Genomic DNA, 52,273 nt, shown 5'->3' with positions numbered 1-52,273 from the left:
CTCTTGCAGTTGAAAAATCCGATGCACAGGCAGATGGCAAGACCGGCAAGGGTGGCTGCCATGCCGTGAGGGCCGACCCCGGCAGGGCTGGAGGCCAAGCCGAAGTTATGGGCAACAGCGGTGCCAACGATCAGGCCAACGGCAAAAACGGCGGCATCGTTGTCGCCTTCGCCAGCCATAAAGAGCTGACGGCCAGGGCAGCCGCCCGCAAGGGCAAAGGCCAGACCGGCAGTAGCCATGCCGAGGAAGTTCCAGAGATTGTCTGGCTGGGCGATGGGCTGGTTTTCAAAGCCGGGCTTGAACGCGCCAAAGTACAGGTTCAGAACAAGGGCCGCACCCAGCATGGCCAGAAAGCCCAGCGCCAGATGCCATTGCTTGAACAGCATCACGTCGCGCAGGGCCCCCATGGTGCAGAAGCGGCTGCGCTGGGCCAGAAAGCCCACGATCAGGCCCACGCCAATGGAGAGTATAAAGGGTGCATGCTGCGCGCCGGGGCCTTTGACGGAATAGAAAAGCACACCGCTCTGCGGCTGTTCTGCCACCTGCGGATTGAGCAGATACAGGGCCACGAAGGAAAGCATGATGCCGGGCAGCACCAGACCGGAAATTTTACTCTGGCCCTGGCTGCGCCCCAGCGAAAAGCCCATGCGAAAAAATATGGTGCCAATGCCCACGCCGCAGATCAGGCCCGCAAGGCCAAAGAGCGCAAAGGCGTCGCCGCCCGCAAGGCGCAGGATAACGCGCCAGGGGCAACCGAGAAAGACCAGCGCGCCAATACCCGCTATGCCCCCAAGCAAAAAGCGGGTGATGGGGGCCGAGCCGCCACGTGGCTTGTACTCGCCAAAGGCCAGCGCCGCGCCAAATGCGCCCAGCACCATACCCATGATTTCGGGCCGCAGATATTGCACGACGGCAGCACGGTGAAAGCCCAAAGCGCCCGCGATATCACGGTTAAAGCAGACCACGCAGATGCCCATGTTGCCGGGATTGCCCATTTGCTGGAGCAACACGGCAAGCACGCCGAACACAAGCCCGGTGGCAATGATGCCTGTTGTGGTGGAGAAAAAATTGAAGCCTGATTTCATGAAATCCTCCTTTTAGGGCCACAGGCCCGTGGCGAAGCCGATGTATGAAACGGCAGCGCGAACGGAGGATTTGTCGGGTCAGTGGTGCAGGGTAGGGAAACCATGCGCCAGCCGCAAACCGGACCGCCGTTCGCGTAAGCTCCACAACGTGAAGCTCCTTGCTGTGCGTCAGGTTTTGCGCTTGGGCATGGTTTCCTCTGTTCTGTATCTGCTGCCGCAGCCCGGTGGGGAGCGGCACGTCAGCGTGGTGAATGAATTTCTGTTCCTGTGCTCTGTCTAGGGTCTGTTAACGCTCTGGCAATGCTTTTTTCTGGGATGGGCATTTCGCAAGGCCGTGTCAGCCTTTTCGCGTCTGCTTTACGATGCGGTGGTCAGATTTACGCTGTCTTCACCATCGCGCTCGGCCAGCATGACATCCACGTGTTCCTGCCTGCTGGTATTGATGACGCGGCCCACATAGTCCGCATGGATGGGCAGTTCGCGGTGACCACGGTCGATGAGGGCCAGCAGTTCCACGCAGCGCGGGCGGCCGTAGTCGAGCAGGGCCTCGAGAGCGGCGCGGATGGTGCGCCCGGTGTAGAGCACATCGTCAATCAGAATGATAACCTTTTCGTCCACGCTTTCGGTAATGCGGGACTGCCCGATGCTGGGCTTGCCCACAAGGCTTGTCCAGTCATCGCGGTACAGATTGATATCCAGGGTTCCCAGGGGCATGACGCGGTCAAGCCGCGCCTGCAGCAGGGCGGCTATACGCCGGGCCAGGTCTGCTCCGCGCCGTTCAATGCCCACCAGCATTACATCCTGGCACGCAGCGTGGCGTTCGAGTATCTGCGAGGCGAGGCGTTCAAGTACGCGCGCCATTTCGTCTTTTTCCAGTAGCCGGGTCGTGGACATGGTTCCTCCAAAGGTGGATATGCCCGTCATTCTAGCCGTTTTCGCCTTTAAAGAAAAGCCCTGCGGCAATTGACAAGCCCCACGCATGACCTTAGTTAGTAAAACACTCGAATCATGGAGGACGTATGATCGAATTGACCGACAGCGCCCGTAAGGAACTGGATTCGTTCTTTACCGGCAAGAAAAAGGAACCCATCCGGGTCTACATGACCGCAGGTTGAGGCGGCCCGCGCCTTGCCCTGGCTCTGGATGAGCCTAACGACCAGGATCAAACCGAGGAACAGGCCGGCTACACCTTCTGCATTAACAGTGCCCTTCTGACAGAAGTGCAGGGTGTAAAAATTGATTTAACCTACATGGGCTTTGCGGTTGAACCCGTAGTGCCCTTCGCTTCTGAAGGCAACGGCGGTGGTTGCAGCAGCTGCTCAAGCGGCTGCGGCAGCAACGCGTAAGGCGGGGTGGTTTCCCGCTGGCCGGACGAAGCAGGCCAGCCTGTTTTTCGTTACTCTACCATATAATACATATCGAGCGTATCGAAAAACATCGGAGGAACCATGCTTGAACTGACCGAAAGCGCCCAGAAGGAACTGGCGGCCTTTTTTGAAGGTAAAGAAAAAAGCACCATTCGCGTTTACCTCGCCCCCGGCGGGTGCAGCGGGCCGCATCTGGCCCTTGCCCTGGACGCCGCGACGGATGAAGATATGAGCGAAGATCAGGGCGGATTCACCTTCTGCATCAACAAGGAGCTTCTTGCTCAGGTTGAAGGCGTGAAGATTGATCTTTCCTACGCGGGCTTCACAGTTGAACCCACGGTGCCCCTGCCCCAGACGGGCGGTGGATGCAGCGGCTGCTCCGGCGGCTGCGGCCACTAGAAGCAAATGACTTGCAAACCGGACGGCAGCAAAAAACTGTCGTCCGGTTTGACCATGTTGACAAAGTCAGCATGGTCGGAAATCAGGAGCAGGCTGCGGCTTTGCCGCGCCGTTAAGCGACAGATTTCCGTGTATTTCCGCCCGGCGGCTTTGCCGACGGTGGCGGCGCAAAACCCGTGAACGGGTTTTGTCATCAGTACAGTGCGGCAGCAGAAAGCTGCTGTCCGGTTTATCGTCGGGGCGGCGCAGGCTGCCCCTTGTGCTGTTATATAACCCCCCACAGGTTCATGGACACTTTTGGCGCATTGCTCTCAAGCAACGACAGGCAGATATATCTGGAACGTAGCGGCATGGTCACGCGCTGCCGCCTTGCCTGCGAGGCTCTGGACAAAGGGCGCAGCGTGGCCCTTGTGGCCCGCACCCGCGAAGAATTTCACGCGGCCCGCTCCCTTGCGGCCCTTTTTTCTCCCGAAATTTCTCTGGCGGATCCGGCAGTTGTGCGCCCTGCGTGGCAGTGGCCCTGCCTGGGGCTGCCTGCCCTGAGCCAATGGCAGGACAAACCCTCATGGGCTGCCCGGCTTGCCGCGCTGTATTCCCTCACCCTTGGCAAGCCGCGTGTGCTGGTGGTCAGTGTTGAAAGCCTGCTGCTGCGCTACATGCCGGTCAATTTTTTCCACACGCGCACGCTGGAGCTTGGCAAGGGCAGCGATTACGCCCCCGAGCTGCTGCTGGAGCAGGCGGTGGAGTGGGGGTACGAGCGCGTTGCCATGGTCACGCGCCCCGGCGAAATGGCCCGGCGCGGCGACATCCTTGATCTGTACCCCTCTGGCTATGCCCGACCTGTAAGGCTGGAATTTTTTGGCGACACGCTGGAGGAAATGCGCTTTTTTGACGCGGAGACCCAACGCTCCTTGCAGGGCTGCGATGAACTGACCCTTCTGCCTGTTAGCCCGCTGGCCTTTGATGCGCGCGAGACAGAGGCTACTCGCAAGCGCTTTGACCGCATGTTTGCCGAAGGCCGCATTGGCGAAAACGACTGTTATTCCTTTAAAAAATCACTGGATGCTGGCGGCGTGGGCCTACTGCCCGGTTGCGCCGTGGAAGCTCCCAGCCTGCTGGAAGACTGGCTGCCGCAGGACTGCCTGTGGCTGCTGCCCGGCGAGGCCGACAGCGGCGAGGCCCTGCGGGATGGCCGCCTTGCACTCAAGGAACGGCTGGAGGCCGAGGACGCGCCCCTGCCCCAACCAGCGGCGCTGGCCCTGCGCAAAAGCTCGCAGCCCGCGCCGTGGAACACCTTTCAGCGCGTGTACGCCGAACCTCTGGTCATGGGCGTGGAAGAACGCGGTCTGGATTTTGCGGAAAGAACCCTGCATTCCTTCAGCGATCTTTTTCCTCTTGCTGGCGCGCAGGATCGCCCCTGGCAGCATCTGGCCGCCGCTCTCAAAGAGTGGCAGGGCGCGCGCAGACAGGTGGTGCTGAGCTTTTCATCTGGCCGCAGCCGAGCCAAGTTTCTGAAACTGGCAGAGCAGGACGGCATCCTTCCTGCGCAGCGTTACGCGCCCGATCAGCGCGGCCTTTTCGCTCTTGTTTCGCCCTTCCGTCAGGGCGCGGATCTGGCGTGGGACAACTCCCTGGTTCTGGGCGAGGATATCCTTTACCCCAAGGCGGAAAAAACACCCCGCGTTTCTTCGCGCGTCTTCAAGGGGCTGGATTCCTTTGACGATCTCAAGGCTGGCGATCTGCTGGTGCACCGCGATTACGGCATTGGCCGTTTTGCCGGTCTGCATCACATGGACGTCAACGCCGTTGCCAACGATTTTCTGCTCATCGAATACTCCGGGCGCGACAAGCTCTATGTGCCTGCCGACCGCATGGGGCTTATCCAGCGGTTCAAGGGTTCGGAAGGCGTAGAGCCCGCGCTGGACCGGCTGGGCGGCACGGGCTGGACTTCGGGCAAGGAGAAGGCCCGCAAGGCTATTGAAAAGATCGCCGCCGACCTTGTGGAAATGTATGCCTACCGCAAGGTGACCAAGGGCTTCCGCTATGACCCTCCGGGCGAGCTGTACCACGAATTTGAGGCGACCTTTGGTTTTGAGGAAACGCCCGATCAGGCCAAGGCCATTCAGGACGTGCTGGACGACATGGACAAATCCCAGCCCATGGACAGGCTCGTGTGCGGCGACGTGGGCTTCGGCAAGACGGAAGTTGCCCTGCGCGCAGCCTTTCGCGCCGCTTCCGAGGGGCGGCAGGTGGTGCTGCTTTGCCCCACCACGGTGCTTGCCGAACAGCATTATCAGACCTTTCGCGCGCGTCTGGCGGGCTTTCCCGTCAATGTGGGGCTGCTCAGCCGTTTTGTGACGCGCCCAAGGCAAAAGGAAGTGCTCAAGGCTGCCGCCACCGGGCAGGTGGACATTCTCATCGGCACCCACCGCGTGCTTTCAAGCGACGTCAAACTGCCCAATCTTGCCTTGCTGATTCTGGACGAAGAACAGCGTTTTGGCGTGCGCCACAAGGAAAAACTCAAGGCCCTCAAAAAGAACGTGGATGTGCTCACCCTGACGGCCACGCCCATTCCGCGCACTTTGCAGCTTTCCATGTCCGGCATACGTGAGCTTTCCATCATTGAAACCGCGCCGCAGGATCGCAAGCCTGTGGCTTCGGCCGTGCTGCGGCGGGATGATTCCGTGCTGCGCAAGGTGCTTGAGCGGGAGATTGAGCGCGAAGGGCAGGTGTTCTGGGTTTACAACCGCGTGCAGGGGCTGGAGCGGGTGGCCGAATACGTGCGCACCCTTGTGCCCAAGGCCCGGGTGGGCATGGCGCACGGGCAGATGTCTGAAACCGAGCTTGAAGATACCATGCACAAATTCTGGCATGGCGAGCTTGATGTGCTGGTATGCACCTCCATTGTTGAATCCGGGCTGGATTTTCCCCGCGCCAATACACTGGTGGTGGATCAGGCCCAGATGTTCGGCCTTGGGCAGCTCTACCAGCTGCGGGGCCGCGTGGGCCGCAGCGACAGGCAGGCCTACGCCTTTTTTGTGGTGCCGGATGCGGAGCGCCTTACCTCCATTGCGGAGGAACGCCTGCGCATCATCATGGATATGGATTACCTGGGGGCCGGTTTTCAGGTCGCCATGGAAGACCTGCGCCTGCGCGGCGCGGGCAATATCCTCGGCGAAGTGCAGTCGGGCCACATGTGCCGCGTGGGCCTTGACCTGTACCTTGAAATGCTTGAGGAGGCCGTTGGCCGCCTCAAGGGCACGCCAGAGGCGCAGACCGTGGAAACGGAACTTACTTTGGGCTTGCCTGCGCATATTCCCGCATCGTACATTGAGGACGGGCGCGAAAGACTGCGCTGCTACAAAACGCTCACATCCGCCACTGGCGGCGCTGCGCGTGAAGAAGCGGCCCTCGGCATACGCGACAGGTTTGGCCCCTTCCCCGAAGAACTGCGCAATTTTCTTGCCGTGCTGGACTTCAAGCAGTTCCTCACCGAGTTGCAGGTGCAAAAGGCCGATGTGCACATCAACCATGTGCGGCTTGTCTGGCCGGACGGGCAGACCGCCGTGCAGCCCGAGCGCATTGTAGCCCTTACGGCTTCCATGAAGGACGCGCGCATGCTGCCGCCTGCGGGGCTGCACCTGCCGATGCCGTCTGGTGTTTCGTTCCCCGAGGGGCTGGACAGGTTGCGTACCGCCCTTGAGGGTATCCGTGTTAAAGCCGGGGCATAGGTGCTGGTTTGCGGCTGTGTCTGTTTTTCAGGTCATAAAACTGGTCTGAATATATGGGAAAAATGGTGGACGGATTCATGCAGCCCCTCATAGCTTTGGCGCGTTTTTTCCAGATCGGCGCTCGGTCTGCCCGGCTGGCCCGCCCACTAGGCGTGGCGCTGGCCTGTTGTTTTTGCCTGTTGCTGGCGGCCTGTTTTGAAACCCGCCTCCCCGACGGCGTGGTGGCTACCGTCAACGGCGAGCCCATCAGCCTGCGCAGATTGCAGACCCTGCTCGACAGCCGTTCTCCCTCCCTTGGGGCCATGCGCACTCCTTCACTGGAAAATATGCGGCGCGAATACGGCGAAGGGCTGGGCACACTGATCATTTACGCTCTGGTGCGGCAGGATTTGCAGCGGCTCCAGATGTCGGTCAGCCCTGCCATGCTGGAAACAGCCGTGGCAGAAGTAAGGAATGATTACGGCGGCGCTGACGGGCTGGAAAAATATCTGGCCGAAGAATCAATTGACTCTTCAGAATGGCGGGCTTTGCTGCTTGACCATCTTTCCATGCTCACATTTGAAAAGCGGGTTCTTGCAGCGGGCATCCGTGTTTCTCTGCCCGAACTGCGCGACTACTACCAGACCCACGAAGACGATTTTCAGATGCCGGAAACCCTGCGCGTGTGCCTGATTTCTGGCGAATCGCGCAAGGACGTGGAAGGCTTTTGCGCTGTGTTTCCCGGTGGCATAAATGAAGCGCGCGGCAAAGTGCAGCTCCAGTGCCAGAATGTGCGGCCAACCGATCTGCCCCAGGGATGGCGCAAGGCCGCTGCCGGTCTGAAGCCGGGCCAGTGCGCGCCCGCACGGCTGGAGGAAGGCCTGTGGCGCAGCCTTGGCCTGATTGAGAGCCGCCCGCCAGCGCACATCAGTCTGGCGGAGGCCTATCCGCTGGTGGAAGGCATCCTGCGGGAGCAGAAGATGTCCGAGGCTTTTGAGCGCTGGCTTGAAAAGGCTCTGGCCGATTCCGTCATCATGGTGGGCAAGGAGCTTGTCCCCGATCTGCTAGCGCCCCCGGCGGCTCACTCTGGCGGGCAGAGCAGCGATGCCCCGGCCGTGCCGGATGTTTCTGGCGCTGCGGAGGACATTAAGGCGCCGCCCCCAGGCAAGGATGATGTTTACGAGGGCGATGTGCTTGAAGGTTCCCACGATCCCAAGGCCAATGGAGCATTGGAAAATCAGGGGCATAATCCCGAAGCGGCCCCTGCTTCAAAAGCCTCGGGCGACCAGCAGCGCAAGCGCGACAACGGCGGCTCCGCGCGGCGGCGTTGAGGATTTGCATGCAACACGCCCCGGCTGCTGGCTGCCTGATGGCTGCACTTGCGGCAGTTGCATTGCATGTTGCGCTGGATTGGGATATAATTTTACAGATAAAGCGCGGAATTTTTGCGCGCAAGCAGGGAGTTTAACGTGAGAAAAACGCTTATTTTGGCGCTGGTTATCTGTTTTATGACCGCTTTTGGCGCTCAGGCCGCACAGATCAACAAGGTGGCGGCCGTGGTGAACGGTCAGGTTATCACCATGTTCGATCTGCAGAAAAACGCTGTTCCTGATCTTATGCGGGCGCGTATCAATCCCAACGATCCCGCCCAGGCCAAGGCCGTGGACGCCGTGCTGCGCAAGGCGCTGGACGGCATGATCATGGACATCCTGGTCGCGCAGGAAGCCAAGCGTCTCAAGGTTTCCATTTCTTCTTCTGAAATTGACAGCGAAATCACCAAGATCATGAAGGGGAACAACCTCACCAAGAAGCAGTTTGAAGAACGCCTGGCCCAGCAAAAGACCAGTGTCAGCGAACTGCGTGGAAATATTGAAAAAGGCTTGATTCGTCAGCGTGTTATGGCAATGGAAGTGGGCCGCCGGGTTGTTGTGACCCCGGATGAAATCAAGGCCTACTATGATGCGCACAAGGACACCATGTACGACCGCTCAGGCCTGCACATGGCCCTTCTGGTGTATCATCCCAATGCCAACGCTGCGGCTTTGGCTGCGCAGATCAAGTCTGGCGCGGTTTCGTTTGAGGAAGTGGTGCGCAAGTATTCCATCGCTCCCAACAAGGAAAACGGCGGCGACATGGGCGCAGTGGAGTGGGACAAGCTCAACCCCGAGTGGGAGGCCCGCCTCACCAGCATGAAACCCGGCGATGTAACGGATATTTTCGAGCTTCAGGGCCGCAAGGCGCAGGTGCGCCTGTACCGTCCTGGCGGCGGCGAAATCAAGATGCTCACCTTTGAGCAGGCCAAGCCGATGATCGACGGCATCCTGCGCCAGCCCAAGGCTATGGAGCGTTTTGAGGACTACACCAACCAGCTTCGCAGCCGGGCCGTTATTGATATCAGAATGTAGCGGGGCCGCCACGGGTGGTTCCGGCTTTTTGCTGGCAACCGCCGCCCCCGCGGGGCGGCAAGACCATTATCGAGGCTTTTCATGACCTTAGTGGAATTGGGCGCTGCTTTGCGCGTTGAGCGCGAAAAGCGGGGTCTGGACATGGAAGATGCGGCAAACAGGCTGAAAATCAGCGCCCGTCTTCTGCGCGCTTTGGAGGAAGGGGACGAGACGTCCTTGCCCCCACTGGCGTACACCAAGGGGTTCATCCGTTCATACGCGTCCTATGTTGGCCTTTCGGCTGAGGAAGTCAGCGAGGCGCTTGGCGCGCTTGAAGCCGCTTCCGAGCCTGTTGCACCGCAAAATGTTTATGAGCCCGAAATGGTTCTCACCCCGCGGCGTAACCTCAAGCCCATTTTGGCCGGGCTTTTTATGGTGTGCGTGGTTGCTGTGGTGCTGGTTGCCTGGCAGCAGGGCGTGTTTGATTTTTTGAGTCGGCAGACGCGCCGTCTGGCGCAGCCCGCCCCCTTGCAGAGCGCCGAGTCTGTTGACCCCGGCAATCTGGCCAGTCGGCCTTCTGCCCCGGCTGCTCCCGTTCAGGGGCAGGCCCCGGCCCAGACGTCTGCCCCGGCCCAAGCTCCGGCGGTTGCCAGCCAGCCGCAAGGCTCTGTTGCTCCTGCACAGGGACAGGCTCCGGCCCAAACGCCTGGCCAAAGCTCTGGTCAAACTTCTGCACAGGCTTCGGTTCAGCCGACAGGTCAGGCTGCCCAGCCTGCTGCCCCTGGTTTGCCTCCGGTGCGCGGCACGGCCGCAAATGTGCCCGCTGCGGGGACGCCTGTTTCAACGGCTCCGGCGACTCCGGCGGCCTCCGCCGCTGCGTCTTCTGCCGCTTCGCAGGGCAGCGATGTGCCAGTAGGCGCTCACAAGCTTATCATTACCGCCACAGAAGAATGCTGGGTACATTCCAGCGCCGACAAGACCGACACCCGCCAGTTTTCGCTGCATAAGGGCGATACCTTTGCCCTTACGTTCAGTAAGAGCCTGGAATTGAAGCTCGGCAACGCTGGCGGCGTGCGCCTGCGGTATGACGGTGAAGAACTGCCTCCGGCGGGGCAGAGCGGCCAGGTGCGCAATCTGGTGTTTCCCCCTGCGGACAGGCCATGACCGAATGGGCAGATCACGCGCTTGTGCTGCGAATCGGGCACTTTCGCGAGGCAGATCTGTGGCTGAAAATGCTTTGTCGCAAACACGGCCTGCTGACGCTGTTCGCCTTTGGCGGCAGCCGCAGCAGGCGTCGTTTTTGCGGCTGCCTGGATGTACTCAACAGCCTGCATTGCAGGGTAAAAGCCTCGGGGCGCGGCAGCTTTCTCAATCTTGAGGAAGCCGTGCTGCTGGGTGGGCCGCAAAGCTTGCGCGGAAACTGGCGGCGCATGGGGCTGGCGGCCAACTGCCTGCGGTTTGTGGAAGCGCTTGGCGTTAACGACGAAGGCGCGGACGAGGCCTTTCTGCTGGTTGAAGATTTGCGCAAGACGCTTGAAGAAGCGGAAAACGTGCCTTCGCTGCTGCCCCAGTTTTTCCGCCTGCGGTTTGCTGGCGTTTTGGGTTTTGCGCCCGATCTGGGCCGATGCGGCACCTGCGGCGCAACCATAACCGGCCCCGCGCAATTTGTGGTTGACGAGGCCCAGTTGCGCTGCCCCTCGTGCCGCGCGACAGCAGGGCCAGCGAGGTATGGCGTGGAACTGGGCGCGTCCGGGCTTGACCTTTTGCGTCATGTGCAGCAAGAATTTCCCTCCGGCTGGCATGCGGAAGAACTGCCTGCGGCAGATCGGCGCGCCTGCGCCAAGGTTATTGACGGTTTTGTGCAATATCACCTGGGTCTCTCGTGGGAAGGGGGCTACTTTCGCCACGTGTGACCGTGTTTGCACCGAAATTTTCGATTCGGTTTGGGATGGTTTGGGGCGGCGATTATTGAACAGCCGCGCGTATGCGTCTGAAAAAGGCTACGAACAAAGGACAGCGCATGTATTTTCAGGATGTCATTTTAACTTTGCAGAACTACTGGGCCAACCAGGGTTGCGTCATCGAACAGCCTTCGGGTGTGGAATGCGGTGCCGGTACGTTCAACCCCAACACGTTTTTGAGGGTTATTGGGCCGGAACCGTGGAGCGTGGCCTATGTGGAACCCTCCCGCCGTCCTACGGACGGCCGCTACGGCGAAAATCCCAACCGCCTGCAACGGTATTTCCAGTTTCAGGTGATCATGAAGCCCTCGCCGGACAACGTGCAGGATCTGTATCTGCAAAGCCTCAAGGCGCTGGGCATCAATCCCGCGCAGCACGACATCCGTTTTGTGGAAGACGACTGGGAATCCCCCACCCTGGGCGCCTGGGGCCTTGGCTGGGAAGTGTGGCTCAATGGTATGGAAGTGAGCCAGTTCACCTATTTTCAGCAGGTGGGCGGCATTGACCTTTCGCCCATCAGCGTGGAACTGACCTACGGCCTTGAGCGCCTTACCATGTACTTGCAGGGCGTTGAATCCGTGTATGATCTGGCCTGGAACAAAAACGTCACCTACGGTCACATCTACCACCAGAATGAAGTGGAGCAGTCACGCCACAACTTTGAGGCCAGCAATCCTGAAATGCTGTTGCGGCATTTCAGCGATTTTGAAGGGCAGTGCAAAGCCCTGCTGGAGCTGGGATTGCCCTGGCCTGCCTATGATTACTGCCTCAAGTGCTCGCATACATTCAACCTTCTGGACGCCAGAGGAGCCATCTCCATCACGGAACGCACCGGCTACATCGGCAGGGTGCGCGCCCTGGCGGCTGGAGTGGCGCGACTGTATGCAGCCCAGCGTGAAGAACTGGGCTATCCCATGCTCAAAAAGGATGAGAGGTAAGCCGTGGCGACCTTTGTGCTTGAAATCGGCAGCGAAGAGTTGCCTTCCCGTTTTCTGGCCCCCGAAGAAGGGGAGCTGGCCTCCCGTTTTAGCGGCGCTCTGGACGAGGCCGGGCTTGAATACGGCGCGCTGCGCGTCATGAGCACGCCCCGGCGCGCGGTGGTGATTGTTGAAAATCTCAACCCTGTGCAGGTGGAGAGGGAAGAGGTGGTCTCCGGCCCGCCCGTGCGCGTGGCCTATGACGCCGAAGGCAAACCCACCAAGGCCCTTGAGGGTTTTGTGCGCACCAATGCCTGCGCTCTTGAAGACGTTTTTCGTGTGGAAACGGACAAGGGCGAATACGTGGCCGTGCGCAAACGCACCGGCGGCGCGCCCGCAGCCGACTTGCTTGCTGATATCTGCCCCTCGGTGATTACCGCGCTTTCGTTCCAGAAACGCATGCGCTGGGGCGCATATTCGCTGGCCTATGCCCGTCCGTTGCGCTGGATACTGGCGTTGCTTGATGATGCCGTGGTGCCCTTTACCGTTGGCCCCATGACGTCTGGTCGTGAGACCTGCGGGCACCGCATCCACGGCGCTGGCCCCTTTGCTGTGGCGCATGCCAATGAATTTATGGCCACCCTCGCCGGACCCTGCGCCATCACCATTGATCCTGCCCAACGCCGCAATGTCATTATTGATGGCGGCAATGCCCAGGCGGCTGCCGCTGGCGGCAAGGTGCTGTGGAAAGACAGTCTGCTGGACGAAGTGCAGGGCCTTGCCGAGCACCCGGTGCCGCTGCTGGCCGATTTTGATCCCGCCTATCTTGAGGTGCCGCGCGAAGTGCTGCTTACCAGCATGGAAAGCCACCAGAAGAGCTTTGGCATCGAAGGGGCCAACGGCGAACTGCTGCCGCATTTTCTCACCGTGCTGAACCTCACCCCTGAGGACATGGGCGTGGTCAAGCGCGGCTGGGAACGCGTGCTGCGTGCCCGGCTTGAAGACGCCCGCTTTTTTTGGCAGGCCGACCTGCGCGATACCTTTGATCACTGGCTGCAAAAGCTGGATACGGTCATCTTTATCGGCGGGCTTGGCAGCATGGGCGACAAAACCCGCAGGCTTGAAGCTCTGTGCCGCTGGCTTGCCGAAAGTTGCGCGCCCGAGCTTGCTGACGATGCCGCGCGCGCCGGACGCCTTTCAAAGGCGGATCTGGTGAGCGGCCTTGTGGGCGAGTTTGATACCCTTCAGGGTATCATGGGCGGCATCTATGCAGGCCGCAAAGGCGAGAGCAAGGCCGTGGCCGAAGCTCTGGGCGAACAGTATCTGCCCGCCGGGCCGGATTCTCCGCTGCCCAAGAGCCTTGCTGGCGCGCTGCTCTCTATGGCGGACAAGGCCGACACCCTCGCGGGTTGCTTCGGCCTCGGCATGATCCCCACTGGCGCTGCCGACCCCAACGGCCTGCGGCGCTGTGCGCTGGGCATCATCCGCATCATGCTTGATTTCGGTCTTGCGGTTGACGTGCGGCAGTTCTTTGCCAAGGCGCAACAGCTTTATGGCGATCGCCAGTGGAAGCTTGCCCCGCACGATGCCCTGGACAAGCTCATGGAATTTTTTGCGGCGCGTTTGCGCAACTATTTCATGAGTCAGGGACAGGACACGCTGCTGGTGGATGCGGCCCTTGGCGCGGGCGCAGAAGACGTGAAGGACTGCGGCGCTCGTCTTGCTGCGCTGGCGGCCTTTAGTCAGACGGCGGACTACGAACCTGCGGTGCAGACCTTCAAGCGCGTTGCCAATATCCTGCGCAAGCAGGGTCAGGCCGAGGAACTTTCTGACCACTGGGATCCTGCCTTGCTGCGTGAAGACGCGGAAAAGGCGCTGGCATCCACGCTGGAAGAAATGCTGCCCCGCCTTGATGCCCTGTGGGCCGCTCACGATCATGCCGCGGCACTGGCCTGCCTGAGCGCGGTGCGCCCCGCTGTGGACGCCTTTTTTGCTGGTGTGATGGTTATGTGCGATGATGCGGATATGCGCCGCAACAGGTTGAGCATGCTGCGCGGCCTTGGCTCGCGGTTTGCGCGTCTGGCCGATTTTTCGGCCTTGCAGATGTAGGTTGTTCAATGGTTTTACCGGGGGAGAGGGGAGCTTTTGACGGTTCCCCTCTCCCTCAAACAAGAAAATATTAGATAAAAAGACACGATTGCTTGACAGCTAATCGTGCCAGTGGTAAGAACCCTTCTTCGCGACAACGCGCTAACTTTTGTTTTCATGGCTTGCGCGGGCAAGCCCAACATATGTGGAGGATTCAAAGTGGCCAACCATAAGTCAGCCCTCAAGCGTCACAAGCAGAGCTTGCAGCGGGCAGGCCGCAATCGCGCCGCCCGTACCCGCGTGAAGAATGCCATCAAGCAGGTTCGCGCCGCCATCCAGAACAACGAACAGGGCCAGGCCAGCGAAGCTCTGTCCAGCGCCACTTCCGTGCTCGCCAAGGCTGCCGGTAAGGGTGCCCTGCACTGGAAGAAGGCCGCACGCAAGATTTCGCGTCTGGCTCATGCCGTTAACGGCATCAGCGCCCAGTAGTTTTTTTATTGGTTTGAGGCGTGCTTGCCCAAGGGGCAAGCACATTCCCTTACGGGAAGTTGCAGATAATAATTTTTAACAAGTTCACAGGCTTTTCAAAAAATATTTTGAAAAAAAGCTTGACGGCGACTGTGACTTGCGTTAGTTTCCTCTTCGTTGAACGCGCTCGTAGCTCAGCTGGATAGAGCAACAGGCTACGAACCTGTAGGTCAGGAGTTCGAATCTCTTCGGGCGCACCAGTAAATTCAAGCCCTTACGGTAAATCACCGTAAGGGCTTTTTTGCGTCTTGCTCACTTTTGACCACATTTTAGCCACAAATGGTGGTGACAGGCCTGAGCCCTGTAGGTGAGTGACGATTGACCCTCCCCCCGAAAAGTATGCCATTGAAAAGTTAGTGTTCCTGACAGAGGAGCACAAGAATGAAACGTAGCAGATTCACCGAAGAACAGATTATTGGAATCTTGCGGCAAGCCGAGGCTGGAGTTCGCGTTGTCGATCTATGCCGTCAGCATGGCATCTCGGATGCGACCTTTTACAAGTGGCGCAGCAAGTTCGGAGGAATGAACATCTCTGACGCAAAGCGATTACGCCAGTTAGAAAAAGAAAACGCACGGCTGAAAAGACTTGTAGGCGAGCAGGCACTTGATATTGTCGTCCTGAAGGACGTGATCTCAAAAAATTTTTGAAGTCCGCAGCCAACAGGGATGCCGTGCATCACATTCAGGCTGCGCATGGCTACTCCGAGCAGCGGGCTTGCCGAGTGATTCAGTTTAACCGCAGTTCAGCCAGGCGATCACCATCTGAAGACCGTGATCTTCTTTTGCGGACTCGGATGCTGGAACTGGCAGGAAGATCGGCGGCGTTTCGGTTCTCCGCCCCTGCATGAGTTATTGCGCCGGGAAGGGCTGGTGCAGAACCACAAGCGGACAGAAAGGATTTACCAGGAAGAAAACCTTTCGTTGCGTATCCGCAAACGCGTGAAGCGTCCAAGCCATGCCCGTATTGTCCAGGCTGGCCCTGCTGGCCCGGATGAACAATGGGCGATGGATTTTGTGAGCGATTCCCTTATGGGTGGGCGGCGCATCCGGATTTTGACAATTGCCGATCTATGGGATCGTTCAAGCCCCGCGCTCGAAGTGGATATGAATTGCCTGGAGTGCGGGTAGTGAGAATTCTTGAAAGACTACGCCTTCAAGGTCGGCTGCCGCAACGTATCAAGGTTGATAACGGGCCAGAAGTTAGCGGTAATGCCCTGGATACATGGGCTTTTGAACACGGCGTGCAGATAGAGTTCACTCGTCCAGGGAAACCCACAGATAATGGACACATTGAAAGCTTTAACAGAAAATTCCGAGATGAGTGCTTAAATCAGAACGTGTTTCTGTCCCTGCACAATGCCCGCAGAACAGTCGAAGCCTGCGGCAGGATACAAACCAGCGGCGACCGCACAGTTCCTTAGGCTGGCTGACACCGGAAGAATTTCGGGCAAAGAATTATAACCTGCAACCCATTGAGAATCACTAACTTACAAGTGGTATACGCAGTGGGGTAAGGTCAAACAGGCAGGCAAGCCCCTAAAATACTTAGAGACTGGTTTCAGTTCTATAACGAGTAGCTCCCGCATACAGCTTTTGACGGCCGTCGGCTAATTGAAGTATACTATGAAAGAATCCAACCCTAAAGGCGGCATAAGACAAACCGGGCTAGAGCTTAACAACGTCGCCAACCTGTCCAAAAACCGGACCACCTCAGAGTCTACCTATTACACCGGATGGTATAACTATGATCCATCGTTCAAAACTCACAGGCATCACCCTTTTCGTTTCATGCTTGCTGGTCATCTTGGGGTGGATACACACTTCTATCACTTTGGCCAAAGATATTGTGCCGGTTGGTGAAAAAATTGCTGTAGATGCCAAGGGACATGACATCTATCAGATAAACGCTAACGGGATCAAAATAGGATATAAGTTGATAGGTACAGGCGAGCCGCTGCTGTTGATTACAGGACTAGGGGCAACCATGGAGAGGTGGGAACCAGAATTTATCGAAGAAGCATCAAAAAAATATCAACTGATCCTCATGGACAACAGGGGAATGGGGTATACTACGGATAATGGTCAACAATTTACTTATCGTCTCTTTGCCCAAGACGTTATTGGCCTGATGGATTCACTTGAAGTCAAAAAAACAAATGTACTTGGATATTCTCAGTCTAGTGTGACCACGCAGAATTTACTTCTTTACTATTCCGAGCGCTTCAATAAAGCCATAATCCATGCCACTTCAATCGATGGAAAAGCCGTTGCCACAGCTTTAAAGCACATGGCTTTACCTGACAATCCTACGATAAAGAAACAGCTTCAGGCAGCCATTGCGTGGAAGACTCCTTTGGAAAAAATGTCGCTGATTAAAAATCCAGTCATGCTGCTGGTTGGAACGGCGGATACTGTTGTGGGAACGAAGAGCTCGAAAATTCTTGCCAGTTTGATACCTGGAGCTTGGTTAGTTCAGTTCAAAGGTGGATCGCACCATTTGCAATATGAAGCCCCATCCGCCTTCACCCAGATTGTCTTGACCTTCTTGGCAATGGACGAGACGGTTCCTGCCAAGCAAAATCCATAAAGTGGGGCAAGGTCATTTTAGCCACTCTTTAGCCCCAGAATTTGATTTAAGTTGAATAAAATTGATGCAAGTTGATACAACTACAGGTGGGAAAAATTAATTTTTGCAGCTTGTTGCCATTGATTTTGGCGTTTTCGTAGGGTGCGCCAATTTATGCTTTGGCTGGCTACGAACCTGTAGGCAGGAGTTTGAATCTCTTCGGGCGCACCAGAAAATGCAAGCCCTTACAGTTAATCACTGTAAGGGCTTTTTGTTTTGGTGACGGTTGGGGGACCATAACAGTTCAGTGCTAAAGGCTAAAGCCGTTCAGTTGACAGCTCGTCCATTGTTAAGCGACAGATAGACTTGGAGAAACAAGAGCCGGAATATACCGGAACATAGAAGGATATAGAGGGACGGGAAAGCCGCATGGGCCGTTGATTTGGAGAGTATAGGAAAGGGCCGGAACGCGGTCAATGTCAGAATAGCACGTGACGGTTAACTCGTAACACACGGCTAACAATGACAGTTAATTTTGACCATATGACGTAAGCCTCGCAAGTGCCAAAAGCGGCACAAGCGAGGCTTGTTTTTTGGCAGTGTGCCCTATACCGTTTACGGAACGACAAAGGGGCTGCACATGAGCGGAAGCAACGAGCAAAGCTACAAGGTACGTCTAGTTCTGCGCAAGGCCGTTTACGACGCCGAGGGCCGTGTTACTGGCTATGATTGGGACGATTGCGAAGTGGCTTTTACGTCGTGCTTACTCGATGCCGAGGTGGTGGGCATAGAGCGCTTGCCAACAGGCCATTGCGCAGCCACTACGGGCGCGATCAGCGCCGAAGTGCTGTCACGAGATGCCGACACGCTTGACCTCACCACCAGGGCGCGGACGGGCCTTTTGCACGCTGGGATACGCACCATCGGCGACTTAGTGCGGAGTCAACCCTATGAATTGTTGAAGGTTAAAGGCGTTGGCGAGACCGTGTTGCGCGAGTACGCTGAAGTGCTCGCGCCACTAGGTCTAAACATTGGAATGCCACTGAAATAAAAAGAAATGCACCAAATTCTAATAGCCCTGCATGTGCCAGAAGTGACACATGCAGGGCTATTTTAGGTCTAATCACTGGTATGGGCGATTGAACGGACAGATGGCACAGAGGCGGGCACAGTGGGGTTTGTAAATCCCTGTTTTAAGTCATTATTCGAGGTTTTGGCCTGTTCTTCTAGACGCGCAACTCGTTCGCGCAGATCAGCTATTTCTTTAAGCAATTCAGTTTTTTCACGGTAAAGCTGTCGGTTCTCAGTGCTGAGTTCACGCCTTTCATTTTCTAAAGCCTCAATGCGTTTTTCTTCGTGCGGAGATGTTACCAACGAGCTATTTTCAAAGTTCTCTGGTGCTGATTCACGCCCAAAGAGAAGCCAATCTGCACTAACCTTAAATTCAATACAAAGCTGATCAATTAACGCGAAATCCGGTTTGTTTTTATCTTTTTCATAATTGCTCCACGTTGTTTGCGGTATGCCTAAGCGATCCGCGAGCGCGGCCTGAGATATGCTTCCTCGAAGAATTTTGAGCCTGCCACCGAGGGTTTCCATAGCGTAATATTATCCTGCCGTTATTATTACGGTTATTATTACGCTGCAAAATTATGAAAGTCATAAAAACCAGATAGTTATGCTGGTGATGCGTGACATTTATTTTTACCCGAAATTCGCTTGACTTTAAGCTCATTTCGCGTAAAAACTATTTTGCGAGCGGTTATTTCTAAACATTCTGTAAACAACATAACAGCCCGCCTTGACTAGGGTCAACGTCCAGTACCGGACAAAGTTTGGACAGGTGGAAGACATGCAGCGGCAGATATCCCTCTTTGACGAAACGACACGCCTTTCTGGCGTAATGGCTGCCATACGGGCCGCCATGCGGTCGGCTGCGTCTGAGGGAGAGGGGCGCAAGGCATTGCCTGACAAACTGAACGCTATAGCACGGTCCAGCGGCATCAAACTGACAAGCGGCAATGTGCGGGCTGTCAGCGAAGAAACTTTGAATAAGTGGCTTTCGCCATCTGACGACAGCCACCCACCGTCCATCCATGCGTTGCTGGCATACTGCCAGGCAACTGGCAACAACGAACCCCTGCGTGTTATGGCGCATTGCCTGGGCGTGGACCTGATGACGGACGAAGACCGCCGTTTACGTGATTACGGCAAAGCAGTGCGAGACGCCAAGGCCAGCCGAAAGCGCCTGAAGAGAATTGAGGAGGATTTGTAATGGCCATGACCCCGAGCCAACGCGCCGTACTGGGCGCACGACGCTGCACGCACCGCTACCGCTTTCGCGAGAAGCTGGACGAGTGCGGTTATGACAGCACGACTCTGGCCGAAGAGCTGGGGGTTAGCCCGGTAACAATTAACCGCACCATAAACGGCAGTCTGCACAGCCCCCGCGTGTTGAACTGGTTTCGGGATCGGGGCTTGGCTGAGCGGTTTTTGTGCGATCCGCGCAAGTGCGGAGAGGAGGCAGCGTAATGGATGCAGAAGCCAACGACCTCGCGGCAGCAAATGCATTGTGGGATTTGTCGGGAAAGGAGCTCCAATCTCTGAGCGTAAAAAGAGGGGGGCAAAGTATTGGGCTGGATATGGTTGCAAGTGACCGGTTCCAAACTGCCCCCCGCGAATGCTTGCACCTGATTGTTGATCGTCTCCAAACACACGAGCAACAAATGATGGCCGCTGTTTATCTTATGATGGCTTTTGAAGCGAAGCCAAGAACTCATGGGCAGGAATATAAAAATCCTTAGCCATTTCATTCTGCCCATGTAGGGCTTCGGCGAGGGTTTCCGGCGTTACGGGTTTACCAGCTTTCAAGAGGGCAACAGTTACTTTCCCGATTGTAATATCAAGCAGTTGTTCTCCCATGTATTGCAAATTTTTAGACGCGCTATCGGGATCATTTTTTTGGGCAGGCTTTCTAGGCATTTCCGGCTCCTGTTGTTGGTTGAAGTGAGTGGTATCCATCAGCATAGCAGAGGAGCCGGAACAATTGAAGAGGGACAGCGCCCCACGCGAGCCAGAGCCCTCACACTACCGCGCCCGTGTAGACCCTGACTTTAGACATAGGCCAGGCAAGGCGCGCGATGCGGACGCTCTCCGTAGCTTCCTGCATCGCAACGGCCAGTGCAACGGCGAATCCCCTTACCCTGAGATGGGGGGACGCGGCCACCCCGGACGCGGCATAAGGCCGGGGAAACATTTTTTGGAAAGTTGGAGACAAGGATGAAGGACGCATACACCACAAAAGCCTTGGCGGAACTGCTCGGCATCGCGCCAAAGAGCGTCCTTGTCCGCTCCCGTTTTGAGTGCTGGGAATGTATTGAGCGCGCCAAAAAACTTGGTGGTCCTTTATGGATCGTGGCGTCCATGCCTGAGCGCACCCGCCTTGCCATAGCGGCGCGCGCCTGCCCAGATGCTTGCAGCACCGTAAACGCCCCAGCAACCCCTGCGTCTCCTGCATCTCCTCTCACCCTGCAAGGCGCAGCCAAAACCCGCGCCCATGCGCGCGCCGCCGTAGTGCTGGCCGCACGCGTGTTTACAGCCGCCAGTAAGATGGCCCGCACCCGCGCCCTGGACGAGTTTGTGGTGCGCTATAACGCGGGCGAAATAGCCGTGGAGCCAGACGTGCGCGCGGCCCTGCCAAGCCTCTGCCGCAATAGCCTCATCAACTGGGAACGCCGTGCCCAAAATCAAGGAATGGCCTCGCTGGCGGGAAACTTCGGGCAGCATCGCAAGGGCGCTGGCATCATAGACAGCCAGCCACAAGTGCGTGAGCTTGTACTGGGGATGATCGCCGAATATCCCACCATCAGCGCCGAACTGATTCGCGAAGATATAGAACGCCTGGCCAGAGAGCAGTCCGGCATCCGTGTGCCCTCATTGCGCCGCATGCAGGCCTGGCTTGCAGCCTGGAAGGAACAGAACCCGCAGCTTGCCCTGTATATGCGTGCGCCGGATAGATGGCGCGGCCAGTTTATGGCGGCCTGCGGCAGCATGTACGAGTTGATCACCCGGTACAACCAGCGGTGGGAGTATGACGGCACGCCCTCGGACATCATGCTGAACGACGGTAAACGCTACGCCATTGTGGGTGTGATTAATGTTTACAGCCGGGAGTTGCTGCTGGAAGTGGCGGAGACCTCCACGGGACAGACTGTAAACAACCTCACACGCCGTGCCTTGCTGGATTGGGGCATAGCCGAGGAAGTTGTTACAGACAACGGCAAGGAATTTGTGGGCACTGAGGCGCAAGGGCTGTTTTTGGATCTTGGCATTATGCCCACCATCCTGCCGCCGTTTCGGCCAGACCTCAAACCTGCCATTGAACGCGTGTTCCGCAGCTTTTCGCACCATTTGCTGACCCTGTGCCCCTGCTATGTGGGCCATAACGTGGCAACCCGGCAAGAAATCCGCGAGCGGGAAACGTTTGCCAAGCGCCTGATGGACCGCAAAGAGACGCAGGAACTTAGCATGGCCATAAGCCCCGAAGCCTTGCAGGAATTTTGCGACGACTGGTGCAAGAGCGTTTACGCGCACCGCGCCCACAGCGGGCTGAAAGGTAAAACGCCCTGGCAGATGCGGCAGGAATACACCGGGGAGATTGCCCGCATCGAAGACGTGCGCGCCCTGGACGTGCTGCTGACGCCGCTGGCCACCAAGGGCGGCTGGCGTCCGGTGGGCAAAAAAGGCATCCGCGCCGCGAACGGGCACTATGACAACGCGGCCCTTGGCCCCTACGTTGGCCAGCAGGTGCAAGTGCGCGTGAACACGGCGGATGCCGAGCACGCCTACATATTTGACGAGCGCGGAAAATACATTTGCGAGGCGGTGCTTATGCACGGGCTGGAGAGCGACAAACGGCGCGAGATGGCCCTGGCCAAGCGGCGCACGCAAAAATCCGCCGTCAGCGCCGCAGCCAAGGAAATGCGCGCAGCGGCCCGCAATGTGGACGCCGCCAATGCCGGGCAGCGCATCATGGACATGCATAAGGCCCGCGCCGCAGAAATCGAAGCCGCAGCCGCGCCTGCCGCGCACACGGAAACCACGCACACCACGCCCATGCTGGACAGTGCAGCACGCGCAGCGCGCCTGCGCGAAGGTGTGCCCCCACGCGCACACGAGGCCGAAGTGGCGGCCGCCCGTGCCCTGGCAGTGGCGCAGCAAAGCGCCCAGGAAGAGCGCTGGCTGCCTGAAAGCCCCAAGGCCCAATACAAACTGTGCCGCCGTTTACAGGCAGCACTGGAACGTGGGGACACTGTGCCCCAGGAGCAAGCCGAATGGGCGAAAATTTTCGCAGGCAGCAATACTTATACGGGCTTTGCCATGCTTGAGCAGATGCAGCCCATTGCCGCCAACGGATAGCAATAAAAACGGGGCGCACCGTACCACCGAACACGCCCCAAAGAACCAAGTGAGGAAATTATGCAGGAAGCAACCGCAACCGTCAACCTGCCCGGCAAGGCACCGCTTGCCAACGTTGGGCTTACCTTTGGCGCGCTTACTGGGGCCATCAACCGCCCTTCGCATCTGCCTGGCATTGTGGTGCTGTACGGCCCCTCAGGTCTGGGCAAGAGCACAGCGGCGACCATCGCCACCGTTCAACTGCGAGCCTACTATGTGCAGGCCAAATCAAGCTGGACGCGCAAGGCCGTGTATCAGTCCATCCTCAAGAGCATGGGAGTGGACCCGGCCAAGACCATCTATGAAATGGAAGAACAGGTTACGGCGCAGCTTGCGGCCAGCCGCCGCCCGCTCATTGTGGACGAATGCGACCATCTGGTTGCCAAGGGCATTATCGAAGTGGTGCGCGATATTTACGAGGGCAGCGGCGCAGCCATCCTGCTGATCGGCGAGGAGCATCTGCCCTCAAACCTTGCCCGCTGGGAGCGCATCCACAACCGTGTGCTGGAATGGGTGCCCGCGCAATATGCCGACCTTGATGATGCCCGCGCCCTGCGTGACCTCTACTGCGCCAAGGTGAGCGTGGGTGATGATCTGCTGGAACATATCCACGCGCAAAGCAAGGGCGTGGCCCGGCGCATCTGCGTCAACCTTGAACGCGTGCAGCAGGCGGGTCTTGAGCTTGGCAAAAAGTCCATGGACCTGGCCACATGGGGCAAACGCCCCCTGTACACCGGCGAGGCTCCGGTGAGGGAAGGCCGTTAGCTATGGCAACCCGCAAAACGGCAAAACCTCGCCTCGCTCTTGTGGGCGTGCTCACCACGCGGGAAAAACTGTGGGCAGCCATGCGCGAGCTGCACACCTTTAGTGTGTCAGATTTGGCACATGCAGCAGGCGTAGACCGTCATGCGTACCGCATGGACGATTACCTGGGCAGCCTGGTGCGGGCGGGCATTTTGGGCAAGGACAAGCCAGCACGCTTTGCGGCGGCGACCTACACTCTGCTGCGCGACCTGGGCGTGGATGCCCCTCGCGTGCGCAAGGACGGCTCCATGCTGCCGGATACCGCCCAGGAACGCATGTGGCGGGCCATGAAGGTGCTGCGCACGTTCAGCGTGCAGGATCTGGTGGTGCATGCCTCTTTGCCAGATGACGCCATAGCCTCCAGTGCCGCAGCCGTATACTGCCAGTGGCTGGCGCGTGGAAAGTATCTGATCAGTATGACGCGGTCTGGCAACGATGTTGTCCGGTATCGGTTTGTGTACGACTCCGGGGCAAAGGCCCCGCAAATCCTGCGCGTCAAGCAACTGTACGACTGCAACCTGGGGAAAATCGTTGTTGGCGATGAAATTCAGGAAGCCCTGGACGCCGCCGATGTAAACGGGGCCGCATCATGACTGCCGTAGCCAAACCCACCAATGCAGACAAAGCCCGTGACGCCTGGGGCGAAGTGCCTGATTGGGTGCAGCGTTTGGCCGAAGCCTGCGACACTGGCGGGCTTAACCAGACCGCCAGAAAAATCAAGATGTCCCCGGCGCTGGTGAGCCTGGTTATCCGCAAGCGGCACCACGCCTCATACGCCAAAGCCGAGGCGCGCGTGCGTGAAATGCTCATGACGCCCATTATATCCTGTCCGGTGTTGGGCCTTATCAGCGCCGAGCAGTGCCACTGCGAACAACAGAAACCGTTTACAAGTATCAACCCCCTGGCCGTTGCCGTTTACCGTGCCTGCCGGGGAGGCTGCCGCCACTGGGCGGCAAAGGAGCACGAGCATGCTGCATAAACATATCAGCCGTGTAGCGGATAAGCTGGACAATATATGCGCCGGAACAACATCCGACCAGCAACTGCTGGCAATGTCTGTGCGCAACCTCCGCGCGATCTCTGAGGATGTGGAGTGCCTGGAAGCCCACTTTACCCCTTGCAACCAAAACCAGCAGGAGGAGGACACCCATGCTGCATGAAAAAATACGTTCCGTGGGCATTGCCCTGGGTGAAATGGCCGGGCGCGTCAACCCCGATGATTGGCGCAAACTGTCTGCGGTGCGTGACGAACTGGCGGCGTTGGCAAACGAGGCCGAGGCACTGGAAACCCAGGGCGAGGCCGCAACCAGCAACAAAAAAAGTGGCAAGGCCGCCAAGGAGGGTGCGTAAGCCATGAGCCAGGCAGCGACCATCAACACCGACGACTACATGCGTGATGCCTGCGGCAACCTGATCGCCAAGGAAAACGTCAAGGATATTGATCTGGCACGGACGGATCTCGTGAATGAACTGGCTGTCACGGCATTGGATCTCAGTGACAGGCTCGCCATATTCAAACGTACTGCAATGGGAGACATCGACAGCTTCGTTGAGCTTTCGGCAGAACGCTATGGCGTTAAGCTCGGCGGCAAAAAGGGAAATGTCACGCTGGACACCTTCAGCGGTCAGTTTCGTATTGAACGGCAGTTCTCCGACCACCTCACGTTTGATGAAGGTTTGCAAGCTGCAAAGGCATTGATTGACGAATGTCTTCGGGATTGGACCCAAGGCGGCAATGCCAATGTCCGTACACTGGTGGATCATGCCTTCCGCGTGGACAAAAAGGGCAAGCTGAACACTGGGGCTATCTTGGGGTTGCGCAACCTCAAGATTGAAGATGCGCGCTGGAAAACCGCGATGACTGCCATAAGTGAGTCCATCAAGGTTGTTGGCACCTGCCAGTATGTGCGGTTCTACCGCCGTGATGAAAACGGCAAATACATCCTTATCCCGCTTGATATAGCAACGCTGTAGCCTTGGAGGGCTTATGAAGGAAGATACCATGCAGAAGGAGTCTACGGGAATAACGGATATCGCCACAGCGATTGAGAGTAGCCTTGAAAATCTGCGTACAGGGCTGAACGACTCAAAAGGGTTCGCAATTGTATTTGTATCCACCACTGATGACGGCACCATGCATGGTGGCAGTGTCTTTGGCAAAATCTCGAATACCGCCATGTCTACACTGTGCCTTGAGGCCTTGAAAACGGCAGGCCGCGTGACCGCCAAGCGTGCCCAGTGCGACTGCCCCGATTGCCGCGCAGAACGGGCCAGCCAGACTACCCATTAAACATAAACCGACCACACGGAGATAAAGCTATGACCAGAGCCGAACTTGTGAAGACGTTTCAGGAAGCCACCCAACTGCCCGCCAACCAGGCCCAGGAATACCTTGAACGCTTTGGGGACATCGCTGCCGCAGAACTGCTTGGCGGCGGCGAGATACCCCTGCCTGGTGTGGGCAAACTGGTGATCAAGAAGCGTGCCGCCCGCAAGGGCCGTAACCCCCGCACCGGCGAGGCGGTGGACATCCCGGCCAAGAGGGTGCTGGCCGTAACTTTGACCAAAGATTTCCGGGAATCCTTCAACTAATGCGAAACCGCCCTGCGGGGCGGTCGTCGGGGCGTGGCGGCCCCGGCCTGATGATGCAGCCGTAAGTTTAACCACCAGGAGATACATTATGACCAGGACACAAAAGGAACTTTTTGACGGCATGAGCGAGGAACAGAAAGACTTTTTTGGCGCAGTGCTTGAAGAGATGAGCCGCGCTGAAGAAAAGCACAAGGGTTGGCCTGATGACGCCGTACACGCGGCCTCTATTCTCAATGAGGAGGCGGGCAAACTGACACAGGCATGCAACGACTACAAGTTTGGCAATAGCGTGGCCGGAGATCCCTATGACCGGATGAACAAGAAAGCAGTCAGCACTGCGGCTATGGCTCTGCGGTTCTGGCATGGCATGGAAGCTTATTAATTTGCGAAACCGCCCTGCGGGGCGGTCGTCGGAGCGTGGCGGCTCCGGCCTGATGATGCAGCCAAGGGAGAGCGGCATGAAATACAGTAAAACTATGGCGGGTATGGTTATGCGCGGGACGGCCCTACGCTTCCTTGAAATTCCACTGGCACGGCGCTTTGTCTTTTTTTGCCTTGGCCAGCGCAATGCCCTGAGCTGCATGGACACCTACACATGGCCTGTATGCCGTGCCTACGAGGCAGAACGATTGGATCTGCGCATGCGGTGGAATGCTGATGGAAAGCTTCTTGAGCATGAGAGCATGTGAGGACAAAAATAGCCATGACCTGCCCCGCCCGTACCCCCAAAGCGCCCAGATATACCTGCTGGGAACGTATCCCGCAGATTACTGATAGGCGGGAAATACTGCTGTGTCAGCAGTGTCCATACGGTCGGCAGCTTATGGCCACTGTAGCGAAGGCACCAGAATTTGACCCGCAAACCTTAGGCGGTGCCGTTCAGGAACATATTACGTCAAAAAAGGAGAACGTCATGGAGGCAAAGACCTACACGGTGCCGCAACTGGCCGCAGAGCTGGGATTTGCACCCGCATATATATACACGGCCAAGGCCAGTAAACGTGAGCCCATGCCGGGGTCGAAGAATCATATGGTGCTTGAGGCCATGCGTGAGCGTGGCATTACCTGGGACAATGTCGTGCCTGCCCCCAGGGGACTGAAAAAGGCCCACGTGGAGGCTGCTCCGCTTGTCGATTCTGCACCGAGTATCGATTCCGCGCCGAACGTCACCCCCGAAGTGATCGCCCCGCCACGGGCTGTGCTCGTCAGGGAGTCGTTAGCTCCGGCAATCCATGGTGAGGCTGATATATCTGATGATACTGACTGCGGCACAGATGCCTCCAGCTGTCAGGACGATGGTGACTGCTGCGACTGCGAAGCACAGCCCGTGCCGCTTGAACTTGTCCTCGCCGAGTTGAAGCGCCGCCTGCCTGGTGCATCCATCACTATCACCATCGCGTAAACGGGGCCTATCATGTCCGATAATCGCAAAATAACCGCATCCTGCCTGCTCAAGGTTAACGGCAGCGCCGTGCGCGTACAACTTTCACCCGCCGCTATTTACGGCGGGCAAGAGGGGCGCTACCGCGTGCGCGTAAACAGGATATGGCGCAATGGGCATGACGGGAACCCGTTGTTTGTTGACCGGGCGTCATTAGGCGTACTGCTGGCAGATCTCATGTGCGCTGCGCCAACGCAAAAGACCACATGCCCCAACCTCCCTACCGACGCCCGTGTGAGTGTGACTATATGGCAGGGGGATGAACCAAAGCAGTTTAGCGGATGGACGTACAGCACGCCGATCAGGGCCGATGACGGGCTATGGTACGTTGTGGTCAGTGCCGCCGGTCGGCGTTTTTTTGCCCGGTGTGCCGATGTGCGGCTGCTACCGCCAGCAGCACAGCCTGGGGGCCTGCGGAGGCGGCTATGTCAGTCATAGACTTTCGCACGGGTAGGTCGCTGGAACGGCATACGGCTACCCCAAAAAAGGCGAAGCCTTCAGCCCGCAAGCGCGGCAGCGAAGACGCCGAACAACGCAAGGCGCTGCTGGCCAAAGTGCATATTGCCAAAACGCAACTGGGCATGACGGATGGCGAGTATGCTACCCTCCTTGAATCTTATTACAATGTGAGCAGCGCCGGTGTGCTGGACTTGGCCGAGCTGAAAGGCCTCGTGCTTGTTATGCGGGGATATGGTTTTAAACCGACGAAGGGCAGCGCAAAGCGTAAGGCAACACGAAAAAAAGCCATACCAGCAACATTGCAATCGGGGGCGAATGATCCCCTGGATCGCAAGCCGCTTATGGAAAAAATTGAGGCCCAGTTGACGGAAAAGGGCCGGGTCGAGGGTACGCATGTGCCCTGGGGCTATGCTGTGGCCGTCCTAAAAAAACAGTCCGGTGGCGTAACGCGTTGCTTTGAACACGCGACAGCGGAGCAACTGCGCGGGGTTATCGCCGCGTTGACGCGCGACGCCAAAAGGCAGGGACGGAGGGCATACTAATGGCCCGTGTTTGGATCAGCTATGGAGAACTTGTGGACATCATCGGCGCGGACATGGCAAAAACATTGTGCATAACGCGCGGGGGCGTCTATATTTATGTCCCCAAGATTGAATCCACAGACACGGAATTGGCGAAAATCGTAGGAATACCCGCCTTACGGGCATTGATAGCAGTGTATGGCGGTGAGGTCATTGTGGTGCCTAACCACCGTAAGGGTACACCACGCAAAGGTGACATCATAAAAATGCTTGATGCCGGGGCCAGCGCCAGAGAGATTGCCATACGCCTTGACGTTACACAGCGATATGTGGAACATGTATCCACGGTGAGCAGGCCTAAGGCCAAGCAAGCCAGTTTGTTTGAGTGATACCCCGAACAATATCGGGGTGCGAATTTAAGTCCTCCTGCGGCATAACTAGCTGCAAGGAGGGCTTTTTTATGCCCATTGATACGTCATACGAGTCTTTGTACAGCAAGTTGCGTCTTACCCTGCGTCCCCTCTATGACTTTCGGGTCTGGTTGCTGCTGCTGATCTGCTTTGGGGTTGGCATGCTTGTGGACCCGTTGGGCACATTAGGCCTTGCTGGCTATCTGACTTATGTCATCGGCATGTGGGGCGCTGCGCTCATGCTGTCGAAAATCCTCACGCCGTATATCCGCATGTCTGCTTACGCCAGATCGGCTCTGAGTGGTAATGTGGCCGCCGCCCTGGTGGTGCTGGCCCGCGTGCTGCTGCAGATCTGCATTGCCATCAGCATCATGATTTGGGGCAAATGATGCTTCGCGCATCAATTCTGCCCGTTCTGGCGCTGCTGTATCTGCCCATGCTTTGGGCTGAACACCAAGCGTACAGTCCCGAATTTTATGACCCCGCCATCTATGCCGGACAGGTGGAGCAGGAAACCTGTTACGGCCTTGAGTCGAAACGCTGCTGGAACCCGCGCACCGAAATGAAAACTAGCCGAGAATACGGCTTTGGACTTGGCCAGCTCACTATTGCATACGACAGTGCCGGGCGCGTGCGCTTCAATAACTTTGAGGACGTGCGCAAACTTCACAAGGATCTGCGCACCTGGGCGTGGGAAGATCGTTATAACCCGCGCCTACAACTACGAGCGCTCATACTCAAAGACCAGCAAGCTTGGTCTGCGTTTACAGGGTGCGCCACGGCTGAAGACCGTGCAGCCATGATGCTGGCGGCCTACAACGGCGGTATCGGCGGCGTGTTGCAAGACCGGGCCTACTGCCGCCAGGTCAAAGGTTGTGACCAGACCCGCTGGACGGGTCACGTGGAAACCCACAGTCGCAAAAGTCGGTCAAGCCTAGGCAAACAGTACGCAGATAAAAGCCCCTACGCCATTAACCGCGCCTATGTGCGCAACATTATGGGTGACAAGCGCGAGCGATATCGTCCTGCGCTGGACACGTTGGCATCAGGAGGCAGCTTATGACCACGGGCATAAAGGCCGCACTGACGATCCTGGGCGTGCTGTTGATACTGGCAGGAGGCTCTGCCGGGTGGCAAACATTACGGCTTGAGAAGGCAACAGCACGTGTTGACGCGCTGGTAAAGGATGTTGCCAGCGCCAAGGCCGACACCGCGCGTTGGGAGGCTTTGGGCAAAAGACTTACCACAAACGCCGATGCCCAGGCAAAGCTGGCGGAGGCTTGCCTGAAGCGCGAGGGGCAGGCCCAAAAAGACGCGGAGACCATTGCCGACATTATGGCCCAAGCCAAACCGAATGATATTACGCCGGAACAGGTCCGGCAGGGGGTGGACGATGCGACGCGCCAGCGTGCTGCTGATATGCTCAATCGGCCTTGGTAGTTTGGGCGGGTGTGCCGCAACGGGCAGCGTGTCCACGCCCGCGCCGGAAGTTGTCACAACACAGCGTTGTCCCCGCCCGGCTAAGCCCACGCTGCCCAAAATTCGCGGGGACATACCTTTTGATCACCCCGACCAGGTGGAGGCGATACTCACCCGCGACGCCCGTCTGCGTGTGTACTCCGCCCAGTGTAACGCTGCCCTGGATTGCTACGATGCCCAAGCAGAGGGGGGCAGATGACACTCTGGGAAATTTTCTGGAAATACGGCTGGGCTTTTGTTCTTTTGCTCCAGGCTTTGGCCCTGTGGGTAAGTTGGAGCATGTCTCGACAGTTCGTGACGCACACATTTTTTGAAGCGTTCAGTAAGGGAATGGATGAACGCTTCAAGCAAATCGAATTGCGTCAAGCTGAAGCTGATAATGTCCATACCCAAATTGCGGCAACACTTGCAGCTCTCCCCACAGCAAAGGATATACATCGTCTGGAAGTAGGCCTTACGGCTATCGAGGGGTCCGTAAAGGCCAGCCAAGCGGAAGTGCGCGGGCTTGCCAGTGGTGTGGGCCGTATTGAACGAGTAGTAGATATAATTACGGAATCACATATTGGAGGGAAGTAATGTCGCATAACGAGGAATTCCAGCGCCGCATGGTGGAGGACCGCCGCCTGGTGATCCTGCGCTACCTGGACGAAGAACCCGACGGCCGCATGAGTGTGAGCCTCATGACCGACGCGCTGGAGATTATGAGCCATCGCGTGCCGCGCACCACGGTGCTGGATGATGCTGGCTATCTGGAAGGCTTGGGGCTGCTGCGCGTGGAATATGTGGGCGACGTGCCCATGCTGCGGGTGACGGGGCGCGGTGCCGAGGTGGCCAAAGGGTTGAGAGAAGTGCCCGGCGTCAAAAAGCCCGCACGCGGGGAATAGCTATGGCCCGCAAGAGCAGCGTCACCCGACTGTCGCCTGATCTGCGCAGGCAGATAGACAAGGCCCTTACCGATGGCCGCATGACCCTGGACGAGCTGCACGAGTTTGTATCGGGCAAGTGCGCGGCTGCCGGGGCCGATGCGCCATCGCGCACGGCGTTGTGGCGGTATTCCACCAATTTTTCTGCCGCTGCCCAGGTCATGCGAGAGAACCGCGACATGGCGCGCGCTCTGGCGCAAGAACTCGGACCGGACAGCGTAGAGGGCGAGCAAGGGCGCTTGCTGGTGGACATGCTGCGCGGTCTGCTGTTCCGCACGCTGCAAGATCGGACTGGATCTCCTGATGCAAAATTTGACGCCGCCGAAATAGACAAGATCGCACGCAGCCTCAAGAACCTGTCTCAAGCCATGAGCCTAGAGGCAGACTTTGCCAAGCGCATCAAAGATGAAGCGCGCCGTGAAGCGCAGGCGCAAATACGCGACCGCATAAAGGAACTGGGCACGGCAGCGGAACTAAAAAATTTGTCAGACGAAGAGCTGGCGCAAAAACTGGCGGAGCTGACGGTCGAAAAAGGGTTGGTATAGGCAAACGGCATGCGTAAACACTCTCCCCAGGCTGAACTAGCAGCCCGTTTACAACGGGAGCAGCAGCGGCGCGTGTTGCTGGCGGAGCAGGCCCGGCGGCATATGGCCGATTTTGTCAGCTATATCATGCCGGACTATATCCACAGCCCATTTTCTCGCGAGGTCTGCGGCGCGCTGGATGAATTTCTGGAAGAAGTTGTGGCGGAAAAGCGTCCGGTTTACCTGTTCCAGGCCCCGCCCCAGCATGGCAAAAGTCAGCTTGTCAGCCGCATGTTCCCCCCCTTTGCCCTGGGGCGCTTCCCAGATTTGCGTAACGCCGCCTGCTCCTACGCCGCCGACCTGGCGCGGGACATGAACCGCGACGTGCAGCGCATCATGCTGAGTGAAGAATACGCCACGCTCTTTCCAGAATCATCCCTCAATCCCAAAAGAACCGTGACTATGGAAGGACTTGCCCTGCGCAATTCTGACCGTTTCGATATTGTGGGGCGGCGCGGGTATTATGTTTGCGCAGGTGTCGGTGGTCCACTGACGGGCAAAAGCGTGGACATCGGTATCATTGACGACCCTATCAAAAACGAGGAAGAGGCGCGCTCGGCAGCAGTCAAGCGCGGCATTGAGGGTTGGTACAACACCGTTTTTCTCACGCGTCTGTCCCGTAAAAGCGGACACATCATCATGGCCACCAGTTGGGCAACCGACGACCTGATCGGAGTGGTGGCAAAAAAAAACAGCCGTGTAAAGCACTACAAGTTTCCAGCTATTGATGCTCAGGGGAACGCCCTGGTGCCGGACCTGCACCCGCTGGAAAAACTGCTGGAGACAAAAGGCAACCTGTCCCCGACCCAATGGAGCGCCCTGTACCAGCAAAGCCCGGTGGCTGATGGCGGCAATATTTTTGAAGAGGGTTGGCCCAAACTCTGGACTCCTGAAAGTCTGCCAGAAGGGTTTGATGAAGTTATCCAGTCCTGGGACATGACGTTCAAGGATACTGACGGCAGCGACTTTGTTGTGGGAGAGCTTTGGGGCCGCGCAGGCGTCCGCTACTATCTGCGGGAACAGGTGCGCGCCCGTATGGGCTTCACGGCCAGTAAGGCGGCGGTACTCTCCATGTGTATGCGACACCCGGAAACCACAGCAGTCCTTATTGAGGACAAGGCCAACGGCCCGGCCGTTATGGACGCGTTACGTGAAGATGTGCCCAACCTGGTTCCGGTGGAGCCTGACGGCTCCAAGATTGCTCGCGCTTATGCGGTCACGGCATTGTTTAGCGCCGGTAATGTTTTTCTACCGGCACACGCACCGTGGTTGGCTGATTATCTAGAAGAATTAATAGCTTTTCCTGCTGGCGCACATGATGACCAGGTGGACGCAACCACCCAGGCCCTGCGCTATCTGAAAAGCCACGCCCTCAGTACATGGGAGAAATTAGCCGATGGTTAAAACCCGCACATCTCGCCCGGCTCTTCGGGCTACAAGCCGTCGCAGCATGCGCGACGGTTTTCAGAATTTTACAGCAAAACTTGGACTTGGTCAGGACAATATGCTGGCCAAGAGTGGCTATGAGCAGGGAGCATACCTGACTCGTGACCGGCAGCAGCTTGATGATATGTATCGCACCAGCTGGCTTGTAGGCCGCACCGTCAACGTGGTTCCCGAGGACATGGTGCGCGGCGGCGTGGACGTGCGCGCCCAGTGGGACGCGGGCAAAACGGACGAGCTGCTGCGTGAGCATCGGCGTGTGGGCTGCCCAGGGCGATTAAGTGACGCTCTCAAGTGGGGCCGCCTGTATGGCGGTGCGCTGGCCGTGCTACTGATAGACGGCGATGACCTGTCCACCCCACTGGAGATAGACAGCATCCCGCAGGGCGGTTTTTTGGGCTTGCACGTGCTGGATCGCTGGCAGGTGCAGCCCAGCAGTGAGCTGATCACTGACCTCGGCCCCATGCTGGGGTATCCAGAATTTTACAACGTAAACACCACAAGCGGCATGGATGGTGAGTGTATACACCACAGCCGCGCCCTGCGTTTTGTTGGTGTTGAGCTGCCATACCAGCAGCGGATCACTGAGCAACACTGGGGAGCCAGCGTCGTGGAACAGATGGAATCCCGCATGCTGGCATATGACAGCGCCACTGAAGGCAGCGCAAACTTGCTGTATAAAGCATTTTTGCGGGTCATACGCGTGGATGGCCTGCGCCAGATACTTGCTGCAGGCGGCAAGGCCGAACAGGCGCTTATACGCCAATTCGAGATGATCCGTCAGATGCAGAGTAATGAAGGCATTACCCTGCTTGATAAAGCTGATGAATTTACCACGGCGGGCTACACCTTTGCGGGTGTTTACGATGCAATGCAGGCATTTGCCGAGCAGATTGCCGGGGCCACCGGTATTCCCCTGGTGCGCCTGCTTGGTCAAAGTCCCAAGGGCTTTTCTACGGGTGAATCAGATTTGCGCACCTACTACGACACAATAGCCACCTTGCAGGATGACGACCTGCGGCCCGCGCTTAACGTGATCTTTGCCGTGTTGTCTCGTCACCTGTGGGGTGAAAGCCTGCCGGATGGCTTCAGCTTTGAGTTTGAGTCCCTGATGCAGCCTTCTGAGCTTGAGAAATCACAGATCGCAACATCTGATGCCCAGGCTGTGGCGGCGCTCGTTCAGGGCGGCATTATTACTCCCAGTCAGGGGCTTGCCGCCCTGCGCGACAGCGCCCGAGTAACTGGGCGTTTTGCGGGTATCAGTGATGCGGACATTGACCGCGCTGAAAAATCCGAGCAGGCACCGCCCCTGCCACCATTGCCCACACAACAGTCCACTACGGCCTTTGCGCCGCTGAGCATGGCCAATGGCAACCCCGCTGCTACCCAATAGCTCCGTAGCACCATGGCCTCGCCTGGCGTGGACGTGGGCCGATGCCGCAACGGCCAAGGCCGGAGTGTTTACACCCTCGCGCGCGGCGGAGCGCAGTTATGAGCGCACCCTGCGCAGCCTGGCCGGACAGATATCCCAAGTGTTGACCAGCAACCGCCCCCAGGATGCAGAAGACATTCTGCGTACCTACGCCGATGCCATCACGCCCTGGGCGCAGCAAAGCGCTGCCAACATGCTGGACGGCGTGGCGCGCGGCAATCTGGATCAGTTCCGCCGTATTGCCGACCGTATGGGGCTGGACATGCGCATGTTTTTGGAGGGGGATCCCATTGGCCAGACCGTGACCCAACGCATAGAGGCCAACACAACCCTGATCAAGAGCCTGCCTTTGGAGGCAGCCATGCGCGCGGGTGCGCTGGCCCACGAGGGGCTGATCAGCGGTATGCGGGCCGAAGACATGGCGGCAGAGCTGGCCAGCATAGGTGGCACAACCATGAGCCGGGCGCGCTGCATCGCGTTGACCGAGGTCAGCAAGGCCAGCACTGCGCTTACTCAGGCGCGGGCCGGATCAGTGGGCAGTGATGGCTATATCTGGCGCAGTGTCCGCGACGGGGCCACACGCCCCAGCCATAGGGCGATGGAAGGCAAGTTTGTATCCTGGGACAGTCCTCCAACACTGGACGGCATGACCGGGCACGCCGGAGAGTTTCCGTACTGTCGCTGCTATCCTGAGCCAGTTATCCCCAAAGGTGATGACACACGCAAAACTTTTGCCGTCAGCAGTTTGCCCACGCAAGAACAGGAAAAAAGCAGCGGCGAACAGAAACTCTACACCCAATGGGAAAAGAGCCAGGGGGCCGAAGTCGTCCGCCATGTGCCAGGCGCACCATTATATAATGTTGAGCGGGCGCAACTGGACATGGGCAAATTGTCGGCCTACGCGCTTGACCCTGACCATCCGCGTGGCGGCGATAAGGCCCGCGTGTTTGCGTCCGCCCTGGGGCTTGGCCCACAGGATGCGGGATGGCTGCGAGACCAGGTTATGCAGCAGCTGCCCACCGTGGCCGCCCTTGTCAAGCCCGGCACGGAATACGGGCAACGGTTTGACGCATTGGTCCCCGTTACCGGGCGCAACGGCAGAACAGTTGCGGTCAAGACCGTATGGCAGTATGATTACACGGATGGCGGCATACACACCGCCCCACGGCTTATAACCATGTATGTGGACAAATAATATGTTGCGGGAACTTGACGACATTCGTCTGACTCAGGCCATCACCAGCAAAGGGAGCGCTGATCTTGTGCGCTGTGCCGTTACCCTGCCTTCGGGCACAGAAGGCACGGTCATGAGCGCGTATCCCAACGGCGCGGTAGATGTCGAGTTTTACGTTGGTGTCAGCGATAATGCTCCCTATGGCTACGTGTTGGTCACGCTGGAGCCGACACAATTTGAGAGGATCGCCAAAAACGCCGCCTAACGACCTATATATGGCCGGAGCGTATCACCGTGCCAAAATGGCAAACCAACCGCACACGCGACACGGTAAACACCCGTAAACACTACGAGCGAGACAAGGCACCCCGAACAATTTCGGGGTGCCTTTTTTTGCGTCCCACGTGCATGGTCTACCCATGCGCATCTATACCACTGCCAAACTCTCCGAAAATATCTCGCGAACCCCGGAAGGCTACCTGCTTTGCAAGGGGGCTGCCTTGGCGCGTACAGGCACAATGGCTTACCTGCCGGAAGAGGTGCCGCCGGAAGTCATCAAAGGTTTCCGTGGCGACCAGGTGCTTATTACCCGCGACGCGGCCGAAGTATTCCGACCAGCCACCTTGGCCAGTTTTGAAGGCAAGCCCTTCACGCTGAACCATCCAGACGAAGACGTTAATCCCGACAACTGGTCAGACTTGGCCCACGGATTTGCATTCAACGTGCGCCGAGGTGACGACCGCCAGCAGGATCTGATGCTGGCCGACATCCTGATTACCGAGGCAGATGCCATTGATGCGGTGCTGCATGACGGCATGCGCGAGCTGTCGTGCGGGTATGATTGCGATTTTGAGGTAATCCGGCCCGGCGTGGGACGGCAAATCAATATTATGGGCAACCATGTGGCGCTTGTAGACCACGGCCGGGCCGGGGCGCGCTGCAAAATTAAAGATCAAAGGGAGATCCCTATGGCTATGGGCACCAAAAAAAAGAAGCGCAGCATTGCGGACATGCTGCGCGGAATGTTGAAAGACGCCGAAGCTGCAGAGGCCAAGGCCCCGCAGGACGAGGACACGCCTCCCCCGCAGGATGAGGACAATCCCGTGGCCACCACAGATGACGACGTGGCCGCCAGCCTGGAAGAAATCAAGCTCATGTTGCGTACCCTGGTGGAAGCTCTCAAGCCGCAGGGCACGGATGAAGATCCGCAGGCCCAGGACGAAGACCCGGATCAGAGCGCGCAGGACGAAGACGATCCCCAGGCTGATGAAGACCCGGACCAGAGCGCGCAGGATGAAGACGATCCTCAGGCTGATGAAGACCTCCCGGTCAAAAGTGCAGACCGCAAGCCTGGCCGCATGGCCGACGCCGCCACTGTGCGCAGTGCCAAACGCATGGGGCTGTCTGGCTGCCGCGTGGGCGATAACGCTGATGTTGTACGCCGCACTGCGTTGGGCATGGCCTGCCGCAACCCCAACACCCGCCGCATCGTGGACAGCGTTCTTGGGGGCAAGGCCATTGCCAATGCCACCGCTGCCGAAGTGCGCGCCGCATTTGCTGCTGTGGGGGTGCTTGCCGGAGCTGGCAACAACCGCCGCACTGTGGACAGCCTTTCCAGCCCCGGCGCTGGCGGCAAAATGGGGCCGATTACTCCCGCCGACATCAACAAAATGAATGCCGCGTACTACGGCAAAGGGGGCAAGTAATGAGCAACGCCTACCTCAAACGGATGCCCGCCGGTTTCCCCGGCGATGTGAGCCGCAAGGCTGAAGCCACAGTGGAAGCCGGGCTTATGGGCGCAACTGTTGCCTTTGGCGCTCCGGTCAAAATGGACGGGGGCAAGCTTGTTGCGCTCTCGGGCGCGTCCGATGCCGTCTACGGTTTTGTGGTGCGCCCGTACCCGACCATGGGCAGTGCTGCGGTATCAGGCAGTATTCAGGACGTGCTGCGCCGCGGTTATATTACCGTCAAACTGATCCAGGGGACAGCGGCCAAGGGCAGCCAGGTCTATGTGCGCCACACGGCAGAGACAGGCAAGGCCGTGGGTGACATTGAGGCCGCCGCAGTGGAGGGCAAAACCCTGGCCGTGCCTGGCTGCATTTTTATGGGCGAGGCCGATGGCAACGGCAACGTGGAAATCTCTTACAATCTGTAAGGAGCAGCAATGTTTACTCTTGATAAAAAGACCATCCGCGATGCTGGCGCATTTTTCGTCGGTGAGCTGGAGCGGCTGGATCAGACGATCCACAATCCCCTTGCCGTGGTTACCTGGGGCCGGGATATCGACCTTCGCGACGACGTGACCTTGGGCGATGAGCTGAGCAGCTTTACAAACTCCTCCTTTGCGGCCGCTGGCGGCATCTACGCCAACGGCATCAACTGGGTGGGCAAGGACAGCACAGCCATTGCCGGCATGGCCGTGAGCATCGACAAAACCAGTAAGCCCCTGCGCCTGTGGGGCCAGGAGATCGGGTTTACCGTGCAAGAACTCGCGGCCGCCCAGCGTGTGGGCCGACCCATCGACCTGCAGAAGTTTGACGGTCTTAAGCTCAAAAACCAGATGGACATCGACCAGATGGTCTACCTGGGCGACGATGTGGTGGGGGCCACCGGGCTGTGTAACAACGCGTCCATCACCCCCCTGACAGTGGCAAAGACGTGGGCAACCTCCACCCCCATCGAAATATTGTCCAGTATCAACAGTGTGCTGGAGACTGCCTGGGCACAAAGTGGCTATGCCATATTGCCGGACCGCCTGCTGGTGCCGCCCACGGCCATGAGCAAATTGACCCAGCCCATCACGGAAGCTGGCAGCATGAGCATACTGCAGTATGTTCGGGAGCAGTGCCTGTGCAACTCTGTCAACGGTCGTCCGTTGGACATTGCCCCGGTTAAACATCTGGCGGGCGCTGGTGTGGGCAAAAAAGACCGCATGGTGGCTTACACCAAGGATCGCCAGTATGTGCGCTATCCCCTGGTGCCCTTGCAGCACACGCCCGTGGAATATCGGGGGCTGTACCAGATCACCACCTACTACGCGGCCCTGGGCGAGCTGGAGTTTGTGTACGCCGAAACTGTGGCCTACGCGGACGGCATCTAGTTATGGACATCGCCGCCTTTCGTGACTCTTTTCCGCAATTTTCTGCGGAGCTGGTGCCGGACGCGCGCGTGCAGTTTCACCTCACCGTGGCGGGCAAACTGTTGCCCGCCAAACGGTGGGACGATCTGCTGGATCAGGGCTTGGGTCTGTATGTTGCCCACCAGCTCACGCTGGAGCTGGAGGTACTCAAAGCTCAGGGCGGCACAGGCGGCATTGATGCCGCTGCTGGTCCGGTGACGGCAGAGACAAAAACGGTGGGCAGTATGTCCCACGCTGTAACGCGGGCCGGTGCATCGGGTCAGGGCAGCGCCCTGGTCAATGCCGGGCAGTACAACAACACAATCTACGGCCAGCAGTTTTGGCAGCTTATGCAGATTGTAGGCGCGGGCGGCCTGGTAGCATGAAGCCGACTGTAACCGTCAAACAGACTGCGGATATGACAAAGCTGATGAACCAAGGCGTCGCAGCCCTGACCAAGGTAGACGTGTACATCGGCGTGCCCGCCGAAAACGCGGGCGCCCGCGCCGGTGGCATCAATAACGCGGAATTGTCCTATATCCACGAGTTTGGCGCACCAGCGGCGGGTATTCCGGCCCGCCCCCATCTTGTTCCCGGTATCGAGGATATCAAAGGCGAAGCCGCAAAAACCATGAAAGACGCGGCAAAACAAGCTCTGGAAGGCAATGAAGGGGCTGTAGAGACAGCTCTGAATCGCATCGGTCTGCTAGGGCAAAACGCCGTGCGTGCGCGATTCCAGAACAACGACTGGCCGCCACTTAAAGATTCTACCCTGGACTACGCCGCGCCTAAAAAGGATGCCGAGGGCAACACGCTGACGGACAAGAAAGGCCGGGTCAAGAGGGGCAAATCCCGCCGGGACGAAGGCAAGACCAACCCCCTGCTGGACACCGGGCAGCTGATGAAAAGTCACACCTACGTGATCCGTAAACGCGGTCAGGGCATGATCACCCCAGGGGACAAATGATGTTGGATGTATCGGCACTGCTGGACGACACGACGTTTTGCACACTGTTTACGGTGCTGCGTCTGACGGAATCCGTAAACGACAAGGGGCGCGCTGTATATGAGGAGGGACACTTCCCAATGACCGGCACGGTGCAGCCAGCCACGGCCCGCGAACTTGACCGCCTACCTGAAGGCGAGCGCGACAAGGAAACGCTGACAATCTACACGCGGGAGCCGTTGCACGTGGGCAACCTGGCCGACGGCACGGCAGCCGATTGTGTGCTGTACAACGGCGCGCGCTACACGGTGGCCGCAGTAGAGACATGGCCAGGCTATACCCGCGCCCTGGCACAGAAGGAACTGGATAATGCCTGATGCCGTCAATCCCAGCAGCCTGGAAGCCGGATGGCTGCGCCCGGCTTCTGGGCCGGACGAGGACGCGCTTGAAAATGCGCTGCACGACATGGTCTGCGGGCTGACAGGATTGCCTGGTCAGATGGTACGCCCCCGCTGGCAGCCCACCCCCCCCAAGACGCCAGGCCCTGACCAGCCTTGGTGCGCGTTTGGCGTTATCAATGAGGGCGCACCAGGTGGTACGGCCTGGCACCAGGGCGGTGCCACACATGTGGAAATACACGAGCGCCTGGTCGTTATGTGCAGTTTTTACGGCCCGCAGGCCAGGGCATTGGCCAGGTCGCTACGGGATGGCCTGTATGTGGAGCAGAATCGGTCGATGCTGCGTGATCTGGCCAACCTGGCCTTTGTGGAGGCTGGGGACATTGTGCCCGCGCCCGACCTGGTGAACCTGCGCTGGATACGCCGCCAGGACATCACAATCACCCTCACACGTGGGCCTAAAATGGATACGGATGAGGGCCTTACGGACATCAGAGATATCGACAGCGTTAAGGCATGCGGCCTGTGCGGTCGCTCGCGATAGGAGAATTTTATGGCAACAAAGGCACTTGCCGTTGACCGCGTGGTCAACGTCACGATTAACTTGCAAGCCTTGGCAGCCAGCCGCCGCAACTTCGGCGTGTTGCTGATTGTGGGCAGCTCCGAGGTTATTTCGGCCAGTGAGCGCATCCGCAGCTACACCGGCATTGACGGCGTTGCGGCAGATTTTGGCGTGGAAGCGCCCGAATATCTGGCGGCGGAACTTTTTTTCAGCCAGTCCCCGCGCCCGGCAATATTGCAGATCGGGCGATGGCTCAAGCAGCCCACCAGCGCCATGTTGCGCGGCGGCATCCTGACAGCAGATGAGGCGGCGCTTGCGCAGTGGACGGGCATCAGTGATGGCAGCCTGACTGTGCATGTGGCTGGGGCCACGCATGAGGTGTCTGGCCTGGACTTCCGGTCTGTCACCAATCTTAATGCCGTGGCATCGGCCATCAGTGCCAAGACTTCTGCCAATGGCGTGGCCTGCACCTGGGACGGCGAGCGGTTTACGCTCGCAACTACGTCCACAGGGCCGGAGGCCACACTCACATACTGCACGGACGCCACTGCCGGGGGCACGGCCCTGGTCGCAAAACTCAAGCTGACCGAAGCCACGGCCCTTGCCCCGCTGGATGGCCAGGCGGCGGAAACCATCAAGCAGTGCGTGGTTGAGCTGGCCGACCGGGGGGACTGGTACGGGCTGGCCATCGCCGACAGCAGCCTGACTGTGGATGATCATTTGATTGTTGCCCAGTACATCCAAGCGGCTAGCAAGAGCCGTATTTACGCGGCCACTATCACGGACACCCGCGTGCTGGATGCCGCCTATACGGATGATCTGGCCAGCCGGGGCAAAGCACTTAAGCTGTCGCGTCTGTTTGTTGCGTACAGTACCAACAAATATGCCGCTATCAGCGCCATTGGGCGAGCGTTTACGGTCAACTTTAACGCCAATCGCAGCACCATCACGCTCAAATTCAAGCAGCTCCCCAGCGTGGAAGCCGAAGGGCTGACAGAATCGCAGGCTAATACCCTGGCTGCCAAGCGTTGCAACGTTTTTGCCGCCTACAACAACGATACGGCAATTCTCCAAGAGGGTGTCATGAGCGGCGATGCATGGTGGGATGAGATCCACGGCACGGACTGGCTGCAAAACGCCGTACAGACCGAGCTGTGGAACCTGCTGTATCAGAGCAAAACCAAGATTCCGCAGACCAACAGCGGCGTGCATCAGCTCATTACCTGCATCGAATCCGTGCTGGATCAGGCCGTAAACAATGCTCTGGTTGCCCCCGGCACTTGGAACGGCGACGGCTTCGGCCAATTGGAGCGCGGCGATTATTTGCCCAAGGGATTCTATGTCTATTCAGAACCCATCGAACTGCAAGCGCAGAGCGAGCGCGAAAAGCGCGTGGCTCCGCCTATCCAGTGTGCCATAAAACTGGCCGGAGCTATCCACTCTGTGGATGTGGCCATAAACGTAAACAGGTAAGAACATGGGATTCGCATATTCTTTTCTTGATGTTCATGCGGCTATCAGCGGCCCTGGCGGGAACTTCCCGCTTTCGGGTGACCGGGCGGGCATCGCCCAGGAGGGCCTGACCATCGTCCCCACCGGCGATCAAAACACTATGACCGTGGGGGCAGACGGTTCCGTCATGCATAGCTTGCTGGCAGACTCCAGCGGCACTGTTACGGTTAATCTGCTGCGCACCAGCCCCGTAAACAGACAGTTGCAGGAAATGTATAATTATCAACGTCAGAGCAGCGCCAACTGGGGCCGTAACACCATAACCGTGCGCGATGTGGCACGCGGCGACACCGCGACTTGCCAGGAGGTGGCTTTCGCCAAACAGCCGGAAAAGCCCTTTGCCAAAGAAGGTGGAACGCGGCAATGGACGTTCCACTCAGGCAAAATCAATATCCAGGACGGCAGCGGCACGCCGGAAATCTCTTAGGAGTAAGCCATGAATGAAGTTGAAATCCAGGGCACTGTTTACAAAATCGGCAAACTCAACGCCTTTGCGCAGATGTACGTGCTTAAGCGCGCCGCCCCTGTGCTTGGCAAGCTGCAGGGCGTACTGGGCACGCTACAGATGGCGCTTGACGATGCCAAGCTGGGCGATGGTAAGGATGCCAAGCTGGCTGAAGTCCTTGGCTCTTTGGGCGCGACCATCGGTGAGCTGCCGGACGAAAGCCTGGAATATGTGTGCAATGCCGCTCTGGACGTTGTGGCCATGCGCCAGGATGGCGGCGGCTGGGCACCCGTGCGCAGCAAGGGGCAGCTCATGTACCCGGACATGGATCTGCTCACCATGTTGTCCCTGACGGCCCACGTGCTCAAGGATAACCTGACCACTTTTTTTCGCGCACTCCCGGCGTTGCAAACGCCGGGACAGGAACCGAAGACGACGTAGACGTTGACTGGGTATGCCTGCCGGGCGGCGAGGACTGGCTGTTGAGGCCCGTGCTGCGTGGCATGTGCCGGTACGAAAGCCTCAAAGATTGTACCCTTGACTTGGCGGACATCGCCTTAATGAATGACGCCTGCAATGTGCAGGACGAAAACGAACGCCGTTACATGGCGGCGCTCAAGAACAAGGATGCCTGATGGCCGTAACCATCGCCGAATTTTTGGCCTCTGTGGGCTTTCAGGCTGACGAGGCCAGCCTTAAGGGCGCTCTGGCCAAGGTGACAGGCTTTGCGGCTGGTATCACGCTTGCAGCTGGTGCAGCCTTTGCGGGCATCATGCGTATTGCCCAGGGCGAGGTTGCACTGGCCAAGCAAGCGGACGCCTTGGGTGTACCCATCCAGAAGCTGGAAGAACTGGGCTATGTTGCCGAGCAGACCGGCAGCAGCTCCGAGGCCGTGGCCGCAGCCCTGGGGGGCCTGAAAGAAAAATACCCCTACATCAAAGATACCAGCGTGCTCCTTGAGCGCGTGGGCAACAACATGCGCGGCATGAGCGACCAGGCCGCAAAACTCTACGCCAAGCAAATGGGCATTGATCCCACATTGGTGCCCATGCTGACGCGCAACGTCAGCGGCCTCAAGAACGAGTTTGCGGCCATGTATGAAGTGGCCGGTCGAGATGCTGCCAAGGCGGCAGAAGACAGCCGCGGATTTTTGGCCGAGCTGAACAAGTTGCACACCATGAGCGGCCTGCTGGTCAAAGCTGTGGGCGGCGTATTTTTGGGACAGCTGCGTGGCGACGTCGAAAATTTGCGCCGTGTCATCATGGAAAATTTCGGCAAGATCAAGGCCATCTTTGAAACCGTGATCGGCGTTGTCTTTCGGGTTGCCGGAGCTATTGGAGCCTTTGTGCGCCGCATGGTCACCTGGGCATCTGCCCTGGTAGGCTGGTACGATAAGCTGGATGGCGGGCAAAAAAAGATTATCCAGGGCCTTGTGTTGTTTGCTGCCGCCTGGAAATTTTTAAATGCTGGTTTCTTGGCCACGCCGTTGGGCATGCTTGTGGCCGGTCTGGCCGCCATCGTAGGATTGATTGACGATTACCAAACGTACATGGAGGGGGGGCGCAGTTATTTTGACTGGGGGCCGTGGGAAAAAAGCATTGAGGGTGTGCGTAACGCAATCAGCAGCGCCATCGACAGCGTGACCAATTTTTTCCGCGAGCATGAAAAGCTCATTACCGGATTTGCTCAAGGCATAGCCATAGCCATGGGGCTAAAGGCTGTGATGATGCTCCTCAAAGGCGCTGTCGGCGGTGTGGGTATGGCCTTCCGTGTTTTGTTTGGTCTGGTCAAAGCCAACCCCCTGGGGTTAATCATAACAGCCGCCGCCATGATCTGGGAAAACTGGGACCTCATTCGTGAGAAATTTCCAGACTTCGCAGCCTGGGCAGAAAAAGCCGCTGCTGCAATAAAGAACTTTTTTGCGCCTGCTTTGGATTGGCTGAAGGAAAAACTCTCCGGCATGACCGATTGGCTGCCTGATTTTGTAAAGGAAAAAATGGGATTGGCCGTAAACGCCAATGTAACCCCGCCGCCAGACGGACCGGCGCTGAAACCGCAGCCCATACCAGCTATGGCAGCCAGCCACACATCCCGCGAGGTTAAAGTGGATTCAAAAACGGAGATTACCCTTAATGGCGCGCAAAGCCCCGAGCAAGTGGCCGGACTGGTGGCGGGCAACCAAGACCGGGCAGCAGCAGATATGGCGCGGCACATGCAGGGGGCTACACGATGAGCACTAGCGGAACTGTTATCACCGGGCGAAACCTTGGCGGCCTGCAATTCGCGGTGGTCGTGGAGGAACAACACGAGGACAAACTGAATATTACCGAGCACCCTGTGGAGCAAGGCGCAAAAATAAACGACCACGCCTATGTTAACCCCGCCTCTGTTACTATACGTGCGGGCGTGTCGGACACCACCGGAGAGGGCAAGGCGCGGGAGATGTATGACAAGCTGCTGGACCTGATGCGCAAGCGCGAGCCGATCAGCATTGTTACCGGCAAGCGTCTGTACGACAATATGCTTGTCGAGGGAGTCAGCTGCACTACGGACAAAAATACTGAAAAGGCCCTGCTAGTGACCGCCAATTGCAAGGAAGTCATTATCGTGCGCACGCAGACGGCCAGCGTGCCGCCGCGCAACAGGCACAAAAACGCCGCCAAAACTGGCGGCGTTGCAGATAAAGGGCAGAAGCAGCCCAATAGTATTTTAAATGCTAGTGCAGGTAGCGGCGGCTACACTCGTCCAGGCGGCGCGGCACAATAAGACAACAGGATGGGGCGCAAAGCCCCTTTATTTTTTTGCTGGGAACTCGCAATCGTCCACACTCAGCAGCGCGCCAAGTGTAAACGCCTTAACCGTGCCAATTAAAACCACACGTTGCCCTTTGGACATGTTGGCAATCCTGTCCATGTTATCCTTGGAAAATTGGCATTTAACGGTATTGATTCCATAGCTCACATCAAAGACCAATTCGGGATAGCCTAACGGGGATTTTTCTATTTTGTAAATAATCCCCTCAATGGCCACGCGCTTGCCTTTATATTTCTGATCGGCTGCCACTTCATTTTGGGCAAATGAATTAAACAGCGCTGGAGCCGATACCACCGCAAATTTTTTAATGTCTTCCTTCGGCTTGCACTGGGAATTGTTGGTACGCCAAAGGGTGCTGGCTTTATTCCAATCCTCAATGGTGTTCACACCCGCGCACGGATTAGCGGCAGCACTGCTTTGTTCTGTGGTCGGTGTCGCGGCGGTTTTTTTGTCCTTTGGCCCCCAAAGGGCAGCGAGGACTAGCAAAAAGAATGCCCCTGCCAATATGGACTGCCAGCGCTTTGGCTTGGCCGGTGGTGTGCGGTCAGCATCCGTCACTGGCCGTCCGCATTTCGGGCAACTTTCAGCTGCAGTCGAAATCTTAGTTTTACAGTCAGGACACTTGAAGGTTGCCATATAATGCTCCTTGATTAGAGTAATGCGTAATTTATAGGAGCATTTCTATTTATGCGCAACCCCAGATCGTTGCAGCCGTCTCCATGTCCAGGGTGGAGTCGGATTCTCCACAGACCATAAGCCTCTTTTTGCGGCCTTGGCGTCAGCCTGATGCTGTCGCCATGAATCACATACGGCCATATGGCAAAATCGGTCATCCACCCAGGCCAGCCCATCACTTATAAGCGTATCTTGCAGCACAATCATATCATCCAGCAACACAACCCCGGCGACCTCGCGCTTGTATGATTTGCGCGTTTGGGCCGGGATTATCTCCACCCGCCGCCCGTTGAGCAGCTTGGTTGTCATGTCGCGGGCCTCTGCGCCGTAAGGCTGTCCCAGTTCTGGGCAATCCACGCCATACACGCGAATTGACACGGCCTCACCCTCTGCCGGTTGCACACGCACGGTATCGCCGTCATGGACTGTCAACACATCACCAGGCCAGGCAATTGTGCTTGCTGGCATAACCAGAACTAGCCAAAATATCAAAGCCCGTAAGCACATAATATTCCCCAAATACGCATTACAGTAGTATTCAAGCAGTTGTTACCCCGAACAAGTTCGGGGTGTCCACTTATCATATCCATTCAGTACAGTGCCCTTATGGCACTGTACGAAATACCCCTAACTCCTGAACCGCAAGCCTTTGGCATCAGTCTGGCCGGGCGCTCCTTGCGTCTGGTGCTGCGCTGGGCCGAAAGCCCGGCAGCGGATGTACCCGGCGGATGGGTGCTGGATATTCTTGATCAACCTGACGACACCATCCCCCTGATTTGCGGCATTCCCCTGGTAGCTGGCTGCGACCTTTTGGCCCCCTATGCCTATCTTGAGCTGGGCGGTGCATTGTACATATCCGGTGATATGTCGCCAACACTGAATAACCTGGGCGATACCGTGCTGCTGATTTTTAAAACGGAGGACGCATGAGCGCCAAGAACAAAGACGAACAGGGGCGGTGTTGGCTACGGGCTTGCTCACTGGTGGTGGGGGGCAATTCCGGCAGCGGGCTGGATCTGTCGGAGTTGCGCATCACGTTCAAGACGAAAAAAGGGGACTTGGAAACCCCTAACAGTGCGGAAATAAACGTATACAACCTGTCAGAGGCCACAGCCAGCAGGATACAACGCGAGTTTACGCAAGTGCGGTTGTCTGCCGGGTATATAGATAATTCTGGGCTGATCTTCCGGGGGAATATACGGCAGGTACGAACGTGGCGTGAAAACGGCGTGGATACGGTGCTGGCCATATTGGCGGCCGATGGCGACCGTGCCTACAATTTTGCCACGGTCAACACCACTCTGGCGGCGGGCAGTCTACCTGCTGATAGGGTGCGAGTGTGCCAGGGCAGCATGGCGGATAAGGGTACAGAGGCGGGATATACCCCCGACCTCGGTGGGCAAGCGCTGCCGCGCGGCGTGGTCATGTACGGCATGGCCAGGCAGTACATGAGAGATGAGGCGCAAAACACCGGCACGGACTGGAGCATACAGGACGGCAAGGTGCAGATGGTGCCGCGCAAGGGCTATTTGCCGGGTCAGGCCGTGTTGCTGACCCACGAGACGGGCCTGATCGGCACGCCGGAACAGACGCAGGAAGGTATAACCGTGCGCTCGCTACTGCTACCTAATTTGCGCATCGGCGGGCGCATCAAGCTGGACAATAAGAGCGTCAAACGTATGCAAAGCCCTCTCAAAATGGCTGCGGGGCAAACCGCACCACGTCTGGACGATGACGGCGTTTACAGAATTTTAAAAGTCGAGTTTAGCGGCGATACGCGCGGCAACGACTGGTACGCGGACATGCTGTGCATTGGCATTGACGACACTATGCGCCTGCCGCTGGATATGGCGAGGTAAATAATATGGATAGAAGCGAACGGCAGAATGATCCCATAGAGAGCCAGCGCCTAGCGCAAGAAGGTCATCAGGCCCAAATGTGGACGGCCCTGCCTGGTATTGTGACAGGCTTTGATCCTGTGGCTATGACCGTGAGCGTGCAGCCCGCCGTGCAAGGCAGCGTGCGGGACGAAAGCGGAAAAAGCAAAAACGTGCAGATGCCCCTTCTGGTAGACGTGCCCGTGGTGTTTGTGTGTGGGGGCGGCTTCAGCCTGACATACCCGATAAAGGTAGGAGACGAGGTTCTAGTAGTATTTTCCAGCCGCTGCATAGACGGCTGGTGGCAAGGCGGAGAATCCACGCCGCCACCCAGCGGGCGCATGCATGATCTCTCGGACGGTATGGCCATCATTGGCCCCAGATCACAGGCAACAAAACTAGACCCCCCAGTGGACAAGGAAAACGTCCAGTTGAGGACAGATGATGGCAAGGCCACCCTGACCATGAAGCCTGATTATACAATTGAAACCAAAAACCCGCAAGCCACAGTAACACTTACGCCTGCTGGTGCAATCACGCTGGAGGCGGCAGCACAGGTGACAATTAAGGCCCCACAGATCACCCTGGAGGGCAATGTCACCACCACCGGGGCAGGCGGCGAAGCTGGCACGGTGCAAATGAAGGGCACGATTGCCCTTGATGGCTCCCTCACATCCACGGGCGACCAGGTGGCCGAAGGCAAAAGTACAGCCCATCATACACACCCTGGCGATAGTGGTGGGACAACGGGAGAACCCAAATAATGCGATACCGCAAGCTGGACGCCAAAAATGATTATCAGCTTGGTCACGGCCCGGCAGACTATCATGTTGATACGCCGGAATGCGTGGCTCAGGCCGTCAAAACCCGTCTGGCCCTGCTGGCTGGTGAATGGTTTCTGGATCTGACCGAGGGTACACCCTATGTCACCCACGTTTGGGGCAAACATACCAAGGACACCTACGATCCGTTGCTGCGCAAGCGCATATTGCAGACCGAGGGTGTGAGCGAGCTTGTGAGCTACGAAAGCACATTTGATCCAAACACACGCAAACTAACGGTATCAGTCGAGATTAACACCATTTACGGCGGCACAACCGTAAACACCATATTATAAGGATTCGCTATGGCTGACGGCGCATATATCGACCGCGACGGCATGCACCTGCCGGACTACGCCACCACGCTGACCGCACTGCAAGCCAAGGTCAAAGCCATTTTTGGCGAGGATCTGTATCTGGAGCCAGATAGCCAGGAGGGCCAGCTGGTGGCTGTCTTTGCCTTGGCCCAGCAGGACACATATAGCCTGGCAGCCAGCGTTTACAACGCATTCAGCCCGCATACAGCCCAGGGGGCGGGTCTCTCGCGCATGGTGGTGATTAACGGCATCCGTCGGCAGGCGGCAAGCTATAGCACTGTGATTGTGGTCTGTGTTGGCACTGCGGGCACCATCATCAATGGGGGCATTGTAGAGGATACCGCCGGACAAAAGTGGGATATGCCCGCAACCGTCACCATCCCTACGTCAGGCGAGATAAGCGTTACAGCCACTGCCCAAGACATCGGCGATGTGCGCGCCGCAGCTGGCGAGGTCAATAAAATTGCCACGCCCTGCCGTGGCTGGCAGAGCGTCAACAATCCCCTAGCTGCCACACCAGGTGCGGCAGTTGAGACGGACGCTACACTGCGCACCCGCCAGGCGGTATCTACAGCACTGCCCAGCCGCACAGTTTTTGAAGGCACGTTGGGGGCCGTGGCAAACCTTGAGGGCGTCAGCCGATGGCGCGGCTATGAAAACGACACCTCCACCGTTGACGCTAACGGCCTGCCCCCACACAGCATCTGTCTGGTTGTGGAGGGAGGCGACAACGCGGCCATAGCCGAGGCCATCGCCCTCAAAAAAACGCCGGGCTGCTACACACGCGGTGACGTGGAGGTTATGACGCGGGACGCCAAGGGGCTGCCCAATGCTATACGATTTTATCGCCCCACGGCGGTACGTGTGCGGCTGCGCGTCACTCTCAAGCCACTAGCAGGATATTTATCCACCACGGGGGCAGCCATAAAGGCCAATCTGGCGAAATATATAAACGCTATGGCCATAGGCGATGATGTGCTGGCCAGTCGCCTGCTTACACCCATCAACGCGGCTGACGCGTCCGGCTCAAGGACGTTTGACGTGTTGTCCATCGCGTATACCACAGGCGACCTGGCCGATGCATCTGCCACGTGGACGGAGGGCAATATCCCCATTGCCTTTAACGCCGCCGCAACATGCAAGCTGGCTGACATCAGCCTGCCGGGGGTTGAGTGATGGCTGATAACGCCTACCCCGGCCTCGTAACCAGCCAGCACCAGCAGCCGCGATTTACGGCCCTGGTTGCTGTGCTGACGCAGCCGCTGGTTGACGCCCAGGCGCTGCTGGCAACATTGCCCACCGCCTTTGACGTGGACACAGCCGTGGGAGTGCAGCTTGATGCCGTTGGCTTGTGGGCGGGCATTACACGAGTGCTGCGCGTGCCCCTATCGGGCGTGTATTTTGCTTGGGGCGCTGAAGGCGTCGGCTGGGCGCAAGGCATCTGGAAAGGCCCGTATGACCCAGAAAGTGGTCTTACGAGCCTGCCGGATGACGTATTTCGGCGACTGATTAAAGCGCGCATTGCCGCCAATGCTTGGGACGGTTCAATACCGGGGGCTTATGATGTGTGGGAATCCGCGTTTGCAGATACAGGCAGCATCATAATGATACAGGATAACCAGGACATGAGCATGGTTGTCGGAATTGCGGGCATGCGACCAGATGCCGTTACCCAGGCTTTGCTCATGGGCAATTACATTCCACTCAAGCCCGAAGGTGTGCGCGTGAGCTGGTATGCCGTTACGCAAGATGGCGGCCCGCTGATGGCCTGGGGTTGTCAGTCAGATGGGCTAGCTGGCTGGGGCGCGGGCAGATGGCCCATTGTGCTAAGGCCAGCCGAGTAGCCCCGAACTATATCGGGGTGGCTGCTGTAAGCCGTCCCCGGTTACACCGGGGACACGGAGGACACTATGCCCATTACCAAAGACACTGGCGTAACCGTTGAAGCTGTTGATGTTATCAACGATATTTTGCCGTTTTGCCATCAAGGCGTTGATGGCCGAGATATGCTCGCACAGGCGGACTATGCCGCTGATCTGCAGCGCACTATTGGCCATCAGCCGGGCATTGCACGACAGGAGCTAGCCAACAAACAGGCCCGGCAGGTCTCACACATGTCCGCTGGCTTGGCGCAATTTTTGGCCCGTCGCTATGCGGCTGGCGTTAAAGACGATGGCGACCTGGATAAAGTCGAGGCGGCAATTGTTGAGGCCTTATATGCGGTAATCGGACCGAGTTTGCCAGGTCTGGCCAAGGTAGGCACTCCAGGCATTGTGATGCCCGATGGAACAACCATCGTAATTGATGCTACAGGAAAAATATCCACCAAAGCCCAGGCCATGGACCCCGTGGGCGGCATCCGCTTTTTTGAAGATGAAGCGCCTCGTGCGGGCTATGTGCCTTGCCTGGGCACTACGATTTCCAATTTTTCCACGACCTACCCCGAAATGGCTGCATACCTGTCAACAACATATGGAGCCGCGCGCCTGGTTACGCTGGCGCAGTACAATACACTGCACACAGCCATATGGGCCACCTTGGCTGATGGGTCAACAGTTGGATGGAACGGCATTGGCGGTGTGACAAAATTTGTGTGGGACAAAGCCGCCGACACCCTCAAAATGCCAGACCTTCAGGAGATGTTCCGCAGCTCCACAGGTGCGTCTCTCGGCGTGGGAGGGACACATATTGATATGATCCGGCCTGCCACTGGTAAAGTTACGGCTGTTTATGGCGCGGCGGGCGAATCCGTCATGGGGGTGTTTTACCGACAAGATAACTCGGCTGTGCATACAGCATCGGGCTACGGTGTTAGCTACTCCGATCTATATTTTGACATCAGCCGCAAAACACCGGTTGGCAATGCAAACAAGCCGAGAGCATGGGGTGCGTTGGCATGCTGTTATCTGGGGCAACCTGCATAACTATGCCGCAGGAGTGCCAAGATAGGCGCAAGCCAGCGCACCCCACCCGCGCGGTTTGTTGGCGTTGCCCGTGAGCGTCACGCGGGCCGTATCAAATTGCACTGAGATCATCACACTGGGATTGTACCCTGCGGTCGCTA

Annotated in this window: 68 protein-coding genes, 2 tRNA genes, 2 other RNA genes and 1 pseudogene (2 of these 73 running past the window's edge); 65 read left to right on the top strand and 8 right to left on the bottom strand. The window is 57.8% G+C overall.

Annotation, left to right across the window (positions count from 1 at the left end; translation table 11 throughout):
* Positions 1–1,085: the 5' portion of a YedE family putative selenium transporter gene (yedE, locus tag ACUZ9Q_RS09780; RefSeq protein WP_227118200.1), read on the bottom strand. 10 nt of this gene lie to the left of the window's left edge; 1,085 of the gene's 1,095 nt are visible here — the first part of the coding sequence; it begins with the start codon at positions 1,083–1,085; its stop codon lies off the left edge, out of view.
* Positions 1,086–1,233: 148 nt separating this feature from the next.
* Here yedE and ACUZ9Q_RS09775 point away from each other — a divergent pair, with 148 nt between their 5' ends.
* Positions 1,234–1,365: a hypothetical protein gene (locus tag ACUZ9Q_RS09775; RefSeq protein WP_256185949.1), complete on the top strand. Its 132-nt coding sequence runs from the start codon at positions 1,234–1,236 to the stop codon at positions 1,363–1,365.
* Positions 1,366–1,442: 77 nt separating this feature from the next.
* On the opposite strand, the gene pyrR is transcribed toward ACUZ9Q_RS09775, so the two are convergent.
* The gene (gene pyrR, locus ACUZ9Q_RS09770; protein WP_192112992.1) at positions 1,443–1,979 is read right to left on the bottom strand and encodes a bifunctional pyr operon transcriptional regulator/uracil phosphoribosyltransferase PyrR; all 537 of its coding nucleotides are present in this window, start codon (positions 1,977–1,979) and stop codon (positions 1,443–1,445) included.
* A 125-nt stretch (positions 1,980–2,104) separates the two neighbouring features.
* Here pyrR and ACUZ9Q_RS09765 point away from each other — a divergent pair, with 125 nt between their 5' ends.
* Together ACUZ9Q_RS09765 and ACUZ9Q_RS09760 are read left to right on the top strand one after the other, a co-directional pair.
* On the top strand, positions 2,105–2,431 hold the full coding sequence (locus ACUZ9Q_RS09765; RefSeq protein ID WP_192112993.1) for an IscA/HesB family protein: 327 nt from the start codon (positions 2,105–2,107) through the stop codon (positions 2,429–2,431).
* Positions 2,432–2,533: 102 nt separating this feature from the next.
* Positions 2,534–2,851 carry an IscA/HesB family protein gene (locus ACUZ9Q_RS09760; RefSeq protein WP_192112994.1) on the top strand — a complete coding sequence of 106 codons (318 nt, stop codon included), beginning with the start codon at positions 2,534–2,536 and terminating at the stop codon, positions 2,849–2,851.
* On the opposite strand, the gene ACUZ9Q_RS09755 is transcribed toward ACUZ9Q_RS09760, so the two are convergent.
* Positions 2,848–3,045, bottom strand: a complete 198-nt coding sequence (locus tag ACUZ9Q_RS09755) for a hypothetical protein (protein ID WP_192112995.1) — start codon at positions 3,043–3,045, stop codon at positions 2,848–2,850. The genes ACUZ9Q_RS09760 and ACUZ9Q_RS09755 overlap by 4 nt on opposite strands.
* Before the next feature lie 93 nt (positions 3,046–3,138).
* On the opposite strand from ACUZ9Q_RS09755, the gene mfd reads away from it, so the two are divergent.
* From mfd to ACUZ9Q_RS09690, 13 genes and pseudogenes are all read left to right on the top strand, one after another.
* A complete protein-coding gene (gene mfd / locus ACUZ9Q_RS09750) occupies positions 3,139–6,582 on the top strand; it encodes a transcription-repair coupling factor (protein WP_215647803.1) in 3,444 nt (1,147 codons plus the stop codon).
* A gap of 77 nt (positions 6,583–6,659) precedes the next feature.
* Complete coding sequence (locus ACUZ9Q_RS09745; RefSeq protein ID WP_297892566.1) at positions 6,660–7,892, top strand: peptidylprolyl isomerase; 1,233 nt, start codon at positions 6,660–6,662, stop codon at positions 7,890–7,892.
* Between the two features lie 114 nt (positions 7,893–8,006).
* On the top strand, positions 8,007–8,966 hold the full coding sequence (locus tag ACUZ9Q_RS09740; RefSeq protein ID WP_192112998.1) for a SurA N-terminal domain-containing protein: 960 nt from the start codon (positions 8,007–8,009) through the stop codon (positions 8,964–8,966).
* Positions 8,967–9,047: 81 nt separating this feature from the next.
* On the top strand, positions 9,048–10,109 hold the full coding sequence (locus ACUZ9Q_RS09735) for a helix-turn-helix domain-containing protein (RefSeq protein WP_297892569.1): 1,062 nt from the start codon (positions 9,048–9,050) through the stop codon (positions 10,107–10,109).
* The gene (gene recO, locus ACUZ9Q_RS09730) at positions 10,106–10,858 is read left to right on the top strand and encodes a DNA repair protein RecO (RefSeq protein WP_192113000.1); all 753 of its coding nucleotides are present in this window, start codon (positions 10,106–10,108) and stop codon (positions 10,856–10,858) included. Before ACUZ9Q_RS09735 ends, recO begins: the two co-directional genes overlap by 4 nt.
* 107 nt (positions 10,859–10,965) lie before the next feature.
* A complete protein-coding gene (glyQ, locus tag ACUZ9Q_RS09725; protein ID WP_291444827.1) occupies positions 10,966–11,844 on the top strand; it encodes a glycine--tRNA ligase subunit alpha in 879 nt (292 codons plus the stop codon).
* Between the two features lie 3 nt (positions 11,845–11,847).
* Positions 11,848–13,932, top strand: coding sequence for a glycine--tRNA ligase subunit beta (gene glyS / locus ACUZ9Q_RS09720; RefSeq protein ID WP_449247802.1), 2,085 nt, complete (start codon positions 11,848–11,850; stop codon positions 13,930–13,932).
* Positions 13,933–14,130: 198 nt separating this feature from the next.
* Positions 14,131–14,400, top strand: coding sequence for a 30S ribosomal protein S20 (gene rpsT / locus ACUZ9Q_RS09715; RefSeq protein WP_192113003.1), 270 nt, complete (start codon positions 14,131–14,133; stop codon positions 14,398–14,400).
* 162 nt (positions 14,401–14,562) lie between these two features.
* A tRNA-Arg gene (locus ACUZ9Q_RS09710) sits at positions 14,563–14,639 on the top strand.
* A 181-nt stretch (positions 14,640–14,820) separates the two neighbouring features.
* A pseudogene (locus tag ACUZ9Q_RS09705) lies at positions 14,821–15,925 on the top strand (IS3 family transposase).
* 258 nt (positions 15,926–16,183) lie between these two features.
* A complete protein-coding gene (locus tag ACUZ9Q_RS09700; RefSeq protein ID WP_192113007.1) occupies positions 16,184–17,026 on the top strand; it encodes an alpha/beta fold hydrolase in 843 nt (280 codons plus the stop codon).
* 128 nt (positions 17,027–17,154) lie between these two features.
* Positions 17,155–17,236, top strand: a tRNA-Ser gene (locus tag ACUZ9Q_RS09695).
* Between the two features lie 409 nt (positions 17,237–17,645).
* Positions 17,646–18,056 (top strand): DNA-directed RNA polymerase subunit alpha C-terminal domain-containing protein, encoded by a 411-nt coding sequence (locus tag ACUZ9Q_RS09690; RefSeq protein ID WP_449247801.1) that lies wholly within the window; start codon positions 17,646–17,648, stop codon positions 18,054–18,056.
* A gap of 68 nt (positions 18,057–18,124) precedes the next feature.
* On the opposite strand, the gene ACUZ9Q_RS09685 is transcribed toward ACUZ9Q_RS09690, so the two are convergent.
* Positions 18,125–18,604: a helix-turn-helix domain-containing protein gene (locus tag ACUZ9Q_RS09685; RefSeq protein WP_449247800.1), complete on the bottom strand. Its 480-nt coding sequence runs from the start codon at positions 18,602–18,604 to the stop codon at positions 18,125–18,127.
* A 253-nt stretch (positions 18,605–18,857) separates the two neighbouring features.
* Here ACUZ9Q_RS09685 and ACUZ9Q_RS09680 point away from each other — a divergent pair, with 253 nt between their 5' ends.
* Positions 18,858–19,280 carry a hypothetical protein gene (locus ACUZ9Q_RS09680; RefSeq protein ID WP_449247799.1) on the top strand — a complete coding sequence of 141 codons (423 nt, stop codon included), beginning with the start codon at positions 18,858–18,860 and terminating at the stop codon, positions 19,278–19,280.
* Positions 19,281–19,285: 5 nt separating this feature from the next.
* The gene (locus ACUZ9Q_RS09675; RefSeq protein WP_449247798.1) at positions 19,286–19,537 is read left to right on the top strand and encodes a hypothetical protein; all 252 of its coding nucleotides are present in this window, start codon (positions 19,286–19,288) and stop codon (positions 19,535–19,537) included.
* Between the two features lie 213 nt (positions 19,538–19,750).
* Here the strand turns inward: ACUZ9Q_RS09675 and ACUZ9Q_RS09670 are convergent, their stop codons facing one another.
* Positions 19,751–20,032, bottom strand: a complete 282-nt coding sequence (locus tag ACUZ9Q_RS09670; protein WP_296936953.1) for a hypothetical protein — start codon at positions 20,030–20,032, stop codon at positions 19,751–19,753.
* A 252-nt stretch (positions 20,033–20,284) separates the two neighbouring features.
* Here ACUZ9Q_RS09670 and ACUZ9Q_RS09665 point away from each other — a divergent pair, with 252 nt between their 5' ends.
* The 40 genes from ACUZ9Q_RS09665 (at position 20,285) to ACUZ9Q_RS09470 (ending at position 45,471) form a co-directional block, all read left to right on the top strand.
* A complete protein-coding gene (locus ACUZ9Q_RS09665) occupies positions 20,285–22,423 on the top strand; it encodes a transposase (protein ID WP_449247797.1) in 2,139 nt (712 codons plus the stop codon).
* Between the two features lie 60 nt (positions 22,424–22,483).
* A complete protein-coding gene (locus tag ACUZ9Q_RS09660; RefSeq protein WP_449247796.1) occupies positions 22,484–23,227 on the top strand; it encodes an AAA family ATPase in 744 nt (247 codons plus the stop codon).
* A 2-nt stretch (positions 23,228–23,229) separates the two neighbouring features.
* Entirely contained in the window at positions 23,230–23,859 is a 630-nt protein-coding gene (locus tag ACUZ9Q_RS09655) for a hypothetical protein (protein WP_449247795.1), read from the top strand.
* Positions 23,856–24,245 carry a hypothetical protein gene (locus ACUZ9Q_RS09650; protein ID WP_449247794.1) on the top strand — a complete coding sequence of 130 codons (390 nt, stop codon included), beginning with the start codon at positions 23,856–23,858 and terminating at the stop codon, positions 24,243–24,245. The genes ACUZ9Q_RS09655 and ACUZ9Q_RS09650 overlap by 4 nt, the downstream gene beginning before the upstream one ends.
* Positions 24,235–24,426 carry a hypothetical protein gene (locus tag ACUZ9Q_RS09645; protein WP_449247793.1) on the top strand — a complete coding sequence of 64 codons (192 nt, stop codon included), beginning with the start codon at positions 24,235–24,237 and terminating at the stop codon, positions 24,424–24,426. Before ACUZ9Q_RS09650 ends, ACUZ9Q_RS09645 begins: the two co-directional genes overlap by 11 nt.
* Positions 24,416–24,616, top strand: a complete 201-nt coding sequence (locus ACUZ9Q_RS09640; RefSeq protein ID WP_296936963.1) for a hypothetical protein — start codon at positions 24,416–24,418, stop codon at positions 24,614–24,616. Before ACUZ9Q_RS09645 ends, ACUZ9Q_RS09640 begins: the two co-directional genes overlap by 11 nt.
* Positions 24,617–24,619: 3 nt before the next feature.
* Complete coding sequence (locus tag ACUZ9Q_RS09635; RefSeq protein ID WP_296936964.1) at positions 24,620–25,240, top strand: DUF3164 family protein; 621 nt, start codon at positions 24,620–24,622, stop codon at positions 25,238–25,240.
* A gap of 13 nt (positions 25,241–25,253) precedes the next feature.
* Positions 25,254–25,556, top strand: coding sequence for a hypothetical protein (locus ACUZ9Q_RS09630; RefSeq protein WP_449247792.1), 303 nt, complete (start codon positions 25,254–25,256; stop codon positions 25,554–25,556).
* 29 nt (positions 25,557–25,585) lie between these two features.
* Positions 25,586–25,858 (top strand): HU family DNA-binding protein, encoded by a 273-nt coding sequence (locus tag ACUZ9Q_RS09625; protein WP_296936968.1) that lies wholly within the window; start codon positions 25,586–25,588, stop codon positions 25,856–25,858.
* An RNA gene (locus ACUZ9Q_RS09620) (hammerhead ribozyme type II) lies at positions 25,858–25,923 on the top strand. The genes ACUZ9Q_RS09625 and ACUZ9Q_RS09620 overlap by 1 nt, the downstream gene beginning before the upstream one ends.
* Before the next feature lie 23 nt (positions 25,924–25,946).
* The gene (locus ACUZ9Q_RS09615; RefSeq protein WP_449247791.1) at positions 25,947–26,240 is read left to right on the top strand and encodes a hypothetical protein; all 294 of its coding nucleotides are present in this window, start codon (positions 25,947–25,949) and stop codon (positions 26,238–26,240) included.
* A 1-nt stretch (position 26,241) separates the two neighbouring features.
* Positions 26,242–26,307: hammerhead ribozyme type II (locus tag ACUZ9Q_RS09610), an RNA gene on the top strand.
* A gap of 9 nt (positions 26,308–26,316) precedes the next feature.
* Positions 26,317–26,547 carry a hypothetical protein gene (locus ACUZ9Q_RS09605; RefSeq protein WP_449247790.1) on the top strand — a complete coding sequence of 77 codons (231 nt, stop codon included), beginning with the start codon at positions 26,317–26,319 and terminating at the stop codon, positions 26,545–26,547.
* 224 nt (positions 26,548–26,771) lie between these two features.
* Complete coding sequence (locus ACUZ9Q_RS09600) at positions 26,772–27,260, top strand: hypothetical protein (RefSeq protein WP_449247789.1); 489 nt, start codon at positions 26,772–26,774, stop codon at positions 27,258–27,260.
* 12 nt (positions 27,261–27,272) lie between these two features.
* Positions 27,273–27,737 (top strand): hypothetical protein, encoded by a 465-nt coding sequence (locus ACUZ9Q_RS09595; RefSeq protein ID WP_449247788.1) that lies wholly within the window; start codon positions 27,273–27,275, stop codon positions 27,735–27,737.
* Positions 27,725–28,300 carry a phage protein GemA/Gp16 family protein gene (locus ACUZ9Q_RS09590; RefSeq protein ID WP_449247787.1) on the top strand — a complete coding sequence of 192 codons (576 nt, stop codon included), beginning with the start codon at positions 27,725–27,727 and terminating at the stop codon, positions 28,298–28,300. The genes ACUZ9Q_RS09595 and ACUZ9Q_RS09590 overlap by 13 nt, the downstream gene beginning before the upstream one ends.
* A complete protein-coding gene (locus tag ACUZ9Q_RS09585; protein WP_296936975.1) occupies positions 28,300–28,668 on the top strand; it encodes an RNA helicase in 369 nt (122 codons plus the stop codon). Before ACUZ9Q_RS09590 ends, ACUZ9Q_RS09585 begins: the two co-directional genes overlap by 1 nt.
* Before the next feature lie 71 nt (positions 28,669–28,739).
* Positions 28,740–29,078 carry a hypothetical protein gene (locus ACUZ9Q_RS09580; RefSeq protein WP_296936976.1) on the top strand — a complete coding sequence of 113 codons (339 nt, stop codon included), beginning with the start codon at positions 28,740–28,742 and terminating at the stop codon, positions 29,076–29,078.
* On the top strand, positions 29,075–29,752 hold the full coding sequence (locus ACUZ9Q_RS09575; protein ID WP_449247786.1) for a hypothetical protein: 678 nt from the start codon (positions 29,075–29,077) through the stop codon (positions 29,750–29,752). The genes ACUZ9Q_RS09580 and ACUZ9Q_RS09575 overlap by 4 nt, the downstream gene beginning before the upstream one ends.
* On the top strand, positions 29,749–30,129 hold the full coding sequence (locus ACUZ9Q_RS09570; RefSeq protein ID WP_449247785.1) for a hypothetical protein: 381 nt from the start codon (positions 29,749–29,751) through the stop codon (positions 30,127–30,129). The genes ACUZ9Q_RS09575 and ACUZ9Q_RS09570 overlap by 4 nt, the downstream gene beginning before the upstream one ends.
* Positions 30,130–30,363: 234 nt before the next feature.
* Positions 30,364–30,744 (top strand): DUF2730 family protein, encoded by a 381-nt coding sequence (locus tag ACUZ9Q_RS09565; RefSeq protein ID WP_449247784.1) that lies wholly within the window; start codon positions 30,364–30,366, stop codon positions 30,742–30,744.
* Positions 30,744–31,052, top strand: coding sequence for a VpaChn25_0724 family phage protein (locus tag ACUZ9Q_RS09560; RefSeq protein ID WP_449247783.1), 309 nt, complete (start codon positions 30,744–30,746; stop codon positions 31,050–31,052). Before ACUZ9Q_RS09565 ends, ACUZ9Q_RS09560 begins: the two co-directional genes overlap by 1 nt.
* Before the next feature lie 2 nt (positions 31,053–31,054).
* Positions 31,055–31,636 carry a phage protein Gp27 family protein gene (locus tag ACUZ9Q_RS09555; protein ID WP_449247782.1) on the top strand — a complete coding sequence of 194 codons (582 nt, stop codon included), beginning with the start codon at positions 31,055–31,057 and terminating at the stop codon, positions 31,634–31,636.
* A 9-nt stretch (positions 31,637–31,645) separates the two neighbouring features.
* On the top strand, positions 31,646–33,079 hold the full coding sequence (terL, locus tag ACUZ9Q_RS09550; RefSeq protein WP_449247781.1) for a phage terminase large subunit: 1,434 nt from the start codon (positions 31,646–31,648) through the stop codon (positions 33,077–33,079).
* Between the two features lie 46 nt (positions 33,080–33,125).
* Positions 33,126–34,511 (top strand): DUF1073 domain-containing protein, encoded by a 1,386-nt coding sequence (locus tag ACUZ9Q_RS09545; RefSeq protein WP_449247780.1) that lies wholly within the window; start codon positions 33,126–33,128, stop codon positions 34,509–34,511.
* Positions 34,486–35,745 (top strand): phage head morphogenesis protein, encoded by a 1,260-nt coding sequence (locus ACUZ9Q_RS09540; protein WP_449247779.1) that lies wholly within the window; start codon positions 34,486–34,488, stop codon positions 35,743–35,745. The genes ACUZ9Q_RS09545 and ACUZ9Q_RS09540 overlap by 26 nt, the downstream gene beginning before the upstream one ends.
* Position 35,746: 1 nt before the next feature.
* Entirely contained in the window at positions 35,747–35,989 is a 243-nt protein-coding gene (locus ACUZ9Q_RS09535; RefSeq protein WP_449247778.1) for a hypothetical protein, read from the top strand.
* 154 nt (positions 35,990–36,143) lie between these two features.
* A complete protein-coding gene (locus tag ACUZ9Q_RS09530; protein WP_449247777.1) occupies positions 36,144–37,430 on the top strand; it encodes a DUF2213 domain-containing protein in 1,287 nt (428 codons plus the stop codon).
* Entirely contained in the window at positions 37,430–37,879 is a 450-nt protein-coding gene (locus ACUZ9Q_RS09525; RefSeq protein ID WP_449247776.1) for a structural cement protein Gp24, read from the top strand. The genes ACUZ9Q_RS09530 and ACUZ9Q_RS09525 overlap by 1 nt, the downstream gene beginning before the upstream one ends.
* Before the next feature lie 9 nt (positions 37,880–37,888).
* The gene (locus tag ACUZ9Q_RS09520) at positions 37,889–38,824 is read left to right on the top strand and encodes a DUF2184 domain-containing protein (RefSeq protein WP_449247775.1); all 936 of its coding nucleotides are present in this window, start codon (positions 37,889–37,891) and stop codon (positions 38,822–38,824) included.
* 2 nt (positions 38,825–38,826) lie between these two features.
* Positions 38,827–39,228, top strand: coding sequence for a DUF4054 domain-containing protein (locus ACUZ9Q_RS09515; protein ID WP_449247774.1), 402 nt, complete (start codon positions 38,827–38,829; stop codon positions 39,226–39,228).
* Complete coding sequence (locus tag ACUZ9Q_RS09510) at positions 39,225–39,809, top strand: hypothetical protein (protein WP_449247773.1); 585 nt, start codon at positions 39,225–39,227, stop codon at positions 39,807–39,809. The genes ACUZ9Q_RS09515 and ACUZ9Q_RS09510 overlap by 4 nt, the downstream gene beginning before the upstream one ends.
* A complete protein-coding gene (locus tag ACUZ9Q_RS09505) occupies positions 39,809–40,165 on the top strand; it encodes a hypothetical protein (protein ID WP_449247772.1) in 357 nt (118 codons plus the stop codon). Before ACUZ9Q_RS09510 ends, ACUZ9Q_RS09505 begins: the two co-directional genes overlap by 1 nt.
* Positions 40,158–40,730 (top strand): phage neck terminator protein, encoded by a 573-nt coding sequence (locus tag ACUZ9Q_RS09500; RefSeq protein ID WP_449247771.1) that lies wholly within the window; start codon positions 40,158–40,160, stop codon positions 40,728–40,730. The genes ACUZ9Q_RS09505 and ACUZ9Q_RS09500 overlap by 8 nt, the downstream gene beginning before the upstream one ends.
* A 9-nt stretch (positions 40,731–40,739) precedes the next feature.
* A complete protein-coding gene (locus ACUZ9Q_RS09495; RefSeq protein WP_449247770.1) occupies positions 40,740–42,221 on the top strand; it encodes a DUF3383 domain-containing protein in 1,482 nt (493 codons plus the stop codon).
* Between the two features lie 4 nt (positions 42,222–42,225).
* Positions 42,226–42,687 carry a phage structural protein gene (locus ACUZ9Q_RS09490; protein WP_296937009.1) on the top strand — a complete coding sequence of 154 codons (462 nt, stop codon included), beginning with the start codon at positions 42,226–42,228 and terminating at the stop codon, positions 42,685–42,687.
* A gap of 9 nt (positions 42,688–42,696) precedes the next feature.
* Positions 42,697–43,146: a phage tail assembly chaperone gene (locus ACUZ9Q_RS09485; protein ID WP_449247769.1), complete on the top strand. Its 450-nt coding sequence runs from the start codon at positions 42,697–42,699 to the stop codon at positions 43,144–43,146.
* Between the two features lie 50 nt (positions 43,147–43,196).
* Positions 43,197–43,340 (top strand): DUF6889 family protein, encoded by a 144-nt coding sequence (locus ACUZ9Q_RS09480; RefSeq protein WP_449247768.1) that lies wholly within the window; start codon positions 43,197–43,199, stop codon positions 43,338–43,340.
* Positions 43,340–44,938, top strand: a complete 1,599-nt coding sequence (locus ACUZ9Q_RS09475) for a hypothetical protein (RefSeq protein ID WP_449247767.1) — start codon at positions 43,340–43,342, stop codon at positions 44,936–44,938. The genes ACUZ9Q_RS09480 and ACUZ9Q_RS09475 overlap by 1 nt, the downstream gene beginning before the upstream one ends.
* Positions 44,935–45,471 carry a phage baseplate protein gene (locus tag ACUZ9Q_RS09470; RefSeq protein WP_449247766.1) on the top strand — a complete coding sequence of 179 codons (537 nt, stop codon included), beginning with the start codon at positions 44,935–44,937 and terminating at the stop codon, positions 45,469–45,471. Before ACUZ9Q_RS09475 ends, ACUZ9Q_RS09470 begins: the two co-directional genes overlap by 4 nt.
* A 27-nt stretch (positions 45,472–45,498) precedes the next feature.
* Here ACUZ9Q_RS09470 and ACUZ9Q_RS09465 read toward each other — a convergent pair whose 3' ends face one another.
* Both ACUZ9Q_RS09465 and ACUZ9Q_RS09460 read right to left on the bottom strand, forming a co-directional pair.
* Complete coding sequence (locus ACUZ9Q_RS09465; protein ID WP_449247765.1) at positions 45,499–46,155, bottom strand: OB-fold protein; 657 nt, start codon at positions 46,153–46,155, stop codon at positions 45,499–45,501.
* A 45-nt stretch (positions 46,156–46,200) separates the two neighbouring features.
* Positions 46,201–46,572 (bottom strand): thermonuclease family protein, encoded by a 372-nt coding sequence (locus ACUZ9Q_RS09460; RefSeq protein WP_449247764.1) that lies wholly within the window; start codon positions 46,570–46,572, stop codon positions 46,201–46,203.
* A gap of 228 nt (positions 46,573–46,800) precedes the next feature.
* Here ACUZ9Q_RS09460 and ACUZ9Q_RS09455 point away from each other — a divergent pair, with 228 nt between their 5' ends.
* From ACUZ9Q_RS09455 to ACUZ9Q_RS09425, 7 genes are all read left to right on the top strand, one after another.
* On the top strand, positions 46,801–47,124 hold the full coding sequence (locus ACUZ9Q_RS09455) for a phage baseplate plug family protein (RefSeq protein ID WP_449247763.1): 324 nt from the start codon (positions 46,801–46,803) through the stop codon (positions 47,122–47,124).
* On the top strand, positions 47,121–48,053 hold the full coding sequence (locus ACUZ9Q_RS09450) for a phage protein (RefSeq protein ID WP_449247762.1): 933 nt from the start codon (positions 47,121–47,123) through the stop codon (positions 48,051–48,053). Before ACUZ9Q_RS09455 ends, ACUZ9Q_RS09450 begins: the two co-directional genes overlap by 4 nt.
* A 5-nt stretch (positions 48,054–48,058) precedes the next feature.
* Entirely contained in the window at positions 48,059–48,835 is a 777-nt protein-coding gene (locus ACUZ9Q_RS09445) for a Gp138 family membrane-puncturing spike protein (protein WP_449247761.1), read from the top strand.
* Positions 48,835–49,188, top strand: coding sequence for a hypothetical protein (locus tag ACUZ9Q_RS09440; protein WP_449247760.1), 354 nt, complete (start codon positions 48,835–48,837; stop codon positions 49,186–49,188). The genes ACUZ9Q_RS09445 and ACUZ9Q_RS09440 overlap by 1 nt, the downstream gene beginning before the upstream one ends.
* A gap of 9 nt (positions 49,189–49,197) precedes the next feature.
* Positions 49,198–50,385 carry a baseplate J/gp47 family protein gene (locus ACUZ9Q_RS09435; protein WP_449247759.1) on the top strand — a complete coding sequence of 396 codons (1,188 nt, stop codon included), beginning with the start codon at positions 49,198–49,200 and terminating at the stop codon, positions 50,383–50,385.
* Complete coding sequence (locus tag ACUZ9Q_RS09430) at positions 50,385–51,053, top strand: DUF2612 domain-containing protein (RefSeq protein WP_449247758.1); 669 nt, start codon at positions 50,385–50,387, stop codon at positions 51,051–51,053. Before ACUZ9Q_RS09435 ends, ACUZ9Q_RS09430 begins: the two co-directional genes overlap by 1 nt.
* Positions 51,054–51,119: 66 nt before the next feature.
* Positions 51,120–52,133 (top strand): hypothetical protein, encoded by a 1,014-nt coding sequence (locus ACUZ9Q_RS09425; RefSeq protein WP_449247757.1) that lies wholly within the window; start codon positions 51,120–51,122, stop codon positions 52,131–52,133.
* Here the strand turns inward: ACUZ9Q_RS09425 and ACUZ9Q_RS09420 are convergent, their stop codons facing one another.
* Positions 52,134–52,273, bottom strand: partial view of a hypothetical protein gene (locus ACUZ9Q_RS09420; RefSeq protein ID WP_449247756.1) — the 3' portion only. 103 nt of this gene lie beyond the right edge of the window; 140 of the gene's 243 nt are visible here — the last part of the coding sequence; the start codon falls outside the window, past its right edge; the stop codon is at positions 52,134–52,136. It lies immediately after the preceding gene.

Source organism: Desulfovibrio desulfopostgatei, from assembly GCF_053570645.1.
The sequence above is the reverse complement of the archived record's forward strand: the minus strand, read 5'-3'. Positions and strand labels throughout refer to the sequence as shown.

What these genes read in the sequence shown, in the direction of transcription:
- ACUZ9Q_RS09485 (WP_449247769.1), top strand. Translation starts at nt 42,697, where the DNA reads ATGAATGAAGTTGAAATCCAGGGCACTGTTTACAAAATCGGCAAACTC.
- ACUZ9Q_RS09615 (WP_449247791.1), top strand. Translation starts at nt 25,947, where the DNA reads ATGACCAGGACACAAAAGGAACTTTTTGACGGCATGAGCGAGGAACAG.
- ACUZ9Q_RS09645 (WP_449247793.1), top strand. Translation starts at nt 24,235, where the DNA reads ATGCTGCATAAACATATCAGCCGTGTAGCGGATAAGCTGGACAATATA.
- ACUZ9Q_RS09490 (WP_296937009.1), top strand. Translation starts at nt 42,226, where the DNA reads ATGGGATTCGCATATTCTTTTCTTGATGTTCATGCGGCTATCAGCGGC.
- ACUZ9Q_RS09525 (WP_449247776.1), top strand. Translation starts at nt 37,430, where the DNA reads ATGAGCAACGCCTACCTCAAACGGATGCCCGCCGGTTTCCCCGGCGAT.
- ACUZ9Q_RS09640 (WP_296936963.1), top strand. Translation starts at nt 24,416, where the DNA reads ATGCTGCATGAAAAAATACGTTCCGTGGGCATTGCCCTGGGTGAAATG.
- ACUZ9Q_RS09690 (WP_449247801.1), top strand. Translation starts at nt 17,646, where the DNA reads ATGAGCGGAAGCAACGAGCAAAGCTACAAGGTACGTCTAGTTCTGCGC.
- mfd (WP_215647803.1), top strand. Translation starts at nt 3,139, where the DNA reads ATGGACACTTTTGGCGCATTGCTCTCAAGCAACGACAGGCAGATATAT.
- ACUZ9Q_RS09470 (WP_449247766.1), top strand. Translation starts at nt 44,935, where the DNA reads ATGAGCACTAGCGGAACTGTTATCACCGGGCGAAACCTTGGCGGCCTG.
- ACUZ9Q_RS09675 (WP_449247798.1), top strand. Translation starts at nt 19,286, where the DNA reads ATGACCCCGAGCCAACGCGCCGTACTGGGCGCACGACGCTGCACGCAC.
- ACUZ9Q_RS09530 (WP_449247777.1), top strand. Translation starts at nt 36,144, where the DNA reads ATGCGCATCTATACCACTGCCAAACTCTCCGAAAATATCTCGCGAACC.
- ACUZ9Q_RS09430 (WP_449247758.1), top strand. Translation starts at nt 50,385, where the DNA reads ATGGCTGATAACGCCTACCCCGGCCTCGTAACCAGCCAGCACCAGCAG.
- ACUZ9Q_RS09520 (WP_449247775.1), top strand. Translation starts at nt 37,889, where the DNA reads ATGTTTACTCTTGATAAAAAGACCATCCGCGATGCTGGCGCATTTTTC.
- ACUZ9Q_RS09475 (WP_449247767.1), top strand. Translation starts at nt 43,340, where the DNA reads ATGGCCGTAACCATCGCCGAATTTTTGGCCTCTGTGGGCTTTCAGGCT.
- ACUZ9Q_RS09450 (WP_449247762.1), top strand. Translation starts at nt 47,121, where the DNA reads ATGAGCGCCAAGAACAAAGACGAACAGGGGCGGTGTTGGCTACGGGCT.
- pyrR (WP_192112992.1), bottom strand. Translation starts at nt 1,979, where the DNA reads ATGTCCACGACCCGGCTACTGGAAAAAGACGAAATGGCGCGCGTACTT.
- ACUZ9Q_RS09595 (WP_449247788.1), top strand. Translation starts at nt 27,273, where the DNA reads ATGTCCGATAATCGCAAAATAACCGCATCCTGCCTGCTCAAGGTTAAC.
- ACUZ9Q_RS09500 (WP_449247771.1), top strand. Translation starts at nt 40,158, where the DNA reads ATGCCTGATGCCGTCAATCCCAGCAGCCTGGAAGCCGGATGGCTGCGC.
- ACUZ9Q_RS09540 (WP_449247779.1), top strand. Translation starts at nt 34,486, where the DNA reads ATGGCAACCCCGCTGCTACCCAATAGCTCCGTAGCACCATGGCCTCGC.
- ACUZ9Q_RS09685 (WP_449247800.1), bottom strand. Translation starts at nt 18,604, where the DNA reads ATGGAAACCCTCGGTGGCAGGCTCAAAATTCTTCGAGGAAGCATATCT.
- ACUZ9Q_RS09465 (WP_449247765.1), bottom strand. Translation starts at nt 46,155, where the DNA reads ATGGCAACCTTCAAGTGTCCTGACTGTAAAACTAAGATTTCGACTGCA.
- ACUZ9Q_RS09440 (WP_449247760.1), top strand. Translation starts at nt 48,835, where the DNA reads ATGCGATACCGCAAGCTGGACGCCAAAAATGATTATCAGCTTGGTCAC.
- ACUZ9Q_RS09660 (WP_449247796.1), top strand. Translation starts at nt 22,484, where the DNA reads ATGCAGGAAGCAACCGCAACCGTCAACCTGCCCGGCAAGGCACCGCTT.
- terL (WP_449247781.1), top strand. Translation starts at nt 31,646, where the DNA reads ATGCGTAAACACTCTCCCCAGGCTGAACTAGCAGCCCGTTTACAACGG.
- ACUZ9Q_RS09760 (WP_192112994.1), top strand. Translation starts at nt 2,534, where the DNA reads ATGCTTGAACTGACCGAAAGCGCCCAGAAGGAACTGGCGGCCTTTTTT.
- ACUZ9Q_RS09700 (WP_192113007.1), top strand. Translation starts at nt 16,184, where the DNA reads ATGATCCATCGTTCAAAACTCACAGGCATCACCCTTTTCGTTTCATGC.
- ACUZ9Q_RS09745 (WP_297892566.1), top strand. Translation starts at nt 6,660, where the DNA reads ATGCAGCCCCTCATAGCTTTGGCGCGTTTTTTCCAGATCGGCGCTCGG.
- ACUZ9Q_RS09650 (WP_449247794.1), top strand. Translation starts at nt 23,856, where the DNA reads ATGACTGCCGTAGCCAAACCCACCAATGCAGACAAAGCCCGTGACGCC.
- ACUZ9Q_RS09755 (WP_192112995.1), bottom strand. Translation starts at nt 3,045, where the DNA reads ATGACAAAACCCGTTCACGGGTTTTGCGCCGCCACCGTCGGCAAAGCC.
- ACUZ9Q_RS09575 (WP_449247786.1), top strand. Translation starts at nt 29,075, where the DNA reads ATGATGCTTCGCGCATCAATTCTGCCCGTTCTGGCGCTGCTGTATCTG.
- ACUZ9Q_RS09535 (WP_449247778.1), top strand. Translation starts at nt 35,747, where the DNA reads ATGTTGCGGGAACTTGACGACATTCGTCTGACTCAGGCCATCACCAGC.
- ACUZ9Q_RS09555 (WP_449247782.1), top strand. Translation starts at nt 31,055, where the DNA reads ATGGCCCGCAAGAGCAGCGTCACCCGACTGTCGCCTGATCTGCGCAGG.
- ACUZ9Q_RS09655 (WP_449247795.1), top strand. Translation starts at nt 23,230, where the DNA reads ATGGCAACCCGCAAAACGGCAAAACCTCGCCTCGCTCTTGTGGGCGTG.
- ACUZ9Q_RS09425 (WP_449247757.1), top strand. Translation starts at nt 51,120, where the DNA reads ATGCCCATTACCAAAGACACTGGCGTAACCGTTGAAGCTGTTGATGTT.
- ACUZ9Q_RS09495 (WP_449247770.1), top strand. Translation starts at nt 40,740, where the DNA reads ATGGCAACAAAGGCACTTGCCGTTGACCGCGTGGTCAACGTCACGATT.
- ACUZ9Q_RS09545 (WP_449247780.1), top strand. Translation starts at nt 33,126, where the DNA reads ATGCGCGACGGTTTTCAGAATTTTACAGCAAAACTTGGACTTGGTCAG.
- ACUZ9Q_RS09680 (WP_449247799.1), top strand. Translation starts at nt 18,858, where the DNA reads ATGCAGCGGCAGATATCCCTCTTTGACGAAACGACACGCCTTTCTGGC.
- ACUZ9Q_RS09585 (WP_296936975.1), top strand. Translation starts at nt 28,300, where the DNA reads ATGGCCCGTGTTTGGATCAGCTATGGAGAACTTGTGGACATCATCGGC.
- ACUZ9Q_RS09560 (WP_449247783.1), top strand. Translation starts at nt 30,744, where the DNA reads ATGTCGCATAACGAGGAATTCCAGCGCCGCATGGTGGAGGACCGCCGC.
- ACUZ9Q_RS09630 (WP_449247792.1), top strand. Translation starts at nt 25,254, where the DNA reads ATGAAGGAAGATACCATGCAGAAGGAGTCTACGGGAATAACGGATATC.
- ACUZ9Q_RS09580 (WP_296936976.1), top strand. Translation starts at nt 28,740, where the DNA reads ATGCCCATTGATACGTCATACGAGTCTTTGTACAGCAAGTTGCGTCTT.
- ACUZ9Q_RS09510 (WP_449247773.1), top strand. Translation starts at nt 39,225, where the DNA reads ATGAAGCCGACTGTAACCGTCAAACAGACTGCGGATATGACAAAGCTG.
- ACUZ9Q_RS09565 (WP_449247784.1), top strand. Translation starts at nt 30,364, where the DNA reads ATGACACTCTGGGAAATTTTCTGGAAATACGGCTGGGCTTTTGTTCTT.
- ACUZ9Q_RS09455 (WP_449247763.1), top strand. Translation starts at nt 46,801, where the DNA reads ATGGCACTGTACGAAATACCCCTAACTCCTGAACCGCAAGCCTTTGGC.
- ACUZ9Q_RS09665 (WP_449247797.1), top strand. Translation starts at nt 20,285, where the DNA reads ATGAAGGACGCATACACCACAAAAGCCTTGGCGGAACTGCTCGGCATC.
- glyQ (WP_291444827.1), top strand. Translation starts at nt 10,966, where the DNA reads ATGTATTTTCAGGATGTCATTTTAACTTTGCAGAACTACTGGGCCAAC.
- ACUZ9Q_RS09435 (WP_449247759.1), top strand. Translation starts at nt 49,198, where the DNA reads ATGGCTGACGGCGCATATATCGACCGCGACGGCATGCACCTGCCGGAC.
- ACUZ9Q_RS09590 (WP_449247787.1), top strand. Translation starts at nt 27,725, where the DNA reads ATGTCAGTCATAGACTTTCGCACGGGTAGGTCGCTGGAACGGCATACG.
- recO (WP_192113000.1), top strand. Translation starts at nt 10,106, where the DNA reads ATGACCGAATGGGCAGATCACGCGCTTGTGCTGCGAATCGGGCACTTT.
- ACUZ9Q_RS09735 (WP_297892569.1), top strand. Translation starts at nt 9,048, where the DNA reads ATGACCTTAGTGGAATTGGGCGCTGCTTTGCGCGTTGAGCGCGAAAAG.
- ACUZ9Q_RS09570 (WP_449247785.1), top strand. Translation starts at nt 29,749, where the DNA reads ATGACCACGGGCATAAAGGCCGCACTGACGATCCTGGGCGTGCTGTTG.
- ACUZ9Q_RS09670 (WP_296936953.1), bottom strand. Translation starts at nt 20,032, where the DNA reads ATGCTGATGGATACCACTCACTTCAACCAACAACAGGAGCCGGAAATG.
- ACUZ9Q_RS09505 (WP_449247772.1), top strand. Translation starts at nt 39,809, where the DNA reads ATGTTGGATGTATCGGCACTGCTGGACGACACGACGTTTTGCACACTG.
- ACUZ9Q_RS09625 (WP_296936968.1), top strand. Translation starts at nt 25,586, where the DNA reads ATGACCAGAGCCGAACTTGTGAAGACGTTTCAGGAAGCCACCCAACTG.
- ACUZ9Q_RS09600 (WP_449247789.1), top strand. Translation starts at nt 26,772, where the DNA reads ATGGAGGCAAAGACCTACACGGTGCCGCAACTGGCCGCAGAGCTGGGA.
- ACUZ9Q_RS09605 (WP_449247790.1), top strand. Translation starts at nt 26,317, where the DNA reads ATGAAATACAGTAAAACTATGGCGGGTATGGTTATGCGCGGGACGGCC.
- ACUZ9Q_RS09515 (WP_449247774.1), top strand. Translation starts at nt 38,827, where the DNA reads ATGGACATCGCCGCCTTTCGTGACTCTTTTCCGCAATTTTCTGCGGAG.
- ACUZ9Q_RS09635 (WP_296936964.1), top strand. Translation starts at nt 24,620, where the DNA reads ATGAGCCAGGCAGCGACCATCAACACCGACGACTACATGCGTGATGCC.
- ACUZ9Q_RS09445 (WP_449247761.1), top strand. Translation starts at nt 48,059, where the DNA reads ATGGATAGAAGCGAACGGCAGAATGATCCCATAGAGAGCCAGCGCCTA.